Raw genomic sequence first — 57671 nt, forward strand, 5'->3', positions numbered from 1 at the left:
GAGAAGCGGATCAATTACTTGAAGCCTATGGTCTAAGTAATAATACCCGTTACATTGAAATTAAGAATAAGCAAAATGTCAGATCCTTTTTGATATACCTACAAAAAGCATATCCCCACAACAAAATTCAAGTTCATATGACTAGCAAATCTAAGAAAAACCAAACTTTGGTGTGGTCAAACCATGATGTATTAAACCTACCGACAGAAGCAGGCAGATATTTTACCAAAGATGACTTTAAAGGTCAGGTTTCTTTTGCTGTGCTGGGATTAAATGCGAAAGTCCCTACTTATGAGGCGCAAGGAAACGAATATGTTTATTTGAATAAGAAATATTATACAGTTGTAGGTACTTTAAAACATTATCGCCAAATGAAGCAAGATAGTTATTATCTTACTACTAGTCCCGAACAGCCAACTGGAAAATTCAAATTACGTGATTATCAAATTATAATAGATAGTTCAAATAAAGTGATTCGTCAAATTGCCAAGCATTATGGGGTTAAGGCTAAAGTACCGCTTTTTGTTAAAAACCATCAAATCCATCAGTTTTCAATTATTAAAGAAATTTTATTTGTCATAATCTTTTTGTTAATTGCCTCATTCAGCAATTTAGTTTTAGCTTTTATAGATTGGAAAACTGTTAAATTAACTCACTTAAAGGGTAACTTGCTGCGTAATTGGTTAATAAATCATGGAATCAGAATCTTATTGATTGAAGTATTAGTAACTATATGTGCATATTTTTTCTTGATGTGGCGCACTTTTCTATCTAAGCCGCAGCATCTAATTTGGCTCCTTACAGCCTGCTGGATCATCATTTCTTTTTTATACAGCATATGCATCTTGTATTTATTACGAAAGGATCAAAATAATGCCTAAACTGCCTGAGGATTTTAAAGAAAAATATATTAGGTTATTAGGAAAAAGTAGAGCAGAAGAATTTTTCAACTCAATAAATGATAGACCCAAAAGTGCGTTTCGCATTAATTCATTAAAAGAAAACTACTGTGTATCTTATGAACAAGAAAAAGAAGTTTCGGGTGTATCCAAAGCCTATTACGGTAAAATTAATGGTCAAGATCCAGCCTGGGTAAGTGGAGCTGTTTATTCACAGGAACCCACGGCAATGTTTCCAGCATTATTTCTAAAAGCATGTCCCGGACAAAAAATCCTTGATTTATGTGCTGCACCTGGCGGTAAAAGCACTGCAATCAGCGAACAGCTAAAAGGTGAAGGACTCTTAGTCGCAAATGAAATTTCACATAGCAGAGCAAAAGTATTACGGGAAAATCTTGAACGGTGGGGCACGACAAATTCTTTAATTGTAAGCGAAAAGCCAGAAAAATTAGCACAGTGTTTTCCCCATTATTTTGATAAAATTTTAGTTGATGCGCCTTGTAGTGGCGAGGGCATGTTTCGTAAGAATCCTCAAGCTATTGATTACTGGTCACAAAATTACGTCCTGCTTTGTCAAAAACGGCAAAAGGAAATCTTAAATGCGGCAGTCAAAATGTTAAAACCAGAAGGAGAACTAGTATATTCAACCTGTACATATTCTCCAGAGGAAAATGAACAAATAGTTTCGTGGCTAACCCAAAAATTTAATTTAACTATTATGGCACTAGACGTAAAAACACGCGCTATTGATCATGGACATCCTGAATGGGCTGACAATAACCTTGATCTCATTAAGACAGTACGATTTTGGCCTACGGCTGAACTAGGTGAAGGGCAATTTGCTGCAAAATTAAAATTATCGCCCCAAGTGGAGGTTCAAGGCAAAATCTCGAGAAAGCAAAAAGCGAAGAAAAAAAGTAAGCTTCAAAAAGAATCTCTAAACAAAGCCGAAATTCAATTAATAGCAGAAGTATTAGATAAATTTAATTTACCAGCTGCAATAAAAAATTGGCGGTTAAATAGTCAAGTACGTAATAATCACGTTTTTATACCCGCATTATTAGACAGTGCAAATCTTCATTTGCAGATATTATCAAATGGTGTTGAGCTAGGCTTGCTAAAGAAAAACCGTTTTGAGCCTAGCCACCAACTAGCTATGGTTTTAGCAGAAGAAAAGCAAAATAGGGTAATTGAACTAAGCAATGAAAACTACTTAAAATACTTACACGGTGAAGCATTAAGAACGGAATTTAACGAAACGGGTTTTGTTTTAGTCAGTTGCCAAAATTTTATTCTAGGTTTTGGTAAAATCAGCAATCACATTATTAAAAATTATTACCCTAAGGGACTACGAGTTTAATAGAAAGAATAAAGAATGATTAAACTAATCGCTACAGATATGGACGGAACTTGGTTAACAGATCAGAAAACATATGATCAGAAATTGTTTTTGCAAGAATTTCAGATTATGCAAAAAAAAGGAATTAAGTTTGTTGTTGCTAGCGGAAATCAGTTTGAAAATTTATATTCGCGATTTCCACAAGTGGCCAATCAGCTTTACTACATAGCGGATAATGGAGCACTAGTAGCACAAGGTAAGCAGGTTATTCACGTTGATTGTCTTTCTGAAAGGGACTGGCAGACAATTATGAAGATAATGCAGGAAAACCAGGAAAAGGTTACAGTTTCGGGTCTTGCTAGTGCTTATATTTTAAGAAAAGATGGACCTGAGTATGCTAAAGAACTAAAAAAGTACTATGAAAAACTAACAGTTGTTGAGAATTTTAATGATCTTGATGATCAAATTTTCAAGGTTACGTTTGATGTTCCTGAAAATAAAATGCCGCATCTTTTAGAAAAATTAAGACGTAATTATCCTGAAATTGACTTTGTTTCTGGCTCTTCTTCATCTATAGATATGTCAACAAAAGGTATGAATAAGGCAAAGGGCTTACAGTTTTTAAGTAGTAAATTCAAAATTAATCCTAAAGAAATGGTAACTTTTGGTGATAGCGGCAATGATGTGGGGATGCTAAAATATGCTGGTACCAGTTATGCCACAGGAACTGCACTTCCTGTGGCTAAGAAGGTTGCTACTCACATTATAGGCTCAAGCAATGACAGCGCCGTTCAAAAAGAAATATGGCGTTTATTAAATTAAAAAAACAAAAAAACAAATAACTAATTTTATGTAAGACAATAGTTATTTGTTTTTTTATAAGAACCTATAATAGCTGATCAATCGCTGTTTTCAATGGTAAATCATAATATTTTTTAATCTCGTTTAACTTTGTTAAATCATTTTGACCATAAATAGCTAGCAGATTAGCAAGTTCTTGTTGCCATTCTAAAATAAGATTTTGCAAATAATTAACATCATGTTTGATTAAAGCTTGCAAAAAAACATTGGAAATACCAACAGCTTTTCCGCCTAGACATAACCCTTTAAAAACGTCTAAAGGATTACGCACACCACCTGAGACAATAAAATCAACTTGCTGTTTAGCAGCCATTAAGCCTGAGATGACAGTGGGTAAGCCGATATCACTCAGATAAGAAACATCATTGGCATTACGAGCATTTTCTATCTGGGCAAAATTTGTGCCGCCGCTGCCGGCAACATCGAAAACTTTAAAGCCTTCATTTTTCAACAAATGAAATGTTCTTTCATCTAGACCAAAGCCGACTTCTTTAATAATAATTGGTACTGTTACTTTTTGACGTAATTCTTTTAAATTATTTAGCCAATAGAAATCACGGTCTCCTTCAGGCATGGCAATTTCTTGCACCGCGTTCAAGTGAACTTGGAGAGCGTCAGCATTTAATTCTGCAACTATTTTTTGTGCTTGTTCGGCCGATGTTTTAGCATTTACATTTGCAATTAAAACACCAGCTGGATCTTGCTGGCGTGCAATCAAAAAGCTGTCACTAAGAGAAGGCTCCTTAGTCAAAATACTAGCAGAGCCGAGTGCCAGAGCAATATTAGTTTTAGCGGCAACTTGTCCCAATTGCTTATTAATCAAATAGGATTTATGAGAACCGCCGGTCATTGCATTAATAAAAAAGGGGGCTGCCACTTTTTTGCCAAACATTGTGGTTTGTATGGCTTTTATACTTACTTCAGTTTCTGGCAAAGCCGGCCGCACCAAATGCATCTGATCAAAACTATTTTGTTTATTGTCTTGATAAAATCTTTGTGCTAAAATCAAATGTTCTTCTTTACGATTAGATCTAAGTGACATGGTTATCCTCTAGTCTGCAACCCGAATTTGGTGGACGCGAAAGTCTAGCGGCATTATACCGTTTTGGCGCCATTTATCTTCGAGATAAGCAGTATCCGTATTTGCATCAGCGATTACAATACCGCAATCGCCATTACCAGCACCGGAAGTTTTAGCAGCTCCTCCAAATGACTCGGCGATATTAATGAGTTGGGAAAGTCGCGGAATTTCAATTGCAATCTGATTTATTTGCGCAAAATGTTGCAACAATTTGCGGTTAACTCGAATTTGCTTTTTTATTAACTGAATATCTTGTTGTTCAAATCCGGCAATCATCTTTAGTACACATTTACGAGAAAGCCTGAGAAATTCTTGATATTGTCCGTTTAAGGCAGCCTTATTGGCATTAGTTTCATCAACGAGCCGGGAAGTTGATGCAGGCTTTTGACTCCAGCCAATCATTAATTTTAAGCCAGCGGGTGGAGTTAAAAGTTGTATCTTCAAACCGGGCCAGGCTTCATTGACCACTTCAGATAATGTTTTATGTGCCAGTTCATTAGCAAGCCATTGTTTATCAAAAGTCTGATAAGCAATCCAGCCACCATAAACACTGGCTGCAATATCACCAGCCGAGCCATTTCCTTGAACTGAGTAATGAGAAATGGCTGATAATTTATAAACTAATTCATTACTAAAAGCAACGTTATAAAAACGCAATATTGCTTTGACAGTGGCTACTGTAACTGCAGCACTAGAACCTAAACCATATTTTTTGCCATCAGAAGAATCAAGATCTGAATTGACATATAAATCATAGACTTTCATCTTGACTTTTTGTTCCAAGCAAAAGCGTTCCGTGTAAGAAATTGCGGCCAAAATATATTCAAATGGATTATCGCGGTTATCAATAACCATTTTTGCTCCATGCCTAACCCAGTGAATGGAGCTTTGAGAATATTGTTTAGAGTGGATTAAACCAGTTTTTGATTTTGACTTAATGATTGACACACGAATAAATTGGTTAACAGCTACTAGAATTGCAGGACAATCTTGCTCTAGTACTGCGTACTCGCCAGCTATGTATAATTTTCCGGGTGCTTGTTCTGTTATCAAAAGAATTAAATCTCCTAATCAATTAATTTACATTAACTAGTTCAGACATGAAATACCTGGACCAAAACTTGCATTTATTATGTTAACATTATGGAATTCGGATACAAACCTCTTAGTAATATCTTTTACATTTTTTAATTGACTTAAGATTTTTATATTAGGTCCGGCATCTATCGTGAAGTAACATTCTATACCTTGGCTACGCAAATCAGCTACTAATTTGATTGCTTTAATAGTTGCGGGCTCAAAATATGTAAAACCCGGTTGAGCAGTTAGATTGACAGCATGCATTTCACAGGCATTTAATTCTGCTAAGCTGCCCAGTTTTGAAAAATCATTTGCTTTGATAGCAGAAACCATCTGCGCCAACTCAGCTTGATTACGCTCAAGCCATGGCCTGAAAAAAGGTGAAGTTTGTGCTTGCTCCATTCCCTGAGTAGAGGAGAGGTCTTTAGGATTTTTATCAAGTTCAACCACTAGTAATTGTAAATCCATTTTGGGCTTTTCATCTAAAGCATAAGCATAGGAAGATTCATTATCAGTACCTTTTTGCCAAATCGCAAAGCCACCAAAAATTGACCTGCTGGCTGAACCTGAGCCTAAACGAGCCAGACGGGAAAGTTCAACTGCTGATAAACTAATACCATAGTGAACGCAAAAGGCTCCTGCTAATGCTGCAAAAGCTGAACTGGAAGAGGCCAAACCTGCGGCCGTCGGAACATGATTAACTGACTCAACTTTTAAATTACCCTTAACGTCGAACTTTTCTTGTAACCGCTTTAAAAAAGAAAAAACCCTTTGGTAACTTGGTCCGCTCTGTTCAACACCATTTAACCAAAACTGGTTTTTAGGATCAGCATAAACTTTAGTATCAGTATAAAATTGATCCAGTGTCATAGACAAACTGGACATTAGTGGTAAACGCAGACTTTGGTTTGCTTTACCCCAATATTTTATTAAGGCAATATTGGTATGAGCACGAACTGTTTTTTCCATAAATTAAATTTCCTCAATCCAACTATGTGCCACGATTTTTTGACATTTATGAGCTATTTTAAGAGCATCATCCTGATTGCGACACAAAGCGATCACGATACCGCCTAGTCCGCTACCAGACAATTTAAAGCCCAAGGCATCATTTGCATGAGCTATTTTTTGCAATTGATCAATCTTATCAGTTGAAAGGTTAAATGAATGCAATATTTCTTGAGCCCGATTGAAAGCTAAGCCAACTGTCGCTGCATCTTTATTTAGCCAAGCACTTTTAGTTTCATCAGCCAGTTTACCTAATTCCTTAAGATTATTTTGAGCTGTGGTTGATTCATTTAGTAATTTATGAACTTGATTAACAGCTTTTTTCGTACTACCCAATTCACCTGTATCCATAATAAGCAAGGTGGCGTGTAATTTCGACCTTAGCGGCTTAGGACCCTCTTTTTGATTGAAAAAGATTAGGCAATCAGAATTAACAGTTGCTGCATCAAGACCTGATGCTTTACCGTGGTTAATCATTTCCGCGTGGTTAGTAATGTTAATAATTTCAGTTTCGGTTAAATTTAAGTGGAAATAATCATTCATTGCGCGCGTAGTAGCCAGTGCCACGGTTGCGCTGGAACCTAAGCCGCGTTCAATTGGAATCTCTCCAGTATAGGTTATTTTAAGTGCTGTTTGACTTGCAGCTTTGTTCAGCATTGTTTTAACTACATATTTTAAACCATCATATTCATCCGGAGCCATAAAAAAAGGCCCCTGATAATGAGCCGTATCCATCCACATTTTTTCAGATGGTTCTACAGTTGTTCTAATATGTAAAGAAGTAATTGGCAATGCTAAAGCATCATAGCCATAAACTACTGAATGTTCACCAATTAAAATAACTTTTCCATGTCCTAAAAAACTTGATTTCATTTTATTTAAGATCCTTATTGTTTTTAAAAATTTTTAGTTCCTATGCTAAAATAATGGCAAAGGAGCTAAGAATAGATGATTAAAATTTTACTAGGTCGGCAAACCGATCCCATGCAGGAAAAAGTTTTACAGGAAGCATTAGAAAATTATCAGCGTTTCCCTAATCATAAAACTTTTGTCATCGTTCCTAATCACATTAAGTTTACCACAGAAGTCAGGGCAATTAACAGGCTGGCTGCTAGTAAAAACCAGACAGAGCAATCAGTGAAAAACTTACAAGTTTTATCTTTTTCCAGGTTGGCCTGGTTCTTCTTAAAAGATGCCGAACAAGGCTTACCAACAGAGCTGGATGATGCTGCAGCGGCTATGCTTTTAGCAAAAATCATTGAGCAAAAAAAAGAGCAGCTGCATCTCTTTCAAACTACCAATTTAAATCCCGGCTTGCTCAAACAACTGTATGATACAATCTTGCAAATACGCGAAGGTAACTTGGACCTTAATGAGATTGATCTGGATACTCTTGATCTTGAAACCAAAAACAAAGTTGCAGATTTGAATATTTTATATTCTGCTTTCATTGAAGCTATTAAAGGTAAATTTTCTACTTCAAATGAAATTCAATTGCAATTAAATGAATATCTGGCAGCCTGCAAGAGACTAAACAAGACAGACTTTTACTTCAGTGATTTTTCCCATTTTTCACTGCAAGAATGCTTAACCGTTAAATTACTGATGGCTAAAGCTCATAGTGTCACTTTGGCATTCAAAACCAAAGAGGGTGAAATTAATTATACACCGGAGCCGGGAGACTATGATTACGTTATTCAAACTACCATCAACAAACTATTACAGTACATTCAAACCCGTAATTTGCCTCATCAAATATCAACGACAACTATTAGTCCCAAACCTACTAAAAGAGAGTTACTCAATGAATTTTGGACGGGAACGGTTAGTGATATTGGTGAACTGGATCAGGTACAGCTTGTGCGTGCTGACAATAGGTATGCTGAAGCATATTACGTTGCTCATACCATTTATCAACAAGTTGCTTTAAGGCATTATCGTTACCGGGACTTTCTGGTTCTGGCACCCAATTTACATGAATACGAAACCTATTTAACTCCAATTTTAAGGCAGAATCAAATTCCCTTTTTTAATGACTTGCAGCAGGAAATGAAATATCACCCTCTGGTTGTTTTGATTGAAAATATTGCGCAGTTGTTGAGCAGACCGTTTCAAACGCAAAATATGTTGGCAATCATGAAAACTAGGCTCATCATCCCTAATTGGTATCAAGATGAATCTGCTTATATATACGATGTTGATCAACTGGAAAATTTTGTCCTGGCACATGGCATTAACCATAATCTTTGGCGCAGAAGTTTCACTGAATATATGGCTGCTGAGGTAATTGATTTAGACAGGATTCCAGAAGAAGTTAACAAAATAGATAAACTAAAAGATTTTTTTGTTAAACAAATTACCAAGTTGTTCAAAAATTTAAAAGAAGAGACGGATACCCAAAAAGCAGTTACGACCTTTTTCGATTTTTTAACTCAAAACGGTGTTAGTGACGTTTTAGAAAAGTGGCGCGCTGATGCTCAAGAGAGCGGAGCCTTGCAAGAAGCTCGTCAGTCTGAGCAGGTGTGGGACTTGTTGATCAATCTCTTACATGATTATTTACTGATCAATCCGGACAGTTTTGACCTTAAGAGCTTTTTTGATGTACTGATCAATGGCTTTAAGGAAGCTACCTTTTCGCAAATTCCGGCCACACTTGATGCAGTCAATTTATCTGAAATGGGGATTGTCCAAGTTAGTGGCTATAAGCAAGTTTTTATTATGGGCGCAACGGTTAATGGGCTGCCGCAGATACAAAATACGCCCGGGTTTTTAAGTACAGAAAACCTAGCAGAACTGAAAAAGGATTTCGGCGAAGATTCGTATATTGAAGACCGACAAGAGTTAAGCAATTGGGATCAAAATTACCAATTCGGTATCTGTCTGGCTTTAGCGCAGGATAAAGTTTATTTAACTTATTCTTTAGCCTCTGATGAAGGGGACACTGTTCAACCTTCAATCTATTATGAAAGGTTTAAGAACGCTGGTGCAGCAGAATTTTCGCAGCACAATCTTCCAGAAGAAACAAGTCAGCTATTGTCTTTTATTACCAATGCTCAAGCAAGTTTAGGATACTTAAGCTACCTTAATCGGGCGGAAAAAAATATCGGCGTAAAAGAGTTATTAAAACTAACTCATGATCTATTACCACAAAAGACTACTAAAGTTATCGCCGCAAGCCAATTTATTAATGAACCCCAAAACATTGGACCTGACTTGGCGCAAAAATTATACGGCAATAATCTTAATTCTTCGGTTTCTCAGCTGGAAACATTCTATGAAAATTCATATGAATATTTTCTAATTTATGGCTTGCATCTTCATAAAAGATTTGAAAATGAACTCGATATCATCCAGGCAGGAAACTACTTTCATGAAACTTTTGACAGGCTAGTTAAAGAATTAAATGAACGTTCTCTTGATTTAGAAGAAATTGATGGTCAAACACTAAATCAGCTCCTCAAAGTGGCGCGCACTAAAATGCAGAGTGAAGCCAGGTATAAGCAGCTTTTGAATGATCCCTTTAACGAATTTTTATTTAACTGTCTTGACCAAACCACAACTAAAGTCGCTACTAACTGGCACAAGGCAGTCACTAAAACGCCATTACGTGCTAAATATTCTGAACTTAGTTTTGGTAATGGTGAGCTGGTAAAGGGACTTAACTTCAAAATTCCTAGTCTCTCAGGCAAACATTACGTCAACTTAAGGGGCAAAATGGATCGAGTAGATTTAGCTCGGGTTGCTGATCAGAATGAATTAATCGCCCAGGTAATTGACTATAAGTCTTCCGCTAAGAAATTTAATTTAGGATTATTTTATCATGGTATTTCTTTACAAATGGTTTCTTATTTGGACATCTTACTGCAAAATAAAAAGTTTTTTGCAGGGTCGACACCTTTCTCACTTTTAGGTGCTTTTTACCAAACTGTAACAAGGCAAACGGATAGACTAAATGGTAAAGATTTATACAGTAATGACTTACAGATCAAAAAAGCCAACTTAGAAGGTCAAGTTAAGCTTAAATATACCGGTTTGATCAATAACGACCAATTATTAATGCTTGAAGCTGAGCCTGATTTAAAACAACCAGGCAATTCATCTTCTCTTTATACCGGGGTCAGTTCTAAAAAAGATGGTACTCTAACTTTTCGTGGCAGTTCTTTTAAGGATGATGAACTTGAGTTGCTGCTTAAATATGACGAAGAACTCATCAAAGAAGCCTCCAGTCAAATTTTATCAGGACAAATAAAATTAAATCCCTATAAATATGGCAATGGTATAAATGCCTTAACTTATTCTGACTACCGTGACATTTTCTTTTTTGATGCCATGTTGAAAGAAAATAAATACCATCAAGTCGGCAATATTAAAAAGAAAGAATTACTGGAAAAAATCAAAAAACGGCTAAAGGAGAACGAATAAAATGGCCTTAGAAGATAACCAGTTTACGCCGGTTCAGCAAAAAGCAATTAATGATCATGGCCGTGATATTTTGGTATCGGCTTCTGCTGGAAGTGGAAAAACAACGGTATTGGTGCAGCGTTTAATAAACGAAATACTTGCCGGAACCAGTGTTGACAAGCTACTAGTAGTGACTTTTACCAAAGCTGCTGCTTCCGAAATGAAAAAAAGAATTAAAACAGAATTATTATCGCAGTTGCAAAAGGCTTCCTCCAAATCATACCTGCGCCAACAGCTTAACTTGGTTGATTCAGCCAACATTTCAACGGTTGATGCCTTTTGCCTGGATGTAATACATCGTTTTTATTATGTGATTGGGGTTGATCCTAGTTTCAGTATTTTGACTGACGATTCTCAAGCTGAGCTAATGCGCGAGCGAGCATTAAAAGATATTGAAGGTGAGTTTTTAGAAAATAAAGACGCTGACTTCATTGCTTTTTATGATAATTTTGCAGGTGACAGGGATGCACAGACGCCACAGAATTTACTACTGGATTTATATAATTATGCAATGACTAAGCCTGATTATCGTGACTGGCTCAAAGAACTACCTCAAAAATATCAATGTGGACCAGAAGTGATTAAATCTTCATTATGGCAAAAAGCAATCAAACCATATTTATTAGATCTCTTTCAGAATTTAGCTGACAATATTGCACAACTTTGTCAAAGTACTAATATGGCTACTAAGCAGTTAAAGAAAGTCAGAGAAAGTTTTGACTTATTTGCAAAATGTCTTGCCAATTATTTGGCTGCTCTCAAAAATGATGCCGACTACGATGATCAAAGAGAAAAACTACGTGACTGTATTTTTCGTGGAAGTATGCGTAAATCCGCAAAGTGGGATGAAGATATCATTGCCTTTTATGATGAATGTCATAGCGTAAAAGAAGCAGCAGCAGAACAAATTTTTACCTCTTTTACTTCTTTTTACGCAACGGACGAGCAGGAACAATTGTCCTTAATGCAAAAGGGTAATCAGATTATGTCAGCGATTGTAAAAGCTGAACTGGCATTGATTGATCATTTTACTCAGTTAAAAAGAGCAGAAAATCTTCTTGATTTCAGTGATATGGAACAATTAGCTTATCAAATTCTCAGTCAGGATACGTCTGCATCCCAAATGGCGCGGTCTTTTTATCAAAATAAATACAGTGAGATATTGGTTGACGAATATCAGGATATCAATCCCCTGCAAGAAAAAATATTGCAGCTGGTTAAAAAAGATGGTCAAAATAATATTTTTATGGTGGGTGACATCAAACAGTCAATTTATGGTTTTAGGCAAGCTGAACCGAGTTTGTTTTTGCATAAATATCAAGAAGCAGCTCTTAAAGAAAATGAGCAAAAAGAAGAACGAATCTTATTATCTGATAATTTCCGCTCTACCAAGTCAGTAATCGAAATCGTCAATCAGGTATTTAAAAATGTTCTTACTTCAGACTTTGGCGGGATTGACTATCAAGCTGAAAGTCAACTGGTTTACGGAGCAAGCTATTATCCTGAGAACTTACCAGCTGCAACAGAAATACTTTTTCATGAAAAAGACAATGATGAAAACACTGCTCAGGAAGATGCTTCTGATGATATCGATTCAGCTGAGATTGCAATGGTTATTAACCGAATTAAAAAGCTCACAGAAGAAAACTTCTTAGTTTACGACAAGTCTGCAACTAATGATAATCATTTAAGACTCTTCAAATACAGTGATATTGTCATTTTAACGAGAAGTCGGAGCAATAATCTTGAGATCATGCAGGAGTTCGCAAAGAATAATATTCCAATCATGGTCACGGATGCAAAAAATTACTTTCAAACCCTGGAATTAACTATTATTATGAATTACCTGCGCATAATTGATAATCCCGACCAGGATATTCCTCTGGTGGCCGTCTTAAGATCACCGCTATTTAATTTTAAAGAGCCTGACCTGAGTCTTATCCGTATTCATACCCCAAAAGCTAGTTTTTACAATGCTTTGACTTCATATGTGGCAGTTGGCGATGAGCTCAGTCAGAGGGTGAAGGACTTTTTGAACCAGCTTGAAGATTTGCGCAAATTTGCTGCAACGCACAGAATCTCAGAATTAATTTGGAGTATTTATGAAAGAACCAGCCTGCTGGAAATTATGACTTCACTGCCTAATGGCAAGCAGCGCAGAGTCAATTTAGAAGCTTTGTATGAAAGAGCTGCTTCGTATGAAAGTGCGGGTTTTAAGGGATTATATCAATTTATTAATTTCATCGAAAGAATGCGGCGCAGTCAAAAAGATCTTGCTCAACCACTGTTAACCAAAGAAGCAGGAAATTCAGTGCGCTTAATGACAGTTCACGGTTCCAAAGGGCTAGAATTTCCCATTGTGTTCTATTTAGGTTTGCAGCACCGCTTTCAAATGCGGGATTTAAGTAATAATTACATTATCAATTCAAATTCAGTAGGTCTGACAATCAAAGAAACTCAGTATCGTGCTGATACACTAATCAAAGCAATTGACAATGTGAATAAAAAAAGACAGCTTTTAGAAGAAGAAGCGCGTATTCTATATGTCGGAATGACACGTGCAAAGCAAAAGCTAATTTTAGTGGCAGATTTAAAAAATTTACCAAAAACTATCAAAAAATGGCAAGATCAAGTTAATCAACATGGTCAGATAACTCTCAACAATAAACTTAATGCTACTAATCCAATGAGTTTCATTGGTCCTGCAATTGACTGGCAAAAACTTCTAAGACAAAAAATCGCAGATATTAATTTAGCTGCAGAAACAAGTCAAAAGCTGCTTTATCTGCAATATCAGGATGAAAGTATCAATTTAAAAGAGAAAGCAGTCACAGAAAAGGCGGGAAAAGATAATGTTTCAGCGTTAACAGAATATGCCAAAAAGTTATACAACTTCAGTTATCCTTTTCAAGATGCAAGTCACACAACTGCTTATCAGTCTGTATCTGAAATTAAAAAAGCTTTTAATGATCCCCTTGATGCTGAACTTGAAAACGCCCACTTGATTTCTTCTACTAACCGTTATTTGCAACCGATTGATACTAAACCTGACTTTTTATATCAGACCAAATTTACCGGAGCTGAAATTGGTACGGCCATGCACCTTCTTCTGCAATACTATGATTATTATGGCTCAGGAAAAGCAGACCAAGTTGAAGAAGAAGTGCAGCAATTAGTAAAACAAAATAAGCTCAACAGCAAAATTGTTGCTAGTTTAAATTTGCAACAAATAAATTGGTTTGTTCATAGTGATTTTGCCCAAAAATTTTGGAAAAATCCTGCAAATTTGCAGCGCGAAATTGAATTTTCAAGTCTGTTGCCAGCTGACGTTCTATTTGCCAATTTCAGTGACCCTGATGCAAAAATTTTAATTCATGGTACAATAGACGGTTATTTTAGTGAAAAAGATGGCATAATATTGTTTGATTATAAAACTGATCATATTGATCACAGCAATTTAGATTTAGCCATCAAAAAGATTAAACAAAAGTATGCAGGGCAATTGCGTTTATATGAAAGGGCCCTAAATTCTTTTTCCGACCAAAAAGTTAAAGCCAAATATTTAATTTTATTAGATGCATGCCAAATTGTTGAAGTTAAGTAAAGAAAGGAGGGGTAATGCAGAATGAAATCATTTGAGCAGACCGTTTTTGCGGTCGTTGATCTGGAAACTACCGGAACACAGCGAGAAGATAACAATCATATTATCCAGTTTGGTTGTGCCATTATTAAAAATATGAAAGTTGTCAAAACATATTCGTTTATGATTAATCCCCACCGTGAAATTCCAATAGCGGTCCAAAACTTGACTCATATACATAATAAGGATGTGGCTGATGCAAAAGATTTTTCTTTTTATGCACCAAAGATTGTAAAAATTTTAAAAGATACTGTTTTTGTTGCTCATAACGTCAATTTTGATTTGCCGTTTTTAAATTATGAATTAGTACAACATGGTTATGAGCCTCTAACCAATCGTGCAATTGACACCGTGGAACTGGCTAAAATTGCTTTTCCCACAGAGCCTTCATATAAACTGAGCGATTTAACGACATTATTGCACATTAAACATTTAAACCCTCATAAAGCTGACTCTGATGCCTATGGCACTGCAGTTTTACTAATAAAAATTATTGAGCGGCTTGAAAGTTTACCTCAAGCTACCCTGAATACTTTAAGTTCTTTGGCACACGGTTTAATCCGCGACACTTCTTGGATTTTTACGACTATTGCTGATGATGCACGCAAAGAGAAACGTCCTTTATCTCCTGAATACCAGCAAGTACGACAAATAATACTGCGTAAGCAGGAAAAAATAGCAATTACTGAAAGTCAGTCGTCAACTACTTTTCCAAAAAGTGACAGCACAAAAAAGAAGCTGTTCCAAAATAAAATTAATTACCGGCAACCGCAGGTAGACCTAATTAATCGCATTGAACAGTTTTTGCGTTCCTCAAAGCAAAGAACGCTGTTAGTTGAGGCTCCTAATGGAACTGGTAAGACTTTTTCTTATTTATTTGCTTATTCCTATCATTTATATACCAACAGAAAATTAGTAATCGCTACACCTACAAAAGTTTTGCAAAGACAGATTATTAATCATGAAATACCCCAATTATTGAACGTCACCAAGTTAGACTTAAAGGCTGAAGAAGTGAAAGCCAGTAGTCATTACCTTGATCTAGATGGATTTTATCAGAGTTTATATCAAGGTACTCCTAATAAGTTGACTTTAGTTTTACAGATGCGTATTTTAGTTTGGTTAACCGAAACGAAGACTGGCGATTTAGACGAACTGCAGCTCACTAACTATCGTGCACCTTTATTTACTCAAATTGCCCATCCTGGTGATGCACGCGTTGGTAGCATTTTTGCGGAAGTTGATTTTTGGAACCTGGCTAGGCAGCGGCAAGAGCAGGCAGACATTTTAGTGACAAATCATGCCTATTTAGCCAATCATTATAATGATACTATTTGGGGACAAAATCCTTATCTCGTTATTGACGAGGCTCACCGCTTTGTTGACAATGTTATCAGTTCTAGAAACGATTCGTTTCAGTTCGAATCATTATGGGGAGCTCTCAATCATCTGCGTAATTTGCTTTATTATGCCGATGACAGTATATTTAATCAATACGGTAACGACGTTCAATTCAATTTCTTACTGGAAAAGCTGGATCCGGCAATTCTTGAGTTAATTAAAGTCATTAATCATTTGCAGCGTTTGCTTTGCTCCAAAAAGAAAAAGGCTGTCAGCCAAAATACTTTGGCTAATGGTAATTTGCTACTTAGCTTTAGAGGAAAGGATTTATTTCCCAAAAATAGTCAGTTTTTAGTCAAACTGACTGAACTGCAACGGAAATTGGAAGACATCAGGCAGAAAACTAATCAAATTTTATTTAAGATGTACAATGAAACCGACAATTCAAATATTGATCGGGATGCTATTTTAAGTGAAACTTCAGGTCAAATAGATCAGCTGGATGATTTTATTACAAAAAGCTATCAGTTATCTGATTTACTTCGTAAAAAAGCTTATGTTGAATCAGAAGGCTTTATTGTTACTTTAACTAATCCTCAAGATCCTTTGAGTGCCAACTTAAGCTGGTTAATGCTGGATGCAACGCCAGAATTGCACAAAATATACGATCGCTTCGATCACATTTCATTTGTAAGTGCAACTTTGACCAGTGAAAATGGTTTTGATTTTATAATTAAACTTTTAGGGTTAACCGACTTAGCACCCCAAAAATACATCGGGACGAGCACATTTAAATTAGCAAAACATCTTGAGGTTTTATCTGTAACTGATTTTCCAGATATTAATGATCCTACCCACGAAAAAAAGCTAACGCAAATTATTGAAAACGACTTAGCAAATAAAAGTCATGTTTTAATACTAATGACAAATTTAGAACAAATTAAAAAAACTTTTAGTGCTATTATCAATTCGCCCAACTTACGCGATTTTGAAATTTTGGCTCAGGGTGTTTCCGGGTCAAATAATCGTATTATCAAAAGATTCGCCATTGCTAAAAAAGCTCTGATACTTGGTGCAGATAGTTTTTGGGAAGGAATAGATTTTCACGAATGTGGTGTAGATTTGGTAATAGCAACAAAATTGCCATTTGAAGCCCCCGATTTACCTGAAGTTAAGTTGCGCCAAAGACAGCTTATTGACAGAGGAATTGACGTTTTTCATTCTGATACGATGCCACGGGCGGTTATTCGGTTTAAGCAGGGAATGGGTAGGTTAATACGTGGAGAGCAGGATAGAGGACAATTCTTAATATTAGATTCCAGAATTTGGTCTAAAGATTATGGTTCTATTTTTCTGGCTGCCGTTCCCGTTAAAGTCAAAAAAATATCTTTGAATGATTTACAAGAAATGTTAGAAAACTATGATACAAGATGATACAAAACAAACATTTAAATTTTTAGCATGGGTATTCTTAATATTGGTATTATTATACTTTGCTTTTATTATAATTTTTTATAAAGCTGGTAATCCCGAAAGAGCAGAAACCCGCGAACTTAACAAAATCGCTCTTGAAAAGACTCCAATCAGGTATACTGAAAAGACCTATCATTTGAATCGTGGTATTAACAGCTATTCTTTAAAAGGCCTGACCAAGAATCATAAGACCTATTATTTTATTTATTTACCCGGATCTAAAAAAGCATTTTTATATCCAGCAAGTAAGGGTGTTAATGAAGCAGTTATCCGCAACAAATACAGTGTTAAAAGGCCATCTGAAAAAATTACTGAAGTAAATTTAGGCTGGTATCAGAATAAGCCGGTTTGGGAAGTAAGCTCTAAAAATGTTGCGGGTGAATATCATTATCAACTTTTTGATTTTAAAAATGGAAAATTAGTAGGTTAAGTCGCTAAATTGCTCAAACTTTGGTATTATTAATTTGATTATGATAAGGAAAGTGGAATAAAAGTTTATGACAGAATTAATTTCTATAGCAGATTGTCGCAATCATGTCGACCAAGAAGTGCAGATGCACGTTTGGCTAACGGATAAACGTTCAAGTGGTAAGATAGTTTTCTTACAATTACGTGATGGTACAGCATTTTTCCAAGGGGTTATTCGTAAAAATGCCGTTTCGGATGAAGTTTTTGAGACAGCAAAATCACTGCATCAAGAGGCAAGTTTTTACATCAAGGGGACTGTTCATCAAGACGAACGTTCTCACTTTGGTTATGAAATTCAAATTTCGGATTTGCAACTTATTACCAACAATGAAGGCTATCCTATCGGTAATAAAAAACATGGTATTGAATTTCTTCTTGATCACAGGCATTTATGGTTAAGAAGCAAACGCCCGTTTGCGATCATGCGAATTAGAAACGTAATTTTCAAAGCAACTGTTGATTTCTTTGAAAATGAAGGCTTTATAAAATTTGATGCTCCAATCTTTATGCATTCTGCTCCTGAAGGAACTACAGAATTATTCCATACTGAATATTTTGGTGGCGATGCATACCTTTCTCAATCTGGTCAACTTTACGGTGAAGTAGGGGCTGAAGCATTCGGGAAGATTTTTACCTTTGGCCCAACTTTTAGAGCAGAGGAGTCAAAAACTCGTCGTCATTTAACCGAGTTCTGGATGATGGAGCCGGAAATGGCCTGGATGCATCAAGATGAATCTCTTGCTTTGCAGGAACGGTTCTTGTCATATGTCACTGGACAAGTTTTACAAAATTGCCAATATGAACTGGAAATTTTAGGAAGGGATCCTAAGAAGCTTGAGCCTGCTTCTCAGGGCGATTATACTCGTTTGTCTTATGATGATGCAGTAAAAATGTTACAGGATGATGGACGCGACTTTAAATGGGGAGATGATTTTGGCGCTCCCGATGAAGCCTTTATTTCTGAAAAATTTGATCGCCCGTTCTTCATAATAAATTACCCAACATCTATTAAACCTTTTTATATGAAGAAAAATCCTGATAACCCTAAAGAATACTTATGTGCTGACGTTCTAGCACCTGAAGGTTATGGCGAGATTATGGGCGGATCAGAACGTGAAAGTGATTACGATACATTACTTAAACAAATTCATGAAGCCGGCTTAAATGAAAATGATTATAGCTGGTACCTAGATTTACGTAAATATGGTAGCGTACCTCATTCTGGCTTTGGCATGGGATTTGAACGAGTAATTGCTTGGATTTGTAATTTAGACCATGTTCGTGAAGCTATTCCGTTCCCAAGAATGATTAACAGACTCGAGCCTTAATATTAAAATCAATAAGATAATTAAAAGTTGAACTAAAAATACTTTAGTTCAACTTTTTTAAAGGAGAAAAATCATGCAATATAATGATTACCGTGCTTTAGGAGTAACTCTGTTATCAAATGGTCTGATCGCTTATTATCCGCAACTAAAAATTGATGACGCTGAAATGATGGTCATCTTGCAATTGGAAATGTTTGCTCAAAAAGGAGACTTTTTTCCCACCAATGAACAAATTGCGGCAAACACTAATTTTTCCGTTGCAGAAATTGGATCTTTATTGCAAAAATTAATTGAACAAAATTTTCTGGTAATTGATCAGGTAACAGATAAAAAGGGCATGATTGGAAATAAATATAACCTTAACCAGTTGTACGACAAACTGGATAAATTATTGACAGCAAAAACTGATAGTGACCTCAAAGAAAATGGTAACGAGAATTCATCATCTGTTATTGACAACAGTCCTCTGAATCAATTAGTTCGCCAATTTGAAATTGAATTTGGTCGCTATTTAAGCCCAATCGAACGAGAAGAAATTGCTGCCTGGTTAAACGTTGACCATTATGATCCTGCTATTATCAAGCTGGCTTTGCGGGAAGCTGTTTTATCTCAGGCATATAGTTTAAAGTACGTCGATCGCATTCTGTTAAATTGGCAAAGACACAATTTAAAAACTGTGAGTGAGGTCCAAAAATTTTTGAGGAGGAATCGCTAAATGAAAGCAGAAAAAATTCTTAGTACTAAAGAAGCCAGAAAAGTTTTAGAATGTATTAACAAAATGTATCCTGACGCAAAAAGTGAATTGGTATGGGATAATAAATTCCATTTATTATGCGCGGTCTTAATGAGTGCTCAAACTACTGATAAAATGGTAAATCGAGTAATGCCTAAATTTATGAAAGATTATCCTGAACCGAAAAAATTAGCAACAGCAACGATTCCGGAAATAGAAAAACATATCTCTCAAATTGGACTTTATCATTCTAAAGCTAAACACTTAAAAGCAACTGCTGAAATTCTAGTTTCAAAATATGATAGTAAAATTCCTCATGACAAAAAAAGTCTGATTTCTTTACCTGGAGTTGGAGAGAAAACAGCTAATGTTGTTTTAGCTGAAGGGTTTGGCATACCTGCGATAGCAGTCGATACTCATGTGTCACGGATTTCTAAACGTTTTCATATAGTACCGCAAGATGCTAAGCCACTGGAAGTAGAAAAGAGATTAGAGGAAATTCTACCTAAAAGTGAATGGATTCATACACATCACGCTATGATTTTATTTGGTCGCTACTCAATGACAGCACGGGACAAAAACGACCCCTATACTTATTTAAAAGAAAAATAGTATTAAAAAACTAAAAAATTTAGTATAATTTCCTTAACAAATTAATTAAAAGGGGGGTTTAAAACATGAGTAGGTGGCACATAACTAACATTATTTTAGTTGCTTTATTTTGCTGGTATGGCATTATTTCTCTGGCTGCGTCCCTATGATGGCACGGGTACAGCTAACACAATGAATGTCAAACTCATTTCCCTAGCTGTTTTAATAATCTTTTTTGCTTTTATTGGCCTTATAGAACTAATTGTTTATTTATTTGTGAAAAAATAATAAAAGAACCGCTGAAAGAAATTTCAGCGGTTCTTTTAATTAATGATGATTCTCGTCATTGCCCGAGTTATTACTTTCGCCCCCAGGCTTATTCGGCTTCTGTTCATGGTGCGAATTATTTTCAGAAATGGAATTATTTGCATCATTATTTTGACTCGAATCAGATGAATTGTCTTTACCAGTATTACTTGTTTGCGGCTTATCTTTTAAATCCTTATCTTTCTTTTCATTTTTATTATTTTGGGTTGTTGAACCATTTTCGTGATGAAGTGAATTTCTTTCTTGAGTATTGCTTGTAGAAGATGAATTATTAGTAATAGTTTTTTCATCGTCTTCATCATAGTCGCTGCTATCATCAACTATACCAACAGGAGAATGTCCACGAACAAACAGTTGCCACTCCCCAGTAGAAGAAACCTCTGGAGGATTCGAATTTTTAGCAATTCTAGCCCTAATCACCGAATCAGGCTTTTGCCAGTCAACATTTTCTTTATTTCTCATCAAATAGGTCATCATATTTTTATAAAAAAGTTGCGCTGATTGCTGACCGATGCCTGAAATAGTCCCATCTTTCAGGTTATCATAGCCGGTCCAAATACCTATTGCATAACGAGGTGTGTAACCAACAAACCAGGAATCCTTTGGAGTAGCTGCGTACCCTGGGTAACGTGCTAAATCTTGTTCTGAATACTTAACGGATCCGGTTTTACCAGCATGATACAAACCATTAATCTGGGCATTTCTGCCAGAGCCACGTTTTATAACGCCTTTTAGCATATCTGTAATTATGTATGCTGTGGCTTTACTCATAACACGAATACCCTCAGAATCATAATTTCTGGTTAATCCATCAGGAGTTTCAATTTTTGAAACAAATTGTGGTTTATGATAAATACCCATCGTTGCAAATGCACTAAAGGCTCCGGCCATTTGTAAACTGGAAGCATTCGCACCGATAGCTACGGACAAGCCGGAATCCTTTGGAATATCAATATCCATTTTGCCGGCAAACTTTCTCGCACGAGGTATGCCGACTTCTCTTAACGTTTTTACTGCAGGAACATTACGTGATTGTTCTAAGGCATGCCGCATCGTCATCATGCCGTCATATTTATTGTCCCAGTCGTATAATTGAACGTTTGTTCCCGGATAGACGTATTTGCTATCATCTAACATTTTAGCAGTGGACCAATTAAGGTATTCAATGGCAGGGCCATAATCTAGAACAGGCTTAATTGAAGATCCAGTTGAACGAGTAGTTTGCACAGCCCGATCTAAGCCCAACTGAACTGAAGAAGGTAGATGCCGGCCACCCAATATAGCTACCACATGACCATTGCTAGGATCAACTACGGAAGCACCAATCTGCATTTTATCGTTAGTGAATGGAACCTGCCCATTATTAGCCAGTTGATATAGTTTCTTTTGAGCTTTCTGATCCATATTAATCGTAATTTTTAAATTATCACGGAAAGGATCAAAGCCCTTGGCTCTAACCTCGGCAATTGCTTCTTTAACATAAGGATCATTAATTTTACGTAAGTTTGACTGTTTTCGCTGATTATGTGGTTTTAAACCCTTTTTAATGCTTTCCCTGCTTGCCTCATCATATTGTTCTTGCGAAATTTTTTTATTCTTCAACATCGCCTTTAAAACAATATCACGACGGTATTTTGCATATTGAGGGTAGGTATAAGGATTATAAACAGTAGGCCTATTAGGCATTCCTGCCAGCATCGCTGTTTGAGCTAAGTCTAAGTCCCCAATTTTTTTACCATAATAAAAGTTAGCTGCAGTGCCAATTCCAGTATTGCCATAATTCATGTAAACTTTATTAATATAAAATTCCAAGATTTCATCATGACTGTATTCTCGCTGCACTCTCATAGCCAGCCAGGCTTCTTGAGCCTTTCTGCGTAAAGTTCGTTGGGAAGCAGCTGTTGAAAATTTTGTCAGCTTAACTAATTGCTGGGTGATAGTAGAACCGCCAGCAGAAATACTTTTACTTTTGGCATTAGTTAACATTGATCCTACAATTCGGATCGGATCAATTCCCAATTTATCCTTATAAAAGCGCTTGTCTTCAACCGATACGATAGCATCTTTTAACAGTTGCAAATCTTCACTGTCTTTAACGTATAGTCGCTTTTCGGTACCTAAAGACATTACAAATTTACCATTGGTATTATATAATCCTGAAGAGCCGCCACTTTCAAGGTCAGCGCGACTAATATTGGGAGCATCCTTGGCGTAAAATGCAAATAGACCAACGCCAGCTACCAGAAATAGAAAAATAACCAAAAACGTCCACTTAAGTATGCGACGCCATAATGGTTTAGGTAAACTTTGGCGGTAGTTTTTACGTGATTCACGTCCATTATTTGAGTTGAAATTTTTATTTGTCATCGTGTATTTTCCTATCCGAGATAAAAGAATCTACAGCTTTCAAATACGGAAGTGTTGGTTGAAAACCGTTCTTAATCTCTATTGACCAATCCTCGACTTCTTTTAATGTTAATGAACTTTTGTTTTTAGTCCACCAAGCTTTGATAATTGAGCTCGCTGGAGTAACAAAATAGCGGTTTAAGCTTGTAAATCCTATTATTGTAAAGCATATTCCTTTTTGCTTCAAGCATTCTGCTAAGTGAACTATTTGATGTTCGTGAAAATTTTTTAAAGGAAAATTAGTTTTGTTTTTGGTTTCTTTTGCTTCAAAATCCAGATAGTAACCTTTATATACACCATTATAATCTGTGGTCGATTCCTGGCGAAAGTATGCTTCTTTTATTACTGCACGTGATCTTTTAGGGTAGTCTACCTTTACAATTTGAACAGGCGTAGGTTTTTTATGTACCACGGCTATTTCTTTAGTACGATAATATTTATTAGATTCGTTAATCATCTGTTCAAGGTTCATGCCTCGATCAGAAAAATTAATATTTTTATGTTTTCTTTTTTTGCGTGAAGCTTGGGGCTTATCATTTAAGTTTAAGTTGCGAAAAGCGGCAGAACTGCCGGTTGGATATTTGACCATAAATATCACTCCTGCTAGCATTATAGCAATAAAGAAAAAGTTTTTGAACAAGGAGCCATTTGTTTCATTATGCAAAGACTATGGGTAACGGGGTATCGTAATTACGAGTTAAATACATTCGGTGATAAGGATCCCAAAATCAAAATCATAAAATTAGTTTTAAAAAAGTATATGCTAAATTTACTGGAAAATGACCAGCTAGATTGGGTAATAACCGGAGCAAATTTAGGAGTAGAGCAATGGGCAAGTGAAGTGGCCGTTTCCTTGCGGAAAAAATATCCCCTAAGAACATCTATTATTGTTCCCTATGAAGACTTTGCTGGCAGATGGAATGAAAGCAATCAAGAAAAGTATCTTAACTTAAAAAGTCAAGTAGACTTTTTTGCTTCTACATCTAAAGAGCCGTATCAAAACCCAGTTCAACTGCGCAATTACCAGAATTTTATGCTACTACATACAGATAGGGCCTTAATGCTTTATGATCCTGAAAATCCTGGTAAACCCAAGTTTGATTATAATTTAATCAAGAAATACCAAGAAACGAAAGAATATCCGCTTGAATTAATTGATTTTTATGATCTACAAGATGAGGCTGAGGAGTATCAAGAAAATCAAGAAGATAATTTTAAAGAATAACTTTATTTTAAAATCAACATTTTTGTTTTAAGCATGACTAGTTTTTGCTAGAATAAAAGTGATAAAAAAAGGAGTTGTATATTATCATGGCAGATTTAAATGATATTCAACTATCCACACAGGATATTTTAAAAAAACAATTTAGGACAAAAGTTAAAGGTTTAGACCCGGATGAAGTTGACGCTTTTTTAGATAAAGTAATCGCAGATTATGACACCTTTGAGCAAATAATTGAAGATCTATACGGCCAAATTGGCAAGCTGCAAGGTGAATTAATGGATGACCATCATAAAGAGCAAGCTCTTGAATCTCAAAAAACCAGGAGAATAACTCCAGTAACAACTGCGGAAAGTATAAAGACGTATACCCCTAATCATGATCGTTCAACGCAGAGCTTCAATCCAATTAATAAATCAGATACACAAACTGAAAATTCTACTAATATGGCCATTATTCAACGAATTTCGACTCTTGAACGTAAAGTTTATAACCTTGAACAACGAGTTTATGGGTTACAAAAAGACTAAGCTTTGATATAATTCTTAATGGTGCAATTTTTGAGCAGTCGCGGTTTGATCTGAAAATAGGTCAGGCTGAGGAAAGTCCACGCACGCACGAGCTGAGATGCTTGTAGTGTTCGTATTTAGCCCAATAAGCTAAAGAATTTTAATTACGGCGAAAAAAGTGCTAAGTCATTCTACTGATATGCATGAATATTCTGAAAAGTGCCACAGTGACGAAGCAGAAGTGGAAACACTTTTGGTGGAACGAGGTAAACCCTGCGAGCGTGCAACCCAAACTTGGTGGGGGCGTTCAATCTAAGAAAATGAACTAAAGATTGGATTGCTACTAATTTAGCAAAGATAGATGGCTGCTACAGGTATTTATGCCAGAAATACCCGAACAGAACGTGGCTTACAGAAATTTGCATTGGCAGCGTTGAGCTTTTCAAAGGGCTCAACGCTTTTTTTAAAGGAAAGAATAAAAGATGAGAAAATATCAGTTATATACAACTATGGGTGTCGGGTTTGAAAGCGTTGTTGCAAAGGAACTACAAGCGATGGGATACCAAACTCACACGGAGAATGGCAGGGTATTCTTTGAAGGCGATCAAAAAGACATTGTCAAAACCAATCTGTGGTTAAGAACGGCAGACCGCGTTAAAATTTTACTTAAAGAGTTTAAGGCGATTGATTTTGATACCCTTTTTAATCAGGTATATGATATCGATTGGGCAGAGCTATTACCAGTTGACGCTAAGTTTCCTGTTAAAGGCAGGTCAGTCAGATCGAAGTTGCATTCTGAACCTGGTATTCAATCAATCGTAAAAAAGGCGATTGTAAACAAAATGTCCGATCAGTACCATCGTCGCGGTTTTTTGCCAGAAAATGGTAACGAATATCCTCTTGATATTCACATCAATAAAGACGTTGCCCGAATTTCTCTAGACACTACTGGTGCCAGTTTATTTAAAAGAGGCTATCGTATTGAGCACGGTGGAGCACCTCTGAAAGAAAATTTTGCTGCAGGATTATTAAAACTAACTCCTTACGACGGCAGCCATCCTTTGATTGACCCCATGACAGGTTCAGGAACTTTAGCTATTGAAGCAGCTTTAATAGGGAAAAATATTGCCCCTGGTATCTGGCGCCAATTTGCTTTTGATGGTTTTGACTGGTTTGATAGCTCTATTCATGATGAATTGGTAGCAGAAGCTAAAAGTGAAATTAAACCTCTTGACCAACCTATATGGGCGTGTGATATCGACCAATCCATTTTAGAAATTGCAAAATTAAACGCCAACAATGCCGGTGTTTTACAGGATATTTACTTTAAACAAGTTGCAGTAAAGGATTTTGCCACAGACTTAGAAAATGGGGTTATAATCGCTAATCCACCTTATGGTAAAAGACTGAAAGATCGGGAATCAGCTGAAATAATTTATAAGCAAATGGGTGAGTCACTTTTAAAATATGACACATTTAGCCAGTATTATTTGGTTGGCGATCCAGCATTTGAAAAATTTTTTGGTAAAAAAGCAACCAAAAAGCGCAAACTTTTTAATGGCAACTTAAGGGTTGATTTCTACCAATATTGGGCTAGAAAAAATGATTACAAATAAAGCAAATACCGAATTTTGGGTGATTACAGATACGCATTTAATTGCAGATAGCTTGCATGATGATGGTCAAGCTTTTCAACGTATTCAAAATACCAGTCAAGGTAAAGACCTGGTTTATCAAGAAATAGCTTTAAGGGCTTTTACTGATTTGGCTAATGAAAAAAAGCCGGCTGCTATCATTGTTACTGGTGATGTTACTTTTAACGGTGAGCTTATTTCGGCACAAAAATTTGCAGAAATTTTTCGTAATTTAAATGAAACTAAATTATTAGTTTTACCTGGAAACCATGACATATATGATGGCTGGGCCAGGGCTTTTCAAGGTCCAAATCAACTGTATGCCCATCAAATTAGTCCCACTGATTGGCAAGAAGTTTTTAAATGTTCATATGATTGTGCTCAAAGTATTGATCCCAATTCATTAGCATACAGCGTACAATTAAATAAAGAATACCTTTTACTATTACTTGATTCCAATATTTATGGTGAACATGAAGCTAGTGGTGCTCCCTCTACTGAAGGGCAAATAAGCGAAGAACAAATTATTTGGTTAGAAAAGCAGTTAGAAAGTGCTAGGATGAAGCACCTTAAACCCCTTTTGTTTATGCACCATAATCTTTATGTTCATAATCCAGCTGTAAATCGCGGCTTTGTTTTAAATAATGCACAAACAATATGTCGTTTATGCCAGGATTATAAGGTTAAAATTGCTTTTTCCGGCCACATTCATGCTCAAAATATCGTCGAGCCACAGGCAAAAACACCCACTACAGAAATTGTTACTTCAAGTTTTTGTTCATACGACCAAGGATATGGAATAGTCAAAGTAAGACCGAATCACATTGAATATCAGCGACATACATTTGATATGAAACCTTTTTTAACTAAAAAAGAACGGCTAGATTCGAATCTGGTTCACTTTCACAGTTACTTAAAGAACATTCAAATAAGAAATTTAACTGGTAATTCAAATAAAAAAGATCACTTAAACGATGAACAATCTAAACTTTTAGAAAAGGTAAACCGTCTGTTTATTGAAATGAATTATCAATATTTTACGGGACATAATCATATCGAAAAAAAGCAACTAGAAAAATTGTACTCTTCTAAAGAATTTAAAATTTTAGTTAGTCAGAGGCCACGATTTAGCGATTATATGAAAACTTTATTCGATACTTCTAATCACAGTAACCTTAATGCAAAAATTTGGTATTAACAGGAATTTTCATGAAAAAAAAGCATTTTATTATTTTAGGTCGTAGTGGATTAATTTATTTTTGCTGGATATTTATTGTATTTTTCTTGAGTCTGATATTTTTATATGAAAGCACTAAAGCTTTCAATTGGCCAGCACTTATTTGTTCTTTATTTTTCCTTATTTTATTGATCTATACTTATTTTAATTCATATTGGAATACGAGCATATTAAAACTTCCATTTCGTCCTAAGACCAAAATGTCATCTGAGCCAACAGTTTTGCTGCAATGGCATTTTCTTAAAATTTATGAAATTAAATTGGACGAATTTGGTCACTATTATTTGTTAAGATTTGAAAAATAAAATAGTCAAAATAGAATAATTTTGGCAAAGTCTAAATTTTTAGTTGTAAAAGAAAGTTTAGCTTTATTCATAATTTATAACATGTTATGCATAAAAATTGCTTAATATTTGTTATAATGACAATTGATTAAATAAAAGGTGGGACCTAAATTCTAATATGAAAAGGATATTATTTAAGATGAAAAATTATTATTAAATTTTATATACAGAAAGAGGCATGCGCAATGAAATCAGATATTCAAATTGCACAAGAAGCACACGCATTACCCATTAACGAAATTGCTGCTAAAATTGGTTTAAGCAGCTCAGATATTGAGCCATATGGCAATGATAAGGCCAAGATCAATTGGCAGGCAATCAAAAAGACATTGGCGAACAAACACCTTGGTAAATTGATTTTGGTTACTTCAATTTCTCCTACTCCAGCTGGAGAAGGTAAATCAACAATGACTATTGGTCTGGGAGATGCCATTAACAATCAGTTACACCAGAAAACGATGATTGCTTTACGCGAACCTTCAATGGGCCCAGTTTTTGGCTTAAAAGGCGGAGCAACTGGTGGAGGTAAGGCTCAGGTTATTCCAATGGAAGACATTAATCTTCATTTTACGGGAGATATGCATGCCTTGACAGCTGCTATTGACACTTTGGCAGCCTTAGTAGACAACTACATTTATCAGGGAAATGAACTTGGGCTAGATCCTGACAGAATTCTCTTGAAACGGGGAATTGACGTAAACGATCGTAGTTTAAGAAATATCACTGTAGGACAAGGTTCAAAATTCAACGGGATTGAACACAAGTCCAGTTTTGCAATTACGGTTGCCAATGAACTAATGGCAATTTTGTGTTTGGCTACCGACATTAACGATTTAAAAAAGAGAATTGGTTTAATGCTCGTGGGCTACACTAAAGATGATAAGCCTATTTACGTTAAGGATTTGGGATTTGAGGGTGCAATTGCAGCTTTGCTTTCAAATGCTTTAAAGCCAAATCTAGTTCAAACAATTGAACATACACCAGCTCTTGTACACGGTGGACCTTTTGCCAATATTGCCCATGGTGCCAATACCGTTATGGCAACTAATTTAGCATTACATTTAAGTGATTATGTTTTAACTGAAGCAGGATTCGGCAGCGACTTAGGTGGTCAAAAATTCATGGACTTTGTATCTGAACATTTGGATAAAAAGCCTGATGCTAGCGTGGTCGTGGCAACTGTACGTGCCTTAAAATATCAAGCAGAAGGTACCACTGAAAACTTAAGTAAAGAAAATCTGTCTGCTTTACGTAGCGGTTTTGCAAATCTTAAGAGACATATGAATAATATGCGTAACTACGGCATTCCTGTGATCGTTTTAATTAATCATTTTGCAACTGACAGTGAAAATGAACTCTCACTTTTACAGCAATTGATTAAAGAAGAAGGAATTGATTCTGTTGTTGTTGACTATCATGAGCAGGGCTCAAAGGGCGGAATAGAAGCTGCTAAAGCTGTCCTTGAATTGGCAAATTCAGGTGAAGGCAAGCTAGTACCTACTTATCAAAAAGATGATGACGTAAAAACTAAGATTGCCAAGATAGCACAAAAAATTTATCATGCAGCTAAAGTCGAATATACTGAAAAAGCTGAAAATGATATTCATGAACTTGAGAAAATGGGGAAGGATAGGTTGCCAGTCATTATTGCCAAGACACAGTATTCATTTACTGATAATCAAAAATTATTAGGAGCACCAACTGATTTTACTTTGCACGTAAAGGGCGCTAGTTTGAAAAATGGAGCCGGGTTTATTGTTATCACAACCGGACATGTTTTAGATATGCCAGGATTACCTAAACATCCAGCTGCATTAGATATTGACGTCGACAATAATGGTAAAATTAGTGGCTTATTTTAAAAAGTATCAATGCAATTCTTATATTTAATTATTTCATTATTTATTGTACTTCTTGATCAAGGGTTGAAATCTTTTATTGCAGGTAATTACAAGCTGGGAGAAACTCAGCAGATTATACCCCATATTTTTTCATTTACTTATGTCCAAAATGACGGAGCTGCTTGGAATATTTTGCCCGGTCAAATGGGACTTTTTTACTTGATTAGTATTATTGCTATCGTAATTTGTTTATATTACCTGTTACGAAACAATTTTCACAGTAAACTCTTTGATATTGGTGTAGCACTTGTCTTAGGCGGAATTATTGGCAATTTAATTGACCGTATTCACTTAAAGTATGTTATTGATATGATTCAAGTTGACTTTATTCACTTCAATATTTTTAATGTTGCCGATTCTGCAATTACAATAGGAATAATATTGGTATTTGTTTATCTGCTCTTTTTTGACGAAAGCGAAAAAAACGATGCCGAATAAATTTCAGTTTGTTATCCAAAATGAAAAGGGCAGAATAGACAAAGTGCTTGCAAACGCAATTCCTTCTTTATCACGTTCACGGATTCAGGAATTGCTCCAGGATCAAAATATCTTGGTTAACAAAAAAATAGTTAAGTCGTCCTATAAAGTACAAAAAAATGACATAATTACGGTTTTTGTACCTAAATTAAAGCCATTGGCATTAATCCCGGAAGACATTCCATTAGACATTGTTTATGAAGATCAAGACGTTATAGTAGTTAACAAGCCTCAAGGTATGGTTGTGCATCCAGCTGCTGGACATCCAGATCACACACTCGTTAATGCATTATTATTTCATACGAAAAACCTGGCTAAAAGTCCTGAAGGATTTCGTCCAGGAATTGTCCATCGCATTGACAAGGATACATCTGGCTTATTAATGGTGGCCAAAAATGCTTTTGCACGTGAAAGTTTGGAAGAACAATTGGCCACAAAAACTAATAAAAGACTGTATTTAGCAATAGTACACGGCAATTTTTCTGAAAAACAAGGAACAATAGAAGCTCCAATTGGACGCGATCATTATAATCGTAAAAAAATGGCTGTAATAGCAAATGGCAAAGAAGCTATTACACATTTTACTGTTCTTGAACAATTTCAAAATTACAGTTTACTCAGATGTCGTCTTGAAACGGGTCGGACTCATCAAATCAGGGTACACCTTGCTTATATTGGGCATCCTGTTGCAGGGGACCCATTATACGGACCGCATCATACCTTAGAGGGAAATGGTCAATTTTTGCATGCTCAAGTATTAGGATTCAGACAGCCAACTACTGGTAAATGGCTCGAATTTGAAGTACAACCTCCAAGGATTTTTTTGCAAAGGCTGACTGAATTGAGAGAAAAAAGTGATTAAATGAAACGATATTTGATTCTGGAAAATGGACAATCATTTCCAGGAGAAGGATTAGGAGCCTCAATAATTTCCACTGGTGAGTTAGCCATTCAAACGGGTAATTTTGGTTATCAAGAAGCACTGACTGATCCGACCAATACGGGCAAAATTCTGGTGTTTACTGCACCAATGATTGGTGGCAATGGCATTAATGCAATTGACTATGAGAGTATTAATCCAACGGTAAAGGGAATAATTGCCAATGATGTTGCGCAAAATATTTCCGAAAGTGGCAACTTCCAGGATTTAGCTTCTTTTTTAAAAGAAAAAAATATACCAGCAATTTTTAATGTCGATACCAGAGCATTAGTTCATCTTTTGAATAAGGAGAAGACAATCAAAGCTTCGATTATGGACACAAATGATGAACACGCTTTTGACCAAATTAAAGCTTTGGTTTTACCCAAAAATAAATCAGCGGCTGTTTCTACTAAGAATGCATATGCGGTACCTAATGTAGGTAAAACCGTAGCTATAATTGATCTTGGTTTAAAGCATTCCATGCTTAGAGAATTATCTTTGAGAAAGGTTAATGCTACTGTTTTACCGTATAATGTTGCTGTGCCAGATATTGAAAATCTGCGGCCCCAAGGAATTATCATCTCAGGAGGACCAGGCAAGCCCAATGAATTAATGCCGGACCTTGAACCAATTTTTTCAGCATTTTATGGTCAAATTCCAATTTGGGGAATTGGCTTAGGTTTTTTAACATTAAGCGATTTTTTGAATTTCGAACTTGTCGACTTACCACAACCATATAGTGGCATTAATTATCCCGTTATTGATCAGAACACAAACAAGATTTGGCAAGTGGCTATGAATATTGATCAACTGATTCTACCAAATAGCGTTCAATTCGAAATGGAAAGAGAATTTTACGATCTTCACAGTGAATTACTTGCCGGTTATAGCAATAAAACTAACAAGGTAATTGGTACAGCTTTCAATGCTGAAGGAGCTCCAGGAAGTCTTGATGCTCTTCCTATTTTTGATAACTTTGTAAAGATGATGGTGTAAATATGCCTTTAGATAATGATTTAGATAAAGTATTAATCATCGGATCAGGACCAACTTTAGTCGGTAAGGTATCTGAAACTGATTTATTAGTTGAAGACGCTATTAAAGCACTTTTTGAAGAGGATATTCAGGTAGTTTTAGTCAATCCTAACCCTGCAACTATTTCTACTGATAAAAAGCCTGGCTTAACCGTATATCTTGAACCAATGACCCTGGAATTTCTCAAAAGAATAATTCGAATGGAAGAACCGAATGCCATTATATCTGCTTATGGTTCTACAACTGGCTTAAAAGTTACTCGGGAACTTGTTCAAGATGGTATATTGCGACAAATGGGAGTGCGCTTGTTAACTTTGAATAAACGCACATTGGCAATGGACAATCATCAAAAAATGAACGCTTTTCTGACAGAAAACCAGATTGAGGCAAGCAAATATTGGAATCTAACTGATTTCGATGCAATTAACTTGCAAATGCAATTAGAAGAGCACGTTCACTTTCCTGTGATGCTTATCAAGCAAAAAGATTCAGCACTTAACCAAAAAATTATTTTTAATAATATTACTGATCTGAACGAGTACTTACAAAAAGAAAAACGACTGGAAAATTTTTCGTTTGGTAATTATCACTTAGCAGAAGACTTATCTTCTTGGGACGAAGTAATTGCTAATACTATTCGTGATAGCTCAGGAAATATGCTTTTTACTAATCTAGCAGATACTATTGAGTCTGTAGCTATAAATGCCGGTGATTCAGCGGCTGTAATGCCCGCCTTGACCCTTAACAATGACCAAGTACAGAGGATTCGAGCAATTGCCCAAAAAATAGCGGCTAGTTTGCAAATAGTAGGAATTTTAAATATACATTTCGCCGTCAAGCATAAAGGTACAAATTTTGCAGTCAAAGTTTTATCGATAAAGCCAAGACTAACGCGTAGCGCTATTTGGTCTAAAAGGGTAGGACTGTATAGTTTAGGCTATATTGTCTGTAAAATTGCACTCGGTTATCGTTTAGATGAAATTAAAGATCCGCTATCAGGGCTCAATGCGGCAATCGAACCAACTTTGGACAAAGTAGCCATTAGGATGCCATTTTGGTCATTAACGCAATCTGGTAGTAATCATTACAAATTAGGCAACAGAATGCAGGCGAGTGGAGAAGCTATTGGCTTAGGTACAAATTTTGAATCTGCTTTTTTAAAAGGTCTGGCTTCAACAGTAAATATAAAAATGTCACTAACCATTTTTCAAGCGGAAAAAGCTAAAGATAAATCAGAAATTATTTCTGATCTAAAACAACCAGATGAGTTACATTTACTTAAACTACTAGCTGCAATTGCAAAAGGCTTTAGTTATCAGGAATTACAAGAAATTGTTCATATTCATCCGGTATATTTCCAAAAGCTGTATCATATAGTGGAAATTGGTCATAAATTAGTAAACGAACACTTATCAGATGAATTACTAATTGAAGCTAAAAAGAGAGGCTTCCGTAATCTTTTAATTGCTAACTTATCTAACACAAGTGTGGGTGCAATTGGAAAAAGACTTACAAAAATACATTTAAAACCTGCCTACCAGCAAATTGATGGCACCGCAGGAACCATTAAGCCCTTAGTTAAAGCATATTATGGCTCGTTTGGAGTTCAAGACGAAAGCCGAGCTTTGACTGCCTCTAAAAAGGTTTTAATAATCGGAATGCTGCCATCACAAGTTTCAGTTACAAGTGAATTCGACTATATGCTAAGTCATGCAATTGATACTTTACATAATAATAATTATGACATTATTTTAATTTCAAATAATGATGAGTCAGTTGCTATTAGCTATAAGAGAGTAGACAAAGTTTATTTTGAACCAATTACAGTTGAAAGTATTCTGCAAATCTCCAAGAAAGAAAAAATCAAAGATGTTTTAATCCAATTTTCTGGCAAAGAGATGAATGCTCTATGTAAGAAATTAATCGAAAACGGTCTGAATATTTTAGGTAACAAGGATGTTAATCCTAAAGATCGTATAGAGCAGGCATTAACTAAACCAGTAAAAAATTTAAGTCAAAACAAACTACTAACGACTGTTAATAAAAGTGCAGCCCAAAAGTTCATTAAAGAACACGGATTTCCAATTTTAATTGGTGGCTTTAATAATTTGGGGGTAAAGCAAAAGTCGGCTGTGGTTTATGATTTACCTGCCTTAAAAAAATATTTAGAAGAAAATCAGCTTTCTAAGGTAAGCTTGTCTCATTTTATTGAAGGAAATAAATATGAGATAACTGCCATTTCAGATGGTAAAAATGTAACTCTTCCAGGTATTATTGAGCACTTGGAACAAACAGGTTCACATGCGTCAGATTCAATAGCTGTTTTTAAACCACAAAACTTATCTAAAACGGCCAAGAAATTATTAACTGAATTTGCTATTGCATTAATTAAACGTATAAATATGCGTGGTATTTTTACCTTACATTTCTTAATTGTTGATAAGAAAGTATATTTATTGCAAATTAAGCCTTATGCTGGCCATAATATTGCTTTTCTTTCCAAGGCTCTTGGTAAGGATATTACCAAATGTGCGACAGAAGTTTTAATCGGAAAGTCTTTGCCTGAATTAGGATACAAAAGTGGATTATGGCGTTCAAATAGCTTTATATTTGTTAAAATGCCGGTCTTTTCTTATATTAATTATCAAAGTGAAAATACGTTCGACTCAAAAATGAAGTCTTCTGGTTCTGTCATGGGTAGAGATACCGAACTGGCAAAAGCCTTATATAAAGGATACGAAGCTAGTGGCCTAAAAATACCAAGTTATGGAATAATTTTTATATCTGTGCGCGACGAAGATAAGAAAAAAGTAACAGAATTGGCTCAGAGATTTTACCGTTTAGGCTTTAAAATAATTGCAACCGAGGGTACGGCTAATGAATTGGCCGAAGCCGGTATTACAACTGGAATAGTGTCAAAAATTAGTCATGGCTCTCGTAGCTTATTAGACAAGATTCGCCAACATAAGATTGATATGGTAATAAATATTACTAATTTATCTGATTCCGCTAGTGATGATGCAACCAGGATACGCGATGAAGCTCTGAATCAAAACATACCAGTTTTCTCAAGCATTGAAACTACTGAACTTATTTTAAGCGTTTTAGAGTCTTTATCTTTAACTACTCAGCCGATTTAAAAAGCGAGGATGATTTTTACTTCATCCTCGTTTTTTTTAATTTATTCTCTTAGATAATACCCTAGTTTTTTCAGGGGTCACTTCAATTGAATTTTGACCAGTATAAATTACAAAGCCCGGTTTTGCTCCATTTGGTTTTTTTACACGTTTATCTTGAACATAATCGACTTGTACGTGAGCAGAATTTTTAGCTTTGGAGAAATATGCAGCAATTTCAGCTGTTTCTAAAATGTCTTCATCTGTTGCTTCAGATGATTGCAAAATCACGTGTGAGCCCGGAATATTTTTAACATGAAACCAAATATCAGTTTTATTAGCCTTTTTTAAAGTTAACCAGTCGTTTTGTAAATTATTCTTTCCAACTAAAACGGTTTTACCCGAAGATATACGAAATTTATTCAGATTCTTTTCGGTAATTTTCTTTTTTCGTTTTGGTTTTTGGGGTTTCTTTAAATAGCCCTGATTCATTAACTCTTCAGTAATTTGATCGATATCCTGCGGTTCAGCATTATCAATTGCAGTCTGAACAGAATCAAAATAATCTAAATTATCCTGAGCAATAGATACTTGCTCTTTAACGTGTTTAATAGAATCACGTAGTTTTTTATATTTAGTGAAATACTTCTGCGCATTTCGAGCCGGAGAGAGGGCAACATCAAGTTTAATTTTTAGTGGACGATTATTATCATAATAATTTGGCAAAGAAACTTCTGCCATTCCTGGCTTAACTTGGGATAAATTTGCGTTAAGTATTTCTCCTTGTATCCTGTATCCTTCAGAATTTTCTGCCTGTTCCAGCTGCTTTTTGAGCTTAACAATTTTTTTGGTTAATTTTTTGTATTCATTTTTGATTAGCCGCTCAATTTGAGCTGACTTTTGTCGTACCCAATCTTGATTTGACTGATACTCATAAAACTCATCCAAAGCATGATTGATATCGGGATCAGCACTTTCTTTTGTGAGGTTAAGATGGTAGGGCAGGTAGGGAAAAATTTTACGTTTATTATTTGGCGTTTTTAATATAAAAGCGCCTTTTTTATTAAATTGACTCATAAAAGTCTTAAAAGATGAATAAGAAAAATCATCTTCTAAATAACCAATGAGCTCTTGGCGATCGTCACGATCCAGGCCACTAATTTGACTAGCAAAATCTACTGGATCCGAATTTATAGCCTTTTCTTTAAACTCTTTTTCTGTTACTTCAAAGCCGTTTATTCCAGATATTAAAGGTGGTAATTCATATTTGGCTTTGGGCAAAAGCAGTCTCACCCTGTTTTCATCTGGATTAATTCGCTTAAGCAGATCAATTATATGGCCACTTTTTTTATCATAAAGTATGACATTACTATGTCGTCCCATTAATTCTAATGATAAAACTAACTGAACTTGATCTCCCAGCTCATTACGATTACTAAAATTAAAATTTATAATGCGGTCAACACCCAGTTGTTCAATTGATTGCAATACTGAGCCTTCCAAATATTTGCGCAGTACCATGACAAAAGTGGGAGCCTTATCAGGATTAGCAATAGTTTGGTTAGTTATGTAAAACCTAGGGTATTGCGCATTTGCCGATAATAACAACTGAATATTTTTGCGTTCTTTTCTAAAAGTTAATACTAAATCTTGTTCAAATGGTTGGTAAATTTTTGAAAGCCGACCATTGATTATTTTTGGCTTAACACTATTTAAAAGACTATGTATGAATAAACCGTCAAAAGCCATAATTATCACCTCAAAACACGCTTACTATTATATCAAGTATTAAGCAATTTGTATTCGCTTTAGGCATATTTTATGATTAAATCTCAAAAAAGAGTACTACTAGTTATATATTAATTATAAATCTACTTTTTAAAGAAGCTATTGCAAAAAACTGATATACTGGTAATATAGATTTAAAGTTATTGATATAAATATTTATAAGTTAAAATTAATAGTAAGTAATATCACTATACTGGTAACCCTATTGTTTCACAAAGTAATTTATCTTTTGGAAAAATTGTGAACAGTATAAATATTAACTTACAAATTATTTTTGTTTTTATCAGAAAAGGTAGTTAAATGAATGTTTTATCTTTTAGCACAATAGCGGATAATATTAAAAACGAAATAAGCAAAAAATGTGGCTTAAATCTTTCACAAACAAGAATTTTGCTATATTTCGATCAAAATGACAATACAGCTTTAAAAATGGGGGATTTAGCTGATAACTTAAAAATTTCGCTATCGACATTAAGCAGACAATTACAACAGAAAAAAACAGTGAGTTTTATTACAGTTAAAAGATCTGAGAGAGATTCAAGCAAAACTGTTTTGTTAAATGAAGCGGGACTTCAAAAAGTCGTTCAATTAAGACGCGAATTAAAAGAGATTGAAGAATCCTTATTGCAAGGGCTTAGCAAGCAAGAGATAGCATCTTTTAACCATATTGTTAATGAATTAGTGCAAAGAAGTGAGAAATAATTTGTTCTTCTAGTTGATGGTCGAAACACTTATTTTTTTATGCTATAATTCTTGTATGTTGTACAGACAAAAGCGAAAGGTAAGTTAGATGAAGATTGCTTTAGTTACTGATAGTACCAGCGCCATAACAAAACAAGAGGCGGAAAAAAACAATATTATTGTTATATCTATTCCCATAATCATAGGTCAAAAAGAGTACTTAGAAAATGTTGATATTACTTCTGACCAGCTTTTTAAGATGCAAAGAGAAGGGGCTGATTTTCCTAAGACTTCTCAACCTAGTAGCGGTGATTTGATTCGTCTTTTTGATCGCTTACATGACGAAGGTTATGAGGCTATTATCGCAATTACACTATCAAGCGGAATTTCAGGATTTTATCAAACGCTTTGTAATATATCTGAAAACAATCCCAAATATAATCTACATGCTATAGATACAAGGATGACAGTTCGCTTGCAAGGAAATTTGGTTTTGGCTGCAGCAAGAATGATAAAGAACGGTCTTGACCTTGATACCATTCTGGCAAAATTAGATAAAATCAAATCTACCATAGATGAGATTTTTGTAGTCAACGATTTAAAAAATCTGAGTCGTGGAGGTCGTTTAAGCAATGCTACTGCGTTTATCGGATCCATGCTGAACATCAAGCCACTGCTTACTTTTAAAGATGGTGATATTGTGGCATTTGATAAGATTCGGTCTATGAAACGGGCTTTTATCAAAATTAAGAGTTTAACAGTGGAAAAGATTGATAAGTTGCCTTATAAAGACAAAATTAAACTTTTTATAATTGATTCTAATGATAAAAGTCAAGTTGAAGAAGCAGAGAAGTTTTTAAAGGAGAAGTTTCCCAAGCAAAATATTTCAGTAACAAAGTTTAGTCCTGTCATTGCGACACATTTAGGAGAAAAGTCTTTTGCTATTGGCTGGATGATAGATATTGATAAAATCGATTTAACAAAATAAGAGCAACCTCTCAAAGGTTGCTTTTTTGCTAAGGAATTGAGGCTTTTTATGAAAAAATTAGACCAACTGTCAAGGTGGGCAGTAGAACTACAAAGCATTGCTCAAGATGGCATCGAATATGGACACGATCGTTTCGACAGAGAAAGATACCAACAGATAAGAGAAATTGCAACAAAGATGATGGCTGCTAAAACTGGTGAGCCAATTGATGTGATCAAGGGGCTATTTAGTAGTGAAGATGGCTATCATACACCTAAGGTTTCTACCAGAGCAGCAATTTTTAATGATCAAAAAATTTTGTTGGTAAAAGAATCTACCGACAATTTATGGTCAATGCCAGGCGGGTGGTGTGAACCAAATATTACAGTAAAAGAAAATTGTATAAAAGAGGCGGAAGAAGAATCTGGACATAAAATTGCTGTTCAGCAAATCATTGCCGTAAATAACCATTCAACTAACGTTTACGATAATAAGCGCGTTGAACGAGCAATTAACGTATGTAACGTTATTTTTCTCTGCAGAGATTTAGGAGGAAAGTTTGTCAAAAATACTGAAACTGAAAGATGTTCATTTTTTGACTTTGATAATCTGCCACCTTTGTCAGTACCCAGAAACTCTCTAGCAGAAATAAAAATGTGCTTTGAGGCTAATAAAAGTTCTAATTGGCAGACCAGATTCGAATAATAGTAAAAAGCAAGCACTATTATGCTTGTTTTTTACTATTATTTTTATCAGCTTCAGTAATCTCATTCAATGCGGCTCTTTGCTTTTTTTGATCAACGTGAGTATATAAATCAGTTGCTGAAGTTCCTTTTTGTCCCAGCTGCTGGGCAACCAAAACCTGGTCTTTAGTCACACCATATAATTCAGAAGCTACAGTATGGCGCAATTTATGAGGGGTTAGTGGATGCCCAAAGGCAGCTGAATATTTATTGACCATCTTTTCAATTGCACTGGCAGTAATCCTTCTTGTTTTATTGTGCCACCGTGTAAGAAAGAATGCTGAATCTTTTTTTGAGGCTGAATAACGTTCCTTGCGAATCTTTTTATATTCTTTGATATAAATTATTGTCCATTCGGCAATTGGAACGCTGTCTCTTTGACCACCTTTACGTGTTACGTCTAATGTGGCTTTTCTAAAATTAATGTCAGAAACATCAATTCCTGCGCATTCTGAGACCCTTATCCCTGTTCCCAAAATTAAAGCAATAATTGCCATATCACGTTCTTTATTATTTTTAAAACCAGGTAGAGCATGTTTATTGCATTGAAGTTCATATTTAGTATCAATAAAGTCTAGAAACTGATACTTTAATTTACCGGTATACATGTGTGATTCAAGGATGTGTGCACGGTAGTTTAGCGTTTCAGTATTATTGAGGGAATCAATTTTAAGCATTACGTTTCGTTCAAAATATGGCTGACCATTAATATTATCAGCAGTAATGGTTAAAAACTTAAACAATGACCTTAACGCATTTATGGAGCGATTGATGGTAGTGGGGGAGTTAAGATTACCTTGTTTATTTTTGACATGGCCTAAATAATTAATGTACAGCATAATATCATTGCGCTGAAGTTTAGCCAAAGTTTCTGTTTCAACTTTTTGATTACTTTTTGCTGGCGAAATGCCTTCTTGACGCAGCCAATCAAAAAAGCGTCTGATTTCTGTTAAATATTGATAAGATGTTGCCAGAGAATGATTGGTGCCAAAGTTGTAATCTTTAACAAAATCTGGCATTTTCTTCAATTCGTCATCGATTAGATCTAAGTATTTTTTTGTTTCCACGTAGCAAAATTCTCCTGATTGAAATAATTATGTATTTTATTATATAGCAAAACCAGAATGTATGTTTGTCTTTTTTATTCTTAGTTTATTCTAAATAAGAGAGGGAAAACAAATAGGCAGTCTCTCAAATGAATTTAGCGCATGAATTATTGAACTGTAGCTTAATTTGCTGAAAATTAAGAGGATGATTGATAAATATTATTTACTTGTTTAGATCTAATAATTTATTGATAAAATATAGTATTCATATCAAACTTGGGGCATTAGGAGAGAAATTCAAGTAATTAGAGCTAGGCTGTTAGTTGTAGCGTACTTTAAAGAGGGGAAATAGCTTCATTTTTAAATTATAACCATTAACAACATATTTATAGCAAAAACTTAATATCTCTAGTTTGAAAACTTGATTATTAATTGCTAAATTTGCAAGCTTTAGAGCCTAATAAGTTTAAATTTTGTTCTTATATTTTTCCTTATTGCTTTCGTTAAAACTATAATTTTAATGAAAGCAATAAAAGCAACAGTGAGGTAAAAGTGCTATTCCTAGTAATTCACACACTTTTTTTATTTTATACAAATCAAAAAGCGCTAAACATACACTTTTACACTAACGATTCATACTCAATACTTAAACTTTTATAAGTTAGACTAGTTGCTTCAATATTAAATTTTTGGAGTTCAAATTTGAAAATCTGTCTGTCTATGTAAGAAAATTTTGACTAATACCAAGAGTAATTAATTGCTATCAAATGATCAGTTATGCGGTTTTTGAATTTTAAAAGGCTCTAAATACTTGTGTGAGCACTAAAAATATTTAGTTTAAAACTTTTAAACAAGATATTTGTCTATTAACCCTCTATCTTTATTTTTTATATTACTTTACATAATATATATTATACGAAGTTATATCTTGCTGATGTACTATGCTGAAATATCTCAAAAACAAATCACCCACTTGAATCAAAGCAAAAATTACTTTATATTCAAAATATACTAGAAAATTTCTGATAAAGACAGACAGTAATATTTTTTATTATTTAGATAGAAATTTCAGTTTTAATTTTAATTTACAATATAAGAATAACCCGAACAGTTATAAAATACTACCCTAAAATAAAGTTAAACTATACGCTATTAATTTTTATATTCAAAATAAATAGCTTAAATATGGAAAAATATAAATAAAAGCGCTTTCTGAGTTTAATAAATATATAAACCAATTAGTTGTTCTCTTTTTAAAACTAGTGCCTTTCTATTTCCAACCCTGGCAAGCGAATGCACCCTATGATATAATATTTTCCACTCTTTCCTTTTTCACTTTAAGGCTATTAATTGGTGCTTTTTTATTTTATTTTCCCCAAAAATAGCTTACAATACTATGTGGGGTATAGTTTAAAACATTTAGTTTGAGTTTAATTTTGCTAAAAGCAAGTGTTTTATTCATTATTTTTTTGTTTTAATGTTTAATTCTATAATTAATCTGTTATTATAGAATATGGAATTATTTTTTTGAAAGGGTTGAATTTATTCCATGAGTATAAATTTAGGAAAAGAAATATGTCGCAGGCGACGTGAGCAGAAATTAACCCAGGAGGATCTCGCTGAATTAAGCGATTTGTCGGTTAATTTTATTTCCCGTCTTGAGCGTACCAAAAACCAGAATATTAGTATTCAAAAGCTTGACTCCATTGCCAGAGCCTTAAATACAACTACACCGGATATTATCATGAATGCCTACCGCTTTAAAGAAGTTAAAGTTGAAAATCATCAAGATAATACTCCAGTATTTATTAAGAAGGTTCTTAATGAACTTAGAAAAATGTCACCTGATAAAGCTGAAAGAGTATGCAAATCATTCATCATTTTGGCTAAGGAAATTAATAAAGATTAAAAAAACACGAAATAGATCTTCTCTATTTCGTGTTTTTTAAATTACTTAAAAGCTTCAGTTAATGGTGGCACAACTTGCTTCTTTCTTGAAACAACTCCTGGTAAGCTTATTTCAGAATCCTTCACCTCACCAAATGCCTTTTCAAATGAAGTCAAAGCCTCATCTGAACCTATAACTAATGCAGTTGAATCTGAGTCAAGTACATTAGTTATAAGTAGCATAAATAAATCATAACCTTCAGACTTTGCAGAGTCTTTCATTGTCTTTAAGAAAGTTTCTTTTCGCTCCAATGCCTCTGGTAAGTCAACTACATTGATTTGAGCAACCCGAACATTCTTACCATTTAAATCAAAGGATTTAGCATCTAGATCAATTAATTCTTCTTCTGATTTACTTGCTATATTGGTTCCAGCCTTTAGTTCTTCCAAACCATATTTCTGGTAATCCACATTAGCAATTTCTGCAAGTTCCTGAACAGCCTTTTTATCTCTCTCAGTAGTAGTTGGCGATTTTAACAATAATGTGTCTGATATTATTGCAGAGAGCATAATTCCTGCAATATTTTCGGGAATTTCCACCTTAAAATGCTTGTACAGTCCATACATAATTGTACTGGTGCAACCTACAGGTTCTGCAAGATAAAACAGAGGCATACTTGTATTAAAATTCATAATTCTATGATGGTCAACAACATGAGTTACAGTTACTTTATCAATATCGGAAACGCTTTGCTGCGGTTCGTTATGATCAACAAGCATTACCTTATTCACTTCATTAGCAGCTGTTTTAATAACTCTTGGCGCTTCAAAACCAAATTTCTTTAAGGCAAAAGCTGTTTCATCGTTAGGTTCACCTAACGCAACTGCTTCTGTATCATAACCTAATTTATTTTGCAAATATGAATATGCAATCGCTGTTCCTATGGCATCTGTATCTGGATTTTGATGACCAAAAACTAATTCTTTTTCCATTTAACTTTCCCCTGTTTCTTTTAAATTTTATACTTATGTTCTAGTTTACCTAATAAATCCTTTTCTTCCCAGAAAAAATTTAAATTTTAGTTTAAATAATTGATTATGTCTTATTGACTGCAAGATGAATTATGCTTCTAAAAATTTTTTGAATTCGACCAAAAAGTTTTCAATCCGAGGAACCTCTTTCTTACCCTTGCGATAAATAATTGATGTTGTAAATTTTGGGACACCTTTTAAAAATACTGGTTTTAAATCAATTTCGCCTTGGTGGAGCTGATAATATGATTCACTTACAACTGTATCATAATCAGTTTCCTCAGCAGTATCAACTACTTGCTTGGTTGAAGTAAAGGTTAAGGGAACATTTAACCCGTTTTTAGCATTTAACTTAGAGCCTAATTTATCTTTTAACAATTGAGTTAAGTAAAAACCATCTGGATAAAGTACCCAATTTTTCCCTAAAAATTTGGAAACTGGGTATGCCTTTTTTGCCTCAAAATTAGAATTATGTGTCAAGATTGTCAATCTCTCTTGTGTGACCTTCATTTGTTCATATTGATTTTGTATATTGGATTGACTTTTCTTAGCAGTTTCAGGAACATAAAGTAACCCTAAATCAATTAAATTGTTATCAAGATTATACCAAAGATCTTTACGGTTAAAATAAGAGACACTAATGGTAATATGCGGAAACTTTTGGTTAAACTCAATCAAAAACCGTCTGAGAAGATCAGAGTCAACACTTTCTAAAACACCAATTGCAATATTACCCTTATCAGCCTGAGTAAATTCTTGAATATCACTAACCACAGAATTAATGGTTCCAAGCAATTGGATCGCTCCAGTTTGCAATTGCTTACCCGCTTCCGTTAGGTAAAGCTTTTTGCCCATTTGCCCGAATAACGGTGTTCCAATTGCATGCTCGATTTTCTTAATTTGTTGAGTTAAAGCCGGTTGAGTAATGCCCAGGATCTGAGCTGCCTGGGTATAATTCATAGTATCAATTAATTGCAAAAAATAATGTAAGGACTTGGTTGAGAGTATTGTATCTGTTTTAGGCATAAAATTATTCCTTCTATCTTAACAATAATATGGCTCTATATATATGCTATTATCAATCAAAAACCCCTCTGTGTCAAAGTATTATTGTAATTTAATAAAGCACTTTCACAATTTATTGATATCATTAAATAAACTAAAATTTATTATTGCTTGATGGTCTACTTAGTCTTATATTAACTGGTTCTCCATCACTAGTAGTATCAATGACAAATGAACCATTTGAGTATCTGTCGCCTAACGGATAATCACTAGTTAAGACCTTTATGTGCCTTTTACTTGTAGTGGTTACAATCAGAGTATGATCTTGCCCATAAGACGTAACCGCAACAATGCGGTGCGGCTTAGTTTTAAGTTCTCTTAATATAAGTACCCCTCGTTTGGCGCGTGATACTTTATTTACCAAATCAGCTTTAAATTGTTTAAACGCACCTCTTTGCGTAATTATTCCAACATGAACCAAGTTAAGATAATTAGGATTTATTAATATATATGAAATGACATAGTCCGAAGGCTTAAGATTGACAGACTTTACTCCAAACGACTTGGCTCCAGATTCAGGAATTTCTGCCAAATTATAGCGAATAGCATATGCGTTGTGAGTAAATAAAATTATTTCGTCATTACTGTTATTCTTAACTAAATCAACGCGGACAACCATACTGTCTGGCTTTTTCATTTTCATCGCTGTAATTGCTCGTGAATGATAAGTCCTTGTTGGTTGCAAATTACTTAATTGTAGTTGTTTGATATAGCCATCGTTGGTGGCAAGTAAAAAGTTGACATTTTGGTTTAAGCTGTCGAAGTCAAACACACGAATAATGTTTTCATCATCATTTAAACCAATTTCTTGAGACAAATGCTGACCTGTTTCCTTCCACTTTGCCTCAACTAGTTCATTTACCGGACGATAAATAACATTTCCTCGACTGGTAAAAAGGTATAGATTGGTTAAAGTAGATACTGTTTTTTCAAATACCACATCATCCCCGCTTGGCAAGCCATTATCCTCATCATCACTTGACTGCCATGAACGAATAGAAGATCTTTTGAGGTAGCCATCACGACTTATTAATACACGTACCTGTTCATCAGCTACTAGAGCTTTTTCATCAATTTGAATCTTAGCATTTTCAGAAGAAATTTCGGTCCTTCTTGGATTACCAAATTCTTTTTTAACAATTGATAGTTCTTTAACTATTTCTTTTTCCAAAGTTTTGCTATTAGATAAAAGCTCTTTAAAACGGGCTATCTTCTCATTTAATTCAGTTTGCTCTTTAACTAAGGCATCTACATCGGTATTGGTAAGTCTATATAATTGCAAAGAAACAATTGCTTCTGCTTGTCGAGCTGAAAAATTAAATTCACTGGACAAATTTTTCTTAGCTTCTGCCTTATTTTTTGATGCACGAATGACTTTGATAACCTGATCTAAAATGTCCATAGCATGAATCAAACCCTGAATAATTTCCAGACGTTCTTCAGCTTTATTTAAATCATACTTAGTTCTTTTGGTAACTACCTCTTTTTCATGTTCTAAGTATGAGGACAAAATATGCTTTAAACCAACCTGCATTGGTGTCATATGATCAATAGCAACCATATTGAAATTATAGGAAACCTGTAATTCAGTATTTTTAAAGAGATAATTTAAAATATTTTGTGCATCGGCACCCTTTTTTAATTCGACTACAATAGACAAGCCATGACGGTCAGTTTCATCCCGAACCTCAGCTATACCATCAATTTCTCTGTTAAGACGAATTTCATCCATTTTCTTAACTAACAGAGCTTTATTAACAGCAAAAGGAATTTCCGTAATTACAATTTCTTCCCGGTGCCCTCTTATTTCCTGGATAAAAGTTTTAGCTCTTACCTGTATCCGGCCACGCCCTGTCTCATAAGCTTCACGTAAGCCTTTTTTGCCCAGAACGATTGCTCCAGTTGGAAAATCTGGGCCTTTAACAAATTTCATCAGATCGTCAAGAGTGGCATTAGGATTTTTTAGCAAATAGATAGTTGCATCAATTACTTCGGTTAAGTTATGGGGGGGTATTTCTGTAGCGTAACCCGCAGAAATACCTGTAGAACCATTAACTAGTAAATTAGGAAAACGTACGGGTAAAACAGTCGGCTCATATTCAGTATCGTCAAAGTTCAGAACCATATTAACTGTGTTTTTATCAATATCTTGCAGCAACATGTTGGATATCTTACTCAAACGAGACTCAGTATAACGCATAGCTGCGGGGCCATCACCGTCCATTGAGCCATTATTACCATGCATTTCAATTAAAGGCTCACGCATTTTCCAATCTTGCGAAAGGTGAACTAAAGCACCATAAATTGAACTGTCACCATGAGGATGAAAATTACCCATAATATTACCCACAGCTTTAGCTGCTTTTTTAAATGGTTTGTCATAAGTATTGTTATCTAGGAACATGGCATAAAGGATCCTTCTTTGCACAGGTTTTAACCCGTCACGAATATCTGGTAAGGCCCGTTCCTGAATAATGTATTTGGAATATCTTCCAAAACGCTCACCCATGACTTGCTCAAGCGGCATTTCACGAATTCGTTCTTTTGTTGCCATTAATCAAAAACCTCTTTATTCATTTTCTTCTTCTAAAATTGAACTGTTATCGCCTAATCTAAACTTAACATTCTCTTCAATCCATTTTCGTCTGGCTCCAGCCTTATCTCCCATTAACGTGGTAACTCGACGTTCTGCCAAAGCAGCATCATCGATTTTGACACGAATAAGCAGTCTAGTTTCTGGATCCATGGTTGTTTGCCACAATTGCTCGGCATTCATTTCTCCAAGTCCCTTAAATCGCTGCAAAGTATAACCACGACCCATTTGCTTTTCAGCGGCAGCAAGCTCTTCATCGGTCCAGGAATATTGTACTTTGGCCTTTTTACCACGACCTTTTTGCAGACGATATAGAGGGGGCAAAGCAATATAAACTTTACCATGTTCAATCATCGGCCTCATATAACGGTAGAAAAAGGTTAACAACAAAATCTGAATATGAGCACCATCGTCATCGGCGTCCGTCATAATGATTACCTTATCGTAATTGGAATCTTCAACCTTAAATTCGGTTCCGACTCCAGCGCCGATAGTGTAGATCATGGTGTTAATCTCTTCATTCTTAAAGATATCCTGAAGCTTGGCTTTTTGGGTGTTCAAAACTTTACCACGTAAAGGCAAGATTGCCTGGAACTTACGGTCTCTACCCTGTTTTGCGGAACCACCAGCTGAGTCGCCCTCAACCAAAAACAATTCGTTCTTTTTGGGGTTGCGTGATTGTGCCGGCGTTAACTTACCTGATAGTACTTCTTTTTTGCGCCGTTTTTTACCGTTTCGACTTTCATTGCGAGCTTTCTTGGCGGCTTCACGAGCATCCCTTGCCCTTTGAGCCTTTTTTACCAATTCTTGCGCCAATTCGCCTTTTTCCATCAGGTAGTAAGACATTTTTTCATAGACGATCGCATCAACTACAGATCTTGCTTGGGGAGTACCTAGTTTACCTTTAGTCTGCCCTTCAAACTCTAATAGCTCCTCAGGGATCTTGACTGATAAAACAGCGCTTAAGCCCTCACGATAATCGGAGCCGTCAATGTTTTTATCTTTTTTGCCTAACAAACCCTGCTTTTTAGCATAGTCGTTAAAAGCACGCGTAAAGCCACTACGGGCACCCACTTCGTGAGTGCCACCGTCGGAGGTACGCACATTATTAACAAAAGAAACTAGATTTTCTGAGTAGCTGTCACTGTATTGACCACTAAATTCAACTTCAATGTCATCTTGTTTTCCGGAAAAATAAAAAACATCGCTTAAAGAATCTTTGCCCTCGTTGAGATATGAGACAAAAGCTTTAATGCCATCATCATATTTAAAGGCATCATGATGTTCGGGTTCACGTTCGTCAGTTAAGACAAAGCGTACTCCCTTTAACAAAAAAGCAGACTCTCTGATGCGCTCTTGAATAGTTTCATATTTATATCTGATTGTTGAAAAAATTTTTTCATCAGGTTTAAAAGTAATGGTAGTGCCTGTCGGTTCTTTAGTTTTACCCAAGCATTTTAAAGTCCCAACCGGATGACCACCATCTCTGAACTCTTCTTCATAGGCAGTGCCTTCTCGCACAACTTTGACATCCATATAACTGGAAAGAGCATTAACTACAGAGGATCCAACACCGTGAAGCCCACCTGAAGTCTTATAGTTTTGTTCGGTAAACTTACCCCCAGCATGTAAAACGGTTAAGATGACTTCGATAGTGGGTTTGCCCGATTTATGCATTCCAGTAGGCATACCCCGACCAAAGTCACGGACCGTCACACTGTTATCTTTATGAATCGTCACGTCAATTTCGTTACCGAATCCAGCCATCGCCTCATCAACCGAGTTATCTACAATTTCGTAGACTAGCTGGTTTAAGCCATGCACATCAGTCGAGCCAATGTACATACCCGGACGTTTACGGACGGCTTCCAGACCATGAAGAATCTGAATTGATGAGTCATCATAAGAATTTATTTTTTTATTTGTTTTGACCAAATAGACTCCTCCAGTTAAAAATCATTTTATTATTTAGCCCTCAAACGCAATAATCTCTGCTAAAATAGCATTAGACTTTAAGAGAGTGGGATAAAAATGATAAATTTAAATTTAATTCTGATATTTATTCTAGCATATTTAATAGGGTCATTTCCTACAGGCGTGATCGTCGGTAAAATCTTTTTTGCAGAAGATATTAGAAACTATGGCTCCGGCAACATTGGGACCACTAACTCTTTTCGCGTTTTCGGACCGTTTGCCGGCAGTGTGGTTCTCATTGTTGATGTTTTAAAAGGAACTCTCGCTACCAACTTACCAAGGATATTTCATCTTAATGTGCCCAAATATGTTCTCCTAATATCCGGTGGCCTGGCGATCTTGGGACATACATTCTCTATTTTTCTTAAATTCAAGGGCGGCAAAGCTGTAGCAACGAGTGCTGGGCTCTTTTTAGGTTATAATCTCAAGTTTTTTGGTATTTGTGCTCTTATTTTTCTACCATTAGTCTTTATCACGTCTTATGTAAGCCTTTCAAGCCTGATTGCCGTTGTTCTGATATTTATTGCAACTTTCTTTTTTCATGATGTTTTTTTGGAAATTATTGTTGGCTGCATCATGATTATCTTGTTTATTCGTCACAGAAGCAATATTAAACGTTTATTACATCACCAAGAAAACATTATTCCCTTTGGCTTATGGTATTGGTATAAGAAAAGGCACCATAAACTGTAAATACAATTAAAATAAATATGGCTAGCATCAACAGCTAGCTATTTTATTATAAACTTATGAACATTTGTTCGCAATAATTGCTTTTTATTTTGAAGACATGAAAAAAGGAAGCCTCTTACTTCCTTTTTTGCCTTTGCTATCTTGAACTAAAAAATTTATTCATCTTGATCATGGAAAGCCATACTAAAACCAGCAGTAAAGGTTCCTCCAGCTGCAAGATGGTTCATACCATATTTCTCTTCCAGCTTTTGGTTAGTATCAGCACGGTCTGCTATACCCCACCACGGTTCAATACAGACATAGTCTGCAGTTGTTGGATATTGTGACCACACGCCCACAAATGGTGCATCTCGCAACCAAACATTTACATGAAAATTATTAGCATCAGTTTTTAAAGATACCCTATTATCGTGGCCCCGCATTTGAAAAATCAGTGCGTCATTTTTAAACAGATGATCACTAAGAGTAATTAAGCTGTTTGTAGAAGCCAATGACCGATTAGGCCAGTCCAAAAATGCACCTTTCAAGGGGATATGAACACGTGCACGAGAAGGTTTGGTACTAAAGTAAAAATCTTCCTTAGATAAAGTATTACTTGTAGGAATATTGAATCCAGGGTGACCACCAATACCAAATATCATTTCGCCATCTGTTTTGTTAACAACGGTAAAGTTTTCTTCTAAAAGATTATTGAGCAAATTGTAATTCACCCGTAGTTCAAACTTGAATGGATAAACTTTCCGGGTCTCCTCAGAGTCAGTCAGCAAAAATGTAATACTTTCATCTGTATGACGCACCACTTTAAACTCTAAATCACGGGCGAAACCATGTTGAGTTAAATGATAGGTTTTCCCTTGGTAAGTATATTCATCATTTTTCAGTCTTCCAACTATTGGAAAAAGGACAGGAGCATGTCGATTCCAGACCTGGGGATTTGCTTGCCAAATATACTCATATCCACTATGTAAACTTTTTACACTTTGCACTTCAGCACCCTTACTAGCGATTTCAACTTTAAGAATGCTATTTTTGATAGTGTAATTCATGTTTAATCATCACCTTTGTTAAAGAATGAACTTAGTTAGATCTTTATTTGTTATTATATCACTAAGTTTTTCATTAACGTATGCTTCAGTTACAGTAATTTCTCCCATCGTCATGTCCGGGCCTTCGTATAAGACATCCTCCAGCAATTTTTCAAGAATTGTTGACAAACGTCTGGCACCAATATTATCTGTTCCTTGGTTGACATCGTAAGCAATTTGCGCAATCCGTTCAACTGCTTCTTGTGTAAAGACTAACTTAATCCCATCGGCTTTCATCAGTGCAACATATTGCTCTAATAATGAGTCCTCTGGGTCCTTAAGGATTTTGACAAAGTCATCCTTTGACAAAGCATTAAGTTCCACTCTAATTGGGAAACGTCCTTGTAATTCGGGAATAAGATCACTCGGCTTGGACTCTGAAAAAGCGCCAGCTGCAATGAAGAGAATATGGTCAGTAGTTACCGGACCATATTTAGTCTGAACTGTTGAACCTTCAACAATTGGTAAAATATCTCTTTGTACACCTTCACGCGATACTTCACCGGAAGTTTTCTGGTTGCCAGCTGTAATCTTATCAATTTCATCAATAAAAATGATCCCATTATTTGCGGTACGTTCAATTGCCTTTTGATAAAGAGAATCATAATCAACCATTTTGCGGGATTCTTGCTGAATTAAAACTTCCCGGGCATCTTTTACAAGCAGGGTTCGTTTGATTTTCTTCTTAGGTACTAAATCATTGAGCATTGAACTCATATCTATTCCCATTTGTCCCATCATGTCACCCATCGGATTAACCTTTGGTGCCTGGTCAACCTCGATTGTAACCTCACGATTTTCAAGCAGACCTTTATTTAATTGTTCTGAAACAGTCAATCTCTCATTGCGAATATCATCTGTTATTTCTTCTTGCTCTGCCGGGGAAGTCTGATCATTGTTTTGACCAGCCGACATAATCATTGACATCATGTCTTGCCATTCCTGCATTTGATTCTTTCGCTTATCACGCTTAATTCCAGGCACAAGCAAGCGTACTAAAATTTTATTGGCTTCTTTAGCTGCCTGAGGGCGAACGCGATCAAATTGATCCTTTTCTTCCATACGAACCGCTTCATTGACCAAATCGCGGACCATCGATTCCACATCACGACCCACATAACCAACTTCAGTAAATTTTGTAGCTTCTACCTTAACAAATGGAGCACTGACAATTGCGGCCAATCTTCTGGCAATTTCTGTTTTACCAACACCAGTAGGGCCAGCCATTAACAAATTCTTGGGAGTAATATCCTCCTGCATTTTCTTTGGCAGTTGCATTCTGCGATAACGATTATACAAAGCAACAGCAACAGCCTTCTTGGCCTCATCCTGTCCTATTATATATTCATTAAGTAAGTTAACTATTTGTTTAGGTGTTTTGGTTTCCATGTTTTTTACGCTCCGTTATTACAATTCATCTGTGATAATCTGATCATCAGTGAAGATATCAATTCCAGAGGCTATTTCAACTGCTTCATGAGCAATTTCACTGGCAGTCATATTTGAAGAATGTCTGGTCATTGCAATTGCAGCCGCTTGGGCAAAATTACCGCCAGAACCAATCGCCACTACATTTTCATCCGGTTCAAGCACTTCACCGTTGCCTGAAATTAGCAAAAGATCTTTTTCATTAAACGCAATTAGCATTGCTTCCAGCTTTTGCAAAGTTGCATCCTTACGCCAAGCCTGCGCCATTTCAACGGCTGCCCTGCGTAAATCTCCACCGAAAGCTTCCAGTTTGCCTTCAAGCATATCCTGCAGACTGACAGCATCAGCTACACCGCCAGCAAAACCAATTACCACTTGATCATGATAAATACGTCTTATTTTTTTGGCAGTAGCTTTGGCTATTACTTTTTCGCCTAGGGTAACCTGTCCATCACCAGCAATTGCGGTTTTACCATTAAATTTTACTGAACAAATTGTTGTCATTATTTTGCCTCATCTTTCTTATCGTTGCGAGCAAAGTATTTTTCATAGTTTGCCTGCAAATGACTCATAGTTACATGCGTGTATATTTGTGTAGTTGACAAATTATCATGGCCCAAGAGTTCTTGTACACTACGCAAGTCAGCACCGTTATTCAACATTGCCGTCGCAAATGAATGGCGCAACTCGTGCGGATGTACTTTACCATTAATGCCGGCTCCGTTGAAAACTTTTTGCATTATATACTCGATACCGCGTTCTGTTAGCCGCTTTCCCGTGTTGTTTAGGAATACATAGCCAGAATCTTCCTGGTCATTTATAAGTTGCTTGCGACCATCTTCCAAGTACTTGACCAAAGCAGCTTTAGTCTGATCGTCAAAAGCAACATAACGATCTTTATTACCCTTACCATGAACTAAAATTATCTTTAAATCTAAATCTATTTGTTTTCTTTTTAAATTGCTTACTTCACTGACCCTCATCCCCGTAGTATAAAACAATTCAAGTAATGCCAAGTTACGCAAAGTTAACGGATCAGTTCCAGATAATGAGTCAAAAACCTGCTTAAGTTCAGGAGCATAAAAGAACTGAGGTAATTTGCGCTCTTTGGCACGTAGAATTATGGTCTGTGTCGGATCTATTTTAACAATTTTGCGTTTGGTTAAAAAGCGGTAGAACGACCTAAGGCTAGACATCTTCCGCGACTGTGTCGAACGCGCTAAATTTTGATCGGCTAAGTGCTGCAGATATATTTCAATGTCTCTTCTACCTATTTTTTCCCAGCCGTTAAATCCTCCCGAATCCTGCCAAAACCTTTTTGCAGATTTTAAGTCGGTCTGATAGGAGCTAATTGTTTTAGGGCTGTACTGACGCTCATTACGTAAATATGCGGTAAAAAGAGCCAGTAAATCATCTTGTTGTTCATTCATTTAATTCAATACTTTCTGTTGAAATTCCTTTAAGCTCTCTAAACTTCTCTGGCTTATTTGTAAATGACGTTCTTTCTTATTACGGACCTTAGGTCCTTCTAGTCCAGGAATCAGTGCAAAGCTGGCATTCATTGGCTGAAAATTCTTAATATCCGCGCTAGTGACATAATTAGCCATCGAACCTAAAGCAGTTAATTTGGGAAAAGTCACCGGTTCTTGCCCATTAGCCCTTCTAGCAGCATTAATTCCGCAAACAAGACCGCTGCCAGCACTTTCAACGTAACCTTCAACCCCGGTAACTTGACCGGCGAAAAACAAGCCAGGCTGCATTTTTGCCTCATACGCTGGCGTTAAAACTGCTGGTGAAGCCATGTAAGTATTGCGATGCATTTTACCATATCTAATAAAACGAGCATGAGCAAGACCGGGAATCATTGAAAAAACCCGTTTCTGTTCGCCGTATTTAAGATGTGTTTGAAAACCAACTATATTGTACATTGATGCTATTGCATTATCCTGCCTAAGCTGAACTACAGCATAAGGAATTTTGCCAGTAGTCGGATCTTCTAACCCTACTGGCTTAAGGGGGCCAAAAAGCATTGTCTTAGGTCCTCTTTTTGCCATTACCTCAATCGGCATGCAACCTTCAAAAACATCACTGTTTTCAAAATCGTGAACTTCAGCCGTTTCGGCATTAACTAATTCTCGCGCAAAATTCTCATACTCTTCCTTTGTCATGGGGCAGTTTAAGTATGCAGCCTCCCCCTTATCATAACGTGATTTCTTATAAACGATGTTCATATCGATTGAATCAGCAGCAATTATCGGAGCAGCTGCATCAAAGAAATGCAGACTTTCTGCACCAGAAAACTTTTGTATTTCTGCGGCAAGCTTGTCACTAGTTAAAGGACCTGTAGCCACAATGGCGATTGGATCAGACGGGATTTGTGTAATCTCTTTTGTGTGAAAATTAATGTTAGGTAAAGAGTGCAACTTGCTTGTGACATAGCCGCTAAATTCAGACCGATCAACTGCAAGCGCTCCTCCTGCAGGAACTTGAGAATGATCAGCAGCTGCCATAATTAATGAATCAAGTTGCCGCATTTCTTCTTTTAGTAACCCAACCGCATTAGACAATTGATTCGAACGCATTGAGTTGGTACATACCAGCTCGGCCAGTTGGTCTGTTTTATGAGCAGGAGTCATTTTTTCCGGACGCATTTCATAAAAATCAACCTTGATTCTCCGTTTGGCTAATTGCCAAGCTGCTTCACTCCCAGCTAAGCCACCACCAATTACAGTTACTTTTTCAGGCATATCATCATATTCCTTTACTAAAATTATTTTCTTATATACAAGAATATCATCAAACCACAAATGATCTGATGATATTAACATAAATTTAACTTTCTAGCGGGTTTTTCTCATTATTGGCATCTTCTTTGTAATCGCCGTTCGGGCAGAGAACAACAGGCCCCTTTTTATTTCTCTTTTCAATGAGAAAGTGACCACAGTTGGGACAGTTACGGTTAATCGGTTTATCCCAAGAAACAAAATCACAATCCGGGTAGCGCGAACAACCATAAAACTTACGATTACGCTTAGACTTTTTCTCAATTACGTCACCCTTACCACATTTAGGACAGGTAACACCCACCTTTTTCACTATTGCTTTCGTGTTACGACAATCAGGGAAACGGGAACAAGCATAAAACTTACCATAACGCCCCATTTTAATAACCATTGGTGCACCACAAATGTCACAATTAAATCCTGCAGGCTCATCTTTAATTTGAACCTTTTTAATACCGGCATCGGCCTTGTCTAATTCTTTTTTAAAGGGATGGTAATATTCATCAATAACTTTAACCCAATTTTTCTTGCCCTCTTCGATTCCGTCGAGGTCATTTTCGAGTTGGGCCGTAAAATCGATATTGACGATATCAGGGAAAAACTGCTCAATTAAATTGTCCACGATCTCTCCCAATTCGGTTGGTACAATCGATTTACCATCCAATTTAACGTAATAACGACGCTGAATTGTATCAATAGTAGGCGCATAAGTTGAAGGCCGACCGACACCATTTTCTTCTAGCGAATGAACTAAGCTTGCTTCGGTATATCTAGCAGGTGGCATGGTGAAATGTTGCTTATTATCTGATTTAGTCAATTTGACTTCATCGCCATTATTTAATTCCGGCAGTTCAATATTGGTTTCCTGCTGGTTATCATAAACCTTGGTAAACCCAGCAAATTTCATTTTAGAACCAGTAGTTCTGAAAATTATCCCATTTTGAGTGATATCTGCTCTTACCGTATCATATACAGCAGGAGTCATTTCACTGGCTAAAAAGCGGGACCAGATTAACTTATACAAACGATACTGTTCCGTTGTTAAAGCGGATTTAAGCGACTCCGGTGTTCGATAGACGCTAGTTGGACGAATTGCTTCGTGGGCGTCTTGAGCATCTTCTTGATTTTTAAAATGGCGAGCCCCTTTTGCTGCGTATTCTTTACCGTATTTCTCGTTTAAAAATTTTGAAGCTTCAGCCTGTGCTACCGGAGAAGTACGCTTGGAGTCAGTTCTCATATAGGTAATCAGACCAACAGTGCCTTGCTTACCCAGACTGATTCCCTCATACAATTGTTGGGCAATACTCATTGTTCTTCTGGTGCGATAATTCAAGCGCTTATTGGCTTCCTGCTGCAAAGTGGAGGTAGTAAACGGAGCAGCAGGCTGACGGCGACGCTCACGTTTAACCACATTCTCAACTTGAAAAATTTTCTTTTTATCGATTTTAGTTAAAACTTTTTGTACTGCATCGTTATCGGGTAAATCAGTCTTCTTACCAGTTATCCCCCAAAATTGGCCTTTAAAAGTTTTTGCCGCTTTTTTAAATTCGGCATCAATTGTCCAATATTCCTGAGGTTTAAAGTTTTTGATCTCTTTTTCCCGATCAATCACCAACTTTAAAGCAACCGATTGAACACGTCCGGCACTCAAACCTTTTTTTACTTTTTCCCATAAAATAGGAGACAGAGAGTAACCCACAATTCTATCCAGAATTCTGCGAGCCTGTTGGGCATTAACAGTATCCATATCGATGGTTCTGGGATTTTTAAAACTGTTTTTGACTGCATCTTTAGTGACTTCATTAAAAGTAACTCGATTTTTGTCTTTTTGGTCTAAATTAAGAACATGGGCTACATGCCAGGCGATGGCCTCACCTTCACGGTCGGGGTCAGACGCTAAATATACATCTTTAGCTTTTTTTGCTTCAGACTTAAGTTCCTTAATGGTATCGCCCTTACCCCTAATTGAAATATACTTTGGCTTGTAATTATTGTCGAAGTCAATTCCCATCTGTGATTTCGGTAGGTCACGAATGTGTCCTTTTGAAGCGATAACACGGTAATTACGCCCCAAATATTTTTCAATAGTTTTAGCCTTTGCTGGAGACTCAACTATTACTAATGTTTTTTTACGTTTCTTTGGCTTTGATTTAGTAGGCATCAAAAGCCTCCTCATTAAATTCTTTTTTAAATACTTAATTGAGAATAGAATATTTAACTACTAGTTGTCAAATCTTTCAAGTCAGAAATCAAAATCAGTAATGGGATAAGCCCCTGCTTGAATGAGTTTATTAGGTCCTTGAGAAAGCTCACTAGTAATTGGCCCCGGAACAGCATAGATATTACGATTTTCTTGTAAAGCTAAATTAGCTGTAATTAAAGAACCAGATTTTTGCTTTGCTTCTGTGACAATTACACTTTCAGCTATACCAGCCAAAATTCTGTTTCGCTGAGGAAATCTGAAAGGCTTTGG

Annotated in this window: 44 protein-coding genes and 1 other RNA gene (2 of these 45 running past the window's edge); 26 read left to right on the forward strand and 19 right to left on the reverse strand. The window is 35.7% G+C overall.

All coding sequences use genetic code 11. The features are described from left to right. The 3 genes in view from AAA915_RS00875 to AAA915_RS00885 are tightly spaced (at most 15 nt apart) and all read left to right on the forward strand, a layout consistent with a single transcriptional unit that may run on beyond the window. Nucleotides 1–881, forward strand: the 3' portion of a protein-coding gene (locus tag AAA915_RS00875) for a hypothetical protein (RefSeq protein WP_338199036.1). 22 nt of this gene lie to the left of the window's left edge; the window shows 881 of its 903 coding nt (coding positions 23–903); the start codon falls outside the window, past its left edge; it ends in the stop codon at nucleotides 879–881. Continuing rightward, a complete protein-coding gene (locus AAA915_RS00880; RefSeq protein ID WP_338199038.1) occupies nucleotides 874–2259 on the forward strand; it encodes an RsmB/NOP family class I SAM-dependent RNA methyltransferase in 1386 nt (461 codons plus the stop codon). Before AAA915_RS00875 ends, AAA915_RS00880 begins: the two co-directional genes overlap by 8 nt. 15 nt (nucleotides 2260–2274) lie before the next feature. Next, nucleotides 2275–3060: an HAD family hydrolase gene (locus tag AAA915_RS00885; RefSeq protein ID WP_338199040.1), complete on the forward strand. Its 786-nt coding sequence runs from the start codon at nucleotides 2275–2277 to the stop codon at nucleotides 3058–3060. 64 nt (nucleotides 3061–3124) lie between these two features. Here the strand turns inward: AAA915_RS00885 and fni are convergent, their stop codons facing one another. From fni to mvk, 4 genes are read right to left on the reverse strand one after another with little or no spacing between them, the layout of a single operon-like run. Then, nucleotides 3125–4141 (reverse strand): type 2 isopentenyl-diphosphate Delta-isomerase, encoded by a 1017-nt coding sequence (gene fni, locus AAA915_RS00890; RefSeq protein ID WP_338199042.1) that lies wholly within the window; start codon nucleotides 4139–4141, stop codon nucleotides 3125–3127. A 9-nt stretch (nucleotides 4142–4150) separates the two neighbouring features. After that, nucleotides 4151–5233, reverse strand: a complete 1083-nt coding sequence (locus AAA915_RS00895) for a phosphomevalonate kinase (protein WP_338199044.1) — start codon at nucleotides 5231–5233, stop codon at nucleotides 4151–4153. A gap of 36 nt (nucleotides 5234–5269) precedes the next feature. Then, entirely contained in the window at nucleotides 5270–6229 is a 960-nt protein-coding gene (gene mvaD / locus AAA915_RS00900) for a diphosphomevalonate decarboxylase (RefSeq protein WP_338199046.1), read from the reverse strand. Nucleotides 6230–6232: 3 nt separating this feature from the next. Next, nucleotides 6233–7141 (reverse strand): mevalonate kinase, encoded by a 909-nt coding sequence (gene mvk, locus AAA915_RS00905; RefSeq protein WP_338199048.1) that lies wholly within the window; start codon nucleotides 7139–7141, stop codon nucleotides 6233–6235. 75 nt (nucleotides 7142–7216) lie between these two features. Here mvk and AAA915_RS00910 point away from each other — a divergent pair, with 75 nt between their 5' ends. The 8 genes from AAA915_RS00910 (at nucleotide 7217) to AAA915_RS09215 (ending at nucleotide 20591) form a co-directional block, all read left to right on the forward strand. Further along, the gene (locus AAA915_RS00910) at nucleotides 7217–10690 is read left to right on the forward strand and encodes a PD-(D/E)XK nuclease family protein (protein ID WP_338199050.1); all 3474 of its coding nucleotides are present in this window, start codon (nucleotides 7217–7219) and stop codon (nucleotides 10688–10690) included. A 1-nt stretch (nucleotide 10691) separates the two neighbouring features. Next, nucleotides 10692–14333: a helicase-exonuclease AddAB subunit AddA gene (gene addA / locus AAA915_RS00915; protein ID WP_338199052.1), complete on the forward strand. Its 3642-nt coding sequence runs from the start codon at nucleotides 10692–10694 to the stop codon at nucleotides 14331–14333. A 21-nt stretch (nucleotides 14334–14354) separates the two neighbouring features. Next, nucleotides 14355–17144 carry a helicase C-terminal domain-containing protein gene (locus tag AAA915_RS00920; protein WP_338199054.1) on the forward strand — a complete coding sequence of 930 codons (2790 nt, stop codon included), beginning with the start codon at nucleotides 14355–14357 and terminating at the stop codon, nucleotides 17142–17144. Beyond that, on the forward strand, nucleotides 17131–17613 hold the full coding sequence (locus tag AAA915_RS00925; protein WP_294601671.1) for a hypothetical protein: 483 nt from the start codon (nucleotides 17131–17133) through the stop codon (nucleotides 17611–17613). Before AAA915_RS00920 ends, AAA915_RS00925 begins: the two co-directional genes overlap by 14 nt. A gap of 67 nt (nucleotides 17614–17680) precedes the next feature. Further along, on the forward strand, nucleotides 17681–18979 hold the full coding sequence (gene asnS / locus AAA915_RS00930; protein WP_338199057.1) for an asparagine--tRNA ligase: 1299 nt from the start codon (nucleotides 17681–17683) through the stop codon (nucleotides 18977–18979). Nucleotides 18980–19052: 73 nt separating this feature from the next. Further along, nucleotides 19053–19694, forward strand: a complete 642-nt coding sequence (locus AAA915_RS00935) for a DnaD domain protein (protein WP_338199059.1) — start codon at nucleotides 19053–19055, stop codon at nucleotides 19692–19694. Next, entirely contained in the window at nucleotides 19695–20324 is a 630-nt protein-coding gene (nth, locus tag AAA915_RS00940) for an endonuclease III (protein ID WP_338199061.1), read from the forward strand. It abuts the gene before it with no gap. 99 nt (nucleotides 20325–20423) lie between these two features. Beyond that, complete coding sequence (locus AAA915_RS09215) at nucleotides 20424–20591, forward strand: DUF3923 family protein (protein ID WP_420915096.1); 168 nt, start codon at nucleotides 20424–20426, stop codon at nucleotides 20589–20591. A gap of 39 nt (nucleotides 20592–20630) precedes the next feature. On the opposite strand, the gene AAA915_RS00945 is transcribed toward AAA915_RS09215, so the two are convergent. Both AAA915_RS00945 and recU read right to left on the reverse strand, forming a co-directional pair. Then, nucleotides 20631–22997, reverse strand: coding sequence for a transglycosylase domain-containing protein (locus AAA915_RS00945; RefSeq protein ID WP_338199063.1), 2367 nt, complete (start codon nucleotides 22995–22997; stop codon nucleotides 20631–20633). Then, nucleotides 22987–23625, reverse strand: a complete 639-nt coding sequence (gene recU / locus AAA915_RS00950; RefSeq protein WP_338199065.1) for a Holliday junction resolvase RecU — start codon at nucleotides 23623–23625, stop codon at nucleotides 22987–22989. The genes AAA915_RS00945 and recU overlap by 11 nt, the downstream gene beginning before the upstream one ends. 69 nt (nucleotides 23626–23694) lie before the next feature. Here recU and AAA915_RS00955 point away from each other — a divergent pair, with 69 nt between their 5' ends. The 10 genes from AAA915_RS00955 (at nucleotide 23695) to AAA915_RS01000 (ending at nucleotide 35457) form a co-directional block, all read left to right on the forward strand. Next, nucleotides 23695–24261: an SLOG family protein gene (locus tag AAA915_RS00955; RefSeq protein ID WP_338199067.1), complete on the forward strand. Its 567-nt coding sequence runs from the start codon at nucleotides 23695–23697 to the stop codon at nucleotides 24259–24261. Between the two features lie 86 nt (nucleotides 24262–24347). Further along, nucleotides 24348–24788 (forward strand): DivIVA domain-containing protein, encoded by a 441-nt coding sequence (locus tag AAA915_RS00960; protein ID WP_338199069.1) that lies wholly within the window; start codon nucleotides 24348–24350, stop codon nucleotides 24786–24788. A 26-nt stretch (nucleotides 24789–24814) separates the two neighbouring features. Further along, nucleotides 24815–25184, forward strand: an RNA gene (gene rnpB / locus AAA915_RS00965) — RNase P RNA component class B. A 65-nt stretch (nucleotides 25185–25249) separates the two neighbouring features. Continuing rightward, a complete protein-coding gene (locus AAA915_RS00970) occupies nucleotides 25250–26383 on the forward strand; it encodes a THUMP domain-containing class I SAM-dependent RNA methyltransferase (protein ID WP_338199071.1) in 1134 nt (377 codons plus the stop codon). Next, complete coding sequence (locus tag AAA915_RS00975; RefSeq protein ID WP_338199073.1) at nucleotides 26370–27599, forward strand: metallophosphoesterase; 1230 nt, start codon at nucleotides 26370–26372, stop codon at nucleotides 27597–27599. Before AAA915_RS00970 ends, AAA915_RS00975 begins: the two co-directional genes overlap by 14 nt. Nucleotides 27600–28167: 568 nt before the next feature. Continuing rightward, nucleotides 28168–29844, forward strand: a complete 1677-nt coding sequence (locus AAA915_RS00980) for a formate--tetrahydrofolate ligase (protein WP_338199075.1) — start codon at nucleotides 28168–28170, stop codon at nucleotides 29842–29844. Nucleotides 29845–29853: 9 nt separating this feature from the next. Then, nucleotides 29854–30321: a signal peptidase II gene (lspA, locus tag AAA915_RS00985; protein ID WP_338199077.1), complete on the forward strand. Its 468-nt coding sequence runs from the start codon at nucleotides 29854–29856 to the stop codon at nucleotides 30319–30321. Next, entirely contained in the window at nucleotides 30311–31222 is a 912-nt protein-coding gene (locus AAA915_RS00990) for an RluA family pseudouridine synthase (protein ID WP_338199079.1), read from the forward strand. Before lspA ends, AAA915_RS00990 begins: the two co-directional genes overlap by 11 nt. Further along, entirely contained in the window at nucleotides 31223–32278 is a 1056-nt protein-coding gene (locus tag AAA915_RS00995; RefSeq protein ID WP_338199081.1) for a carbamoyl phosphate synthase small subunit, read from the forward strand. A gap of 2 nt (nucleotides 32279–32280) precedes the next feature. Then, complete coding sequence (locus AAA915_RS01000; protein ID WP_338199083.1) at nucleotides 32281–35457, forward strand: carbamoyl phosphate synthase large subunit; 3177 nt, start codon at nucleotides 32281–32283, stop codon at nucleotides 35455–35457. 36 nt (nucleotides 35458–35493) lie between these two features. Here AAA915_RS01000 and AAA915_RS01005 read toward each other — a convergent pair whose 3' ends face one another. Next, nucleotides 35494–37182, reverse strand: a complete 1689-nt coding sequence (locus AAA915_RS01005) for an Rqc2 family fibronectin-binding protein (protein ID WP_338199085.1) — start codon at nucleotides 37180–37182, stop codon at nucleotides 35494–35496. Nucleotides 37183–37521: 339 nt separating this feature from the next. Between AAA915_RS01005 and AAA915_RS01010 the strand changes: the two genes are divergently transcribed. The 3 genes from AAA915_RS01010 (at nucleotide 37522) to AAA915_RS01020 (ending at nucleotide 39574) form a co-directional block, all read left to right on the forward strand. Beyond that, nucleotides 37522–37923, forward strand: a complete 402-nt coding sequence (locus tag AAA915_RS01010; protein WP_338199087.1) for a MarR family winged helix-turn-helix transcriptional regulator — start codon at nucleotides 37522–37524, stop codon at nucleotides 37921–37923. A gap of 88 nt (nucleotides 37924–38011) precedes the next feature. Beyond that, nucleotides 38012–38890 (forward strand): DegV family protein, encoded by an 879-nt coding sequence (locus tag AAA915_RS01015; protein WP_338199089.1) that lies wholly within the window; start codon nucleotides 38012–38014, stop codon nucleotides 38888–38890. A 48-nt stretch (nucleotides 38891–38938) separates the two neighbouring features. Beyond that, nucleotides 38939–39574: an NUDIX hydrolase gene (locus AAA915_RS01020; protein WP_338199091.1), complete on the forward strand. Its 636-nt coding sequence runs from the start codon at nucleotides 38939–38941 to the stop codon at nucleotides 39572–39574. Between the two features lie 19 nt (nucleotides 39575–39593). Here AAA915_RS01020 and xerS read toward each other — a convergent pair whose 3' ends face one another. Next, nucleotides 39594–40679 (reverse strand): tyrosine recombinase XerS, encoded by a 1086-nt coding sequence (xerS, locus tag AAA915_RS01025; RefSeq protein ID WP_338199094.1) that lies wholly within the window; start codon nucleotides 40677–40679, stop codon nucleotides 39594–39596. 1528 nt (nucleotides 40680–42207) lie between these two features. On the opposite strand from xerS, the gene AAA915_RS01030 reads away from it, so the two are divergent. After that, nucleotides 42208–42567, forward strand: a complete 360-nt coding sequence (locus AAA915_RS01030) for a helix-turn-helix domain-containing protein (RefSeq protein ID WP_034979176.1) — start codon at nucleotides 42208–42210, stop codon at nucleotides 42565–42567. 41 nt (nucleotides 42568–42608) lie between these two features. Here AAA915_RS01030 and AAA915_RS01035 read toward each other — a convergent pair whose 3' ends face one another. The 4 genes from AAA915_RS01035 to parE all read right to left on the reverse strand — a co-directional run bounded on the left by AAA915_RS01035 (nucleotide 42609) and on the right by parE (nucleotide 49170). Continuing rightward, nucleotides 42609–43538, reverse strand: coding sequence for a manganese-dependent inorganic pyrophosphatase (locus AAA915_RS01035; protein WP_338199098.1), 930 nt, complete (start codon nucleotides 43536–43538; stop codon nucleotides 42609–42611). Nucleotides 43539–43667: 129 nt separating this feature from the next. Next, on the reverse strand, nucleotides 43668–44603 hold the full coding sequence (locus AAA915_RS01040; RefSeq protein ID WP_338199100.1) for a LysR family transcriptional regulator: 936 nt from the start codon (nucleotides 44601–44603) through the stop codon (nucleotides 43668–43670). Between the two features lie 133 nt (nucleotides 44604–44736). Continuing rightward, a complete protein-coding gene (gene parC / locus AAA915_RS01045; RefSeq protein ID WP_338199102.1) occupies nucleotides 44737–47196 on the reverse strand; it encodes a DNA topoisomerase IV subunit A in 2460 nt (819 codons plus the stop codon). A 15-nt stretch (nucleotides 47197–47211) separates the two neighbouring features. Then, nucleotides 47212–49170, reverse strand: coding sequence for a DNA topoisomerase IV subunit B (parE, locus tag AAA915_RS01050; RefSeq protein WP_338199104.1), 1959 nt, complete (start codon nucleotides 49168–49170; stop codon nucleotides 47212–47214). 96 nt (nucleotides 49171–49266) lie between these two features. On the opposite strand from parE, the gene plsY reads away from it, so the two are divergent. Next, entirely contained in the window at nucleotides 49267–49902 is a 636-nt protein-coding gene (gene plsY, locus AAA915_RS01055) for a glycerol-3-phosphate 1-O-acyltransferase PlsY (RefSeq protein ID WP_338199106.1), read from the forward strand. A gap of 155 nt (nucleotides 49903–50057) precedes the next feature. Here the strand turns inward: plsY and AAA915_RS01060 are convergent, their stop codons facing one another. The 7 genes from AAA915_RS01060 to dprA form a co-directional block, all read right to left on the reverse strand. Next, entirely contained in the window at nucleotides 50058–50948 is an 891-nt protein-coding gene (locus tag AAA915_RS01060) for an aldose 1-epimerase family protein (protein WP_338199108.1), read from the reverse strand. 18 nt (nucleotides 50949–50966) lie between these two features. Continuing rightward, the gene (hslU, locus tag AAA915_RS01065) at nucleotides 50967–52376 is read right to left on the reverse strand and encodes an ATP-dependent protease ATPase subunit HslU (protein ID WP_338199110.1); all 1410 of its coding nucleotides are present in this window, start codon (nucleotides 52374–52376) and stop codon (nucleotides 50967–50969) included. 18 nt (nucleotides 52377–52394) lie between these two features. Then, complete coding sequence (gene hslV / locus AAA915_RS01070; RefSeq protein WP_046324812.1) at nucleotides 52395–52919, reverse strand: HslVU peptidase proteolytic subunit; 525 nt, start codon at nucleotides 52917–52919, stop codon at nucleotides 52395–52397. Continuing rightward, nucleotides 52919–53845 carry a tyrosine recombinase XerC gene (gene xerC / locus AAA915_RS01075; protein ID WP_338199112.1) on the reverse strand — a complete coding sequence of 309 codons (927 nt, stop codon included), beginning with the start codon at nucleotides 53843–53845 and terminating at the stop codon, nucleotides 52919–52921. The genes hslV and xerC overlap by 1 nt, the downstream gene beginning before the upstream one ends. Further along, nucleotides 53846–55162 carry a methylenetetrahydrofolate--tRNA-(uracil(54)-C(5))-methyltransferase (FADH(2)-oxidizing) TrmFO gene (gene trmFO, locus AAA915_RS01080; protein WP_338199809.1) on the reverse strand — a complete coding sequence of 439 codons (1317 nt, stop codon included), beginning with the start codon at nucleotides 55160–55162 and terminating at the stop codon, nucleotides 53846–53848. Between the two features lie 85 nt (nucleotides 55163–55247). Further along, entirely contained in the window at nucleotides 55248–57359 is a 2112-nt protein-coding gene (topA, locus tag AAA915_RS01085) for a type I DNA topoisomerase (protein ID WP_338199114.1), read from the reverse strand. An 81-nt stretch (nucleotides 57360–57440) separates the two neighbouring features. Then, nucleotides 57441–57671, reverse strand: the end of a protein-coding gene (gene dprA, locus AAA915_RS01090) for a DNA-processing protein DprA (protein ID WP_338199116.1). The gene runs 600 nt beyond the window's last position; only the last 231 of its 831 coding nucleotides appear in the window; its start codon lies off the right edge, out of view; the stop codon is at nucleotides 57441–57443.

Source organism: Lactobacillus rizhaonensis (genome assembly GCF_036246345.1).
GTDB lineage: Bacteria > Bacillota > Bacilli > Lactobacillales > Lactobacillaceae > Lactobacillus > Lactobacillus rizhaonensis.

Coding starts and splice junctions, on each gene's coding strand:
- AAA915_RS00885 (WP_338199040.1), top strand. CDS start 2,275: ATGATTAAACTAATCGCTACAGATATGGACGGAACTTGGTTAACAGAT.
- AAA915_RS01030 (WP_034979176.1), top strand. CDS start 42,208: ATGAGTATAAATTTAGGAAAAGAAATATGTCGCAGGCGACGTGAGCAG.
- mvaD (WP_338199046.1), bottom strand. CDS start 6,229: ATGGAAAAAACAGTTCGTGCTCATACCAATATTGCCTTAATAAAATAT.
- nth (WP_338199061.1), top strand. CDS start 19,695: ATGAAAGCAGAAAAAATTCTTAGTACTAAAGAAGCCAGAAAAGTTTTA.
- topA (WP_338199114.1), bottom strand. CDS start 57,359: ATGCCTACTAAATCAAAGCCAAAGAAACGTAAAAAAACATTAGTAATA.
- AAA915_RS00990 (WP_338199079.1), top strand. CDS start 30,311: ATGCCGAATAAATTTCAGTTTGTTATCCAAAATGAAAAGGGCAGAATA.
- AAA915_RS01015 (WP_338199089.1), top strand. CDS start 38,012: ATGAAGATTGCTTTAGTTACTGATAGTACCAGCGCCATAACAAAACAA.
- hslU (WP_338199110.1), bottom strand. CDS start 52,376: ATGGAAACCAAAACACCTAAACAAATAGTTAACTTACTTAATGAATAT.
- AAA915_RS00955 (WP_338199067.1), top strand. CDS start 23,695: ATGCAAAGACTATGGGTAACGGGGTATCGTAATTACGAGTTAAATACA.
- AAA915_RS01040 (WP_338199100.1), bottom strand. CDS start 44,603: ATGCCTAAAACAGATACAATACTCTCAACCAAGTCCTTACATTATTTT.
- asnS (WP_338199057.1), top strand. CDS start 17,681: ATGACAGAATTAATTTCTATAGCAGATTGTCGCAATCATGTCGACCAA.
- AAA915_RS00880 (WP_338199038.1), top strand. CDS start 874: ATGCCTAAACTGCCTGAGGATTTTAAAGAAAAATATATTAGGTTATTA.
- recU (WP_338199065.1), bottom strand. CDS start 23,625: ATGGTCAAATATCCAACCGGCAGTTCTGCCGCTTTTCGCAACTTAAAC.
- AAA915_RS00910 (WP_338199050.1), top strand. CDS start 7,217: ATGATTAAAATTTTACTAGGTCGGCAAACCGATCCCATGCAGGAAAAA.
- AAA915_RS01060 (WP_338199108.1), bottom strand. CDS start 50,948: ATGAATTACACTATCAAAAATAGCATTCTTAAAGTTGAAATCGCTAGT.
- AAA915_RS01035 (WP_338199098.1), bottom strand. CDS start 43,538: ATGGAAAAAGAATTAGTTTTTGGTCATCAAAATCCAGATACAGATGCC.
- AAA915_RS00925 (WP_294601671.1), top strand. CDS start 17,131: ATGATACAAGATGATACAAAACAAACATTTAAATTTTTAGCATGGGTA.
- AAA915_RS01000 (WP_338199083.1), top strand. CDS start 32,281: ATGCCTTTAGATAATGATTTAGATAAAGTATTAATCATCGGATCAGGA.
- parC (WP_338199102.1), bottom strand. CDS start 47,196: ATGGCAACAAAAGAACGAATTCGTGAAATGCCGCTTGAGCAAGTCATG.
- hslV (WP_046324812.1), bottom strand. CDS start 52,919: ATGACAACAATTTGTTCAGTAAAATTTAATGGTAAAACCGCAATTGCT.
- AAA915_RS00970 (WP_338199071.1), top strand. CDS start 25,250: ATGAGAAAATATCAGTTATATACAACTATGGGTGTCGGGTTTGAAAGC.
- AAA915_RS01020 (WP_338199091.1), top strand. CDS start 38,939: ATGAAAAAATTAGACCAACTGTCAAGGTGGGCAGTAGAACTACAAAGC.
- AAA915_RS00995 (WP_338199081.1), top strand. CDS start 31,223: ATGAAACGATATTTGATTCTGGAAAATGGACAATCATTTCCAGGAGAA.
- addA (WP_338199052.1), top strand. CDS start 10,692: ATGGCCTTAGAAGATAACCAGTTTACGCCGGTTCAGCAAAAAGCAATT.
- AAA915_RS01010 (WP_338199087.1), top strand. CDS start 37,522: ATGAATGTTTTATCTTTTAGCACAATAGCGGATAATATTAAAAACGAA.
- AAA915_RS00980 (WP_338199075.1), top strand. CDS start 28,168: ATGAAATCAGATATTCAAATTGCACAAGAAGCACACGCATTACCCATT.
- fni (WP_338199042.1), bottom strand. CDS start 4,141: ATGTCACTTAGATCTAATCGTAAAGAAGAACATTTGATTTTAGCACAA.
- trmFO (WP_338199809.1), bottom strand. CDS start 55,162: ATGCCTGAAAAAGTAACTGTAATTGGTGGTGGCTTAGCTGGGAGTGAA.
- AAA915_RS00935 (WP_338199059.1), top strand. CDS start 19,053: ATGCAATATAATGATTACCGTGCTTTAGGAGTAACTCTGTTATCAAAT.
- AAA915_RS01005 (WP_338199085.1), bottom strand. CDS start 37,182: ATGGCTTTTGACGGTTTATTCATACATAGTCTTTTAAATAGTGTTAAG.
- AAA915_RS00945 (WP_338199063.1), bottom strand. CDS start 22,997: ATGACAAATAAAAATTTCAACTCAAATAATGGACGTGAATCACGTAAA.
- plsY (WP_338199106.1), top strand. CDS start 49,267: ATGATAAATTTAAATTTAATTCTGATATTTATTCTAGCATATTTAATA.
- AAA915_RS00975 (WP_338199073.1), top strand. CDS start 26,370: ATGATTACAAATAAAGCAAATACCGAATTTTGGGTGATTACAGATACG.
- AAA915_RS00960 (WP_338199069.1), top strand. CDS start 24,348: ATGGCAGATTTAAATGATATTCAACTATCCACACAGGATATTTTAAAA.
- xerC (WP_338199112.1), bottom strand. CDS start 53,845: ATGAATGAACAACAAGATGATTTACTGGCTCTTTTTACCGCATATTTA.
- AAA915_RS00920 (WP_338199054.1), top strand. CDS start 14,355: ATGAAATCATTTGAGCAGACCGTTTTTGCGGTCGTTGATCTGGAAACT.
- mvk (WP_338199048.1), bottom strand. CDS start 7,141: ATGAAATCAAGTTTTTTAGGACATGGAAAAGTTATTTTAATTGGTGAA.
- lspA (WP_338199077.1), top strand. CDS start 29,854: ATGCAATTCTTATATTTAATTATTTCATTATTTATTGTACTTCTTGAT.